This window comes from Streptomyces sp. NPDC002845, from assembly GCF_053591955.1.
Window position 1 is genome coordinate 1 of record NZ_JBSFUU010000038.1, and the last position, 56,688, is coordinate 56,688.

The 56,688-nt window shown below is 69.9% G+C and carries 47 protein-coding genes and 3 pseudogenes; 24 read left to right on the forward strand and 26 right to left on the reverse strand.

The annotated features are described in order from the left end of the window. Positions 1-61 precede the first annotated feature (61 nt). Positions 62-5,479: a pullulanase-type alpha-1,6-glucosidase gene (gene pulA / locus ACWD3C_RS26230; protein WP_451147947.1), complete on the reverse strand. Its 5,418-nt coding sequence runs from the start codon at positions 5,477-5,479 to the stop codon at positions 62-64. Between the two features lie 189 nt (positions 5,480-5,668). Here pulA and ACWD3C_RS26235 point away from each other — a divergent pair, with 189 nt between their 5' ends. Continuing rightward, positions 5,669-7,726, forward strand: coding sequence for a carbohydrate-binding module family 20 domain-containing protein (locus tag ACWD3C_RS26235; RefSeq protein ID WP_451147949.1), 2,058 nt, complete (start codon positions 5,669-5,671; stop codon positions 7,724-7,726). Between the two features lie 61 nt (positions 7,727-7,787). On the opposite strand, the gene ACWD3C_RS26240 is transcribed toward ACWD3C_RS26235, so the two are convergent. Together ACWD3C_RS26240 and ACWD3C_RS26245 are read right to left on the reverse strand one after the other, a co-directional pair. After that, positions 7,788-8,369: an HD domain-containing protein gene (locus ACWD3C_RS26240; RefSeq protein ID WP_451147951.1), complete on the reverse strand. Its 582-nt coding sequence runs from the start codon at positions 8,367-8,369 to the stop codon at positions 7,788-7,790. Positions 8,370-8,382: 13 nt separating this feature from the next. Beyond that, the gene (locus ACWD3C_RS26245; RefSeq protein WP_451147953.1) at positions 8,383-9,498 is read right to left on the reverse strand and encodes a helix-turn-helix domain-containing protein; all 1,116 of its coding nucleotides are present in this window, start codon (positions 9,496-9,498) and stop codon (positions 8,383-8,385) included. Between ACWD3C_RS26245 and ACWD3C_RS26250 the strand changes: the two genes are divergently transcribed. Then, positions 9,453-10,106: a hypothetical protein gene (locus tag ACWD3C_RS26250; protein WP_451148097.1), complete on the forward strand. Its 654-nt coding sequence runs from the start codon at positions 9,453-9,455 to the stop codon at positions 10,104-10,106. The genes ACWD3C_RS26245 and ACWD3C_RS26250 overlap by 46 nt on opposite strands. Here the strand turns inward: ACWD3C_RS26250 and hemC are convergent. The 5 genes from hemC to ACWD3C_RS26275 all read right to left on the reverse strand — a co-directional run bounded on the left by hemC (position 10,096) and on the right by ACWD3C_RS26275 (position 16,482). Further along, complete coding sequence (gene hemC, locus ACWD3C_RS26255; RefSeq protein ID WP_451147955.1) at positions 10,096-11,052, reverse strand: hydroxymethylbilane synthase; 957 nt, start codon at positions 11,050-11,052, stop codon at positions 10,096-10,098. The two genes, ACWD3C_RS26250 and hemC, sit on opposite strands and share 11 nt — an antisense overlap. A gap of 163 nt (positions 11,053-11,215) precedes the next feature. After that, a complete protein-coding gene (locus ACWD3C_RS26260) occupies positions 11,216-12,907 on the reverse strand; it encodes a glycoside hydrolase family 13 protein (RefSeq protein ID WP_451147957.1) in 1,692 nt (563 codons plus the stop codon). Positions 12,908-13,095: 188 nt separating this feature from the next. Then, complete coding sequence (locus tag ACWD3C_RS26265) at positions 13,096-14,004, reverse strand: sugar ABC transporter permease (protein ID WP_451147959.1); 909 nt, start codon at positions 14,002-14,004, stop codon at positions 13,096-13,098. A gap of 13 nt (positions 14,005-14,017) precedes the next feature. Then, positions 14,018-15,040, reverse strand: coding sequence for a carbohydrate ABC transporter permease (locus ACWD3C_RS26270; RefSeq protein ID WP_451147961.1), 1,023 nt, complete (start codon positions 15,038-15,040; stop codon positions 14,018-14,020). Positions 15,041-15,210: 170 nt separating this feature from the next. Next, positions 15,211-16,482, reverse strand: a complete 1,272-nt coding sequence (locus tag ACWD3C_RS26275) for an extracellular solute-binding protein (protein WP_451147963.1) — start codon at positions 16,480-16,482, stop codon at positions 15,211-15,213. A gap of 475 nt (positions 16,483-16,957) precedes the next feature. Between ACWD3C_RS26275 and ACWD3C_RS26280 the strand changes: the two genes are divergently transcribed. From ACWD3C_RS26280 to ACWD3C_RS26290, 3 genes and pseudogenes are all read left to right on the forward strand, one after another. Further along, positions 16,958-17,992 (forward strand): LacI family DNA-binding transcriptional regulator, encoded by a 1,035-nt coding sequence (locus tag ACWD3C_RS26280; RefSeq protein ID WP_451147965.1) that lies wholly within the window; start codon positions 16,958-16,960, stop codon positions 17,990-17,992. Between the two features lie 189 nt (positions 17,993-18,181). After that, positions 18,182-19,069 (forward strand): phosphatase PAP2 family protein, encoded by an 888-nt coding sequence (locus ACWD3C_RS26285; RefSeq protein ID WP_451147967.1) that lies wholly within the window; start codon positions 18,182-18,184, stop codon positions 19,067-19,069. Further along, positions 19,032-19,212, forward strand: a pseudogene (locus ACWD3C_RS26290) (cobyrinate a,c-diamide synthase); the annotation flags it as partial. The gene ACWD3C_RS26285 and the pseudogene ACWD3C_RS26290, both read left to right, overlap by 38 nt. Positions 19,213-19,445: 233 nt before the next feature. Here the strand turns inward: ACWD3C_RS26290 and ACWD3C_RS26295 are convergent. Beyond that, on the reverse strand, positions 19,446-22,475 hold the full coding sequence (locus ACWD3C_RS26295; RefSeq protein ID WP_451147969.1) for a bifunctional [glutamine synthetase] adenylyltransferase/[glutamine synthetase]-adenylyl-L-tyrosine phosphorylase: 3,030 nt from the start codon (positions 22,473-22,475) through the stop codon (positions 19,446-19,448). Between the two features lie 626 nt (positions 22,476-23,101). Between ACWD3C_RS26295 and ACWD3C_RS26300 the strand changes: the two are divergent. Further along, a pseudogene (locus tag ACWD3C_RS26300) lies at positions 23,102-23,613 on the forward strand (pyridoxamine 5'-phosphate oxidase family protein). 34 nt (positions 23,614-23,647) lie between these two features. Beyond that, a complete protein-coding gene (locus ACWD3C_RS26305) occupies positions 23,648-24,097 on the forward strand; it encodes a VOC family protein (RefSeq protein ID WP_451147971.1) in 450 nt (149 codons plus the stop codon). A gap of 53 nt (positions 24,098-24,150) precedes the next feature. Here the strand turns inward: ACWD3C_RS26305 and glnA are convergent, their stop codons facing one another. Next, positions 24,151-25,512 (reverse strand): type I glutamate--ammonia ligase, encoded by a 1,362-nt coding sequence (gene glnA, locus ACWD3C_RS26310; protein ID WP_451147973.1) that lies wholly within the window; start codon positions 25,510-25,512, stop codon positions 24,151-24,153. Positions 25,513-25,878: 366 nt separating this feature from the next. On the opposite strand from glnA, the gene ACWD3C_RS26315 reads away from it, so the two are divergent. The 3 genes from ACWD3C_RS26315 (at position 25,879) to ACWD3C_RS26325 (ending at position 29,075) form a co-directional block, all read left to right on the forward strand. After that, positions 25,879-26,544, forward strand: coding sequence for a DUF3105 domain-containing protein (locus ACWD3C_RS26315; protein WP_451147975.1), 666 nt, complete (start codon positions 25,879-25,881; stop codon positions 26,542-26,544). Next, on the forward strand, positions 26,541-27,164 hold the full coding sequence (locus ACWD3C_RS26320; protein ID WP_451147977.1) for a DUF305 domain-containing protein: 624 nt from the start codon (positions 26,541-26,543) through the stop codon (positions 27,162-27,164). Before ACWD3C_RS26315 ends, ACWD3C_RS26320 begins: the two co-directional genes overlap by 4 nt. A gap of 132 nt (positions 27,165-27,296) precedes the next feature. Then, a complete protein-coding gene (locus ACWD3C_RS26325) occupies positions 27,297-29,075 on the forward strand; it encodes an NAD+ synthase (protein ID WP_451147979.1) in 1,779 nt (592 codons plus the stop codon). Positions 29,076-29,212: 137 nt separating this feature from the next. On the opposite strand, the gene ACWD3C_RS26330 is transcribed toward ACWD3C_RS26325, so the two are convergent. The 3 genes from ACWD3C_RS26330 to ACWD3C_RS26340 all read right to left on the reverse strand — a co-directional run bounded on the left by ACWD3C_RS26330 (position 29,213) and on the right by ACWD3C_RS26340 (position 33,045). After that, positions 29,213-30,238, reverse strand: coding sequence for an endonuclease/exonuclease/phosphatase family protein (locus ACWD3C_RS26330; protein ID WP_451147981.1), 1,026 nt, complete (start codon positions 30,236-30,238; stop codon positions 29,213-29,215). Positions 30,239-30,718: 480 nt separating this feature from the next. Continuing rightward, complete coding sequence (locus tag ACWD3C_RS26335; RefSeq protein WP_451147983.1) at positions 30,719-31,363, reverse strand: TetR/AcrR family transcriptional regulator; 645 nt, start codon at positions 31,361-31,363, stop codon at positions 30,719-30,721. A gap of 95 nt (positions 31,364-31,458) precedes the next feature. Beyond that, positions 31,459-33,045: an MFS transporter gene (locus tag ACWD3C_RS26340; protein WP_451147985.1), complete on the reverse strand. Its 1,587-nt coding sequence runs from the start codon at positions 33,043-33,045 to the stop codon at positions 31,459-31,461. A 277-nt stretch (positions 33,046-33,322) separates the two neighbouring features. Between ACWD3C_RS26340 and panB the strand changes: the two genes are divergently transcribed. The 3 genes from panB to ACWD3C_RS26355 all read left to right on the forward strand — a co-directional run bounded on the left by panB (position 33,323) and on the right by ACWD3C_RS26355 (position 36,365). Next, a complete protein-coding gene (panB, locus tag ACWD3C_RS26345) occupies positions 33,323-34,210 on the forward strand; it encodes a 3-methyl-2-oxobutanoate hydroxymethyltransferase (RefSeq protein ID WP_451147987.1) in 888 nt (295 codons plus the stop codon). Between the two features lie 299 nt (positions 34,211-34,509). Further along, positions 34,510-35,544, forward strand: coding sequence for an ATP-binding cassette domain-containing protein (locus ACWD3C_RS26350; RefSeq protein ID WP_451147989.1), 1,035 nt, complete (start codon positions 34,510-34,512; stop codon positions 35,542-35,544). Next, positions 35,541-36,365 carry an ABC transporter permease gene (locus tag ACWD3C_RS26355; RefSeq protein ID WP_451147991.1) on the forward strand — a complete coding sequence of 275 codons (825 nt, stop codon included), beginning with the start codon at positions 35,541-35,543 and terminating at the stop codon, positions 36,363-36,365. The genes ACWD3C_RS26350 and ACWD3C_RS26355 overlap by 4 nt, the downstream gene beginning before the upstream one ends. Positions 36,366-36,428: 63 nt before the next feature. Here the strand turns inward: ACWD3C_RS26355 and ACWD3C_RS26360 are convergent, their stop codons facing one another. Next, positions 36,429-39,893 carry an AfsR/SARP family transcriptional regulator gene (locus ACWD3C_RS26360; RefSeq protein WP_451147993.1) on the reverse strand — a complete coding sequence of 1,155 codons (3,465 nt, stop codon included), beginning with the start codon at positions 39,891-39,893 and terminating at the stop codon, positions 36,429-36,431. Positions 39,894-40,112: 219 nt separating this feature from the next. Here ACWD3C_RS26360 and ACWD3C_RS26365 point away from each other — a divergent pair, with 219 nt between their 5' ends. Continuing rightward, on the forward strand, positions 40,113-40,913 hold the full coding sequence (locus tag ACWD3C_RS26365) for a site-2 protease family protein (RefSeq protein ID WP_451147995.1): 801 nt from the start codon (positions 40,113-40,115) through the stop codon (positions 40,911-40,913). Between the two features lie 69 nt (positions 40,914-40,982). Here the strand turns inward: ACWD3C_RS26365 and ACWD3C_RS26370 are convergent, their stop codons facing one another. The 3 genes from ACWD3C_RS26370 to ACWD3C_RS26380 all read right to left on the reverse strand — a co-directional run bounded on the left by ACWD3C_RS26370 (position 40,983) and on the right by ACWD3C_RS26380 (position 43,122). Continuing rightward, complete coding sequence (locus ACWD3C_RS26370) at positions 40,983-41,174, reverse strand: hypothetical protein (RefSeq protein WP_451147997.1); 192 nt, start codon at positions 41,172-41,174, stop codon at positions 40,983-40,985. A gap of 86 nt (positions 41,175-41,260) precedes the next feature. After that, positions 41,261-42,007: an NADPH-dependent F420 reductase gene (gene npdG, locus ACWD3C_RS26375; protein WP_451147999.1), complete on the reverse strand. Its 747-nt coding sequence runs from the start codon at positions 42,005-42,007 to the stop codon at positions 41,261-41,263. 38 nt (positions 42,008-42,045) lie between these two features. Further along, entirely contained in the window at positions 42,046-43,122 is a 1,077-nt protein-coding gene (locus tag ACWD3C_RS26380; protein ID WP_451148001.1) for a sialidase family protein, read from the reverse strand. Positions 43,123-43,270: 148 nt separating this feature from the next. Between ACWD3C_RS26380 and ACWD3C_RS26385 the strand changes: the two genes are divergently transcribed. Next, positions 43,271-43,876, forward strand: a complete 606-nt coding sequence (locus tag ACWD3C_RS26385; protein WP_451148003.1) for a hypothetical protein — start codon at positions 43,271-43,273, stop codon at positions 43,874-43,876. 249 nt (positions 43,877-44,125) lie between these two features. Continuing rightward, on the forward strand, positions 44,126-45,595 hold the full coding sequence (locus tag ACWD3C_RS26390; protein WP_451148005.1) for an FAD-binding oxidoreductase: 1,470 nt from the start codon (positions 44,126-44,128) through the stop codon (positions 45,593-45,595). Between the two features lie 83 nt (positions 45,596-45,678). Here the strand turns inward: ACWD3C_RS26390 and ACWD3C_RS26395 are convergent, their stop codons facing one another. Further along, on the reverse strand, positions 45,679-45,909 hold the full coding sequence (locus ACWD3C_RS26395; RefSeq protein ID WP_451148007.1) for a hypothetical protein: 231 nt from the start codon (positions 45,907-45,909) through the stop codon (positions 45,679-45,681). Positions 45,910-45,980: 71 nt separating this feature from the next. Between ACWD3C_RS26395 and map the strand changes: the two genes are divergently transcribed. Next, positions 45,981-46,838, forward strand: a complete 858-nt coding sequence (map, locus tag ACWD3C_RS26400) for a type I methionyl aminopeptidase (protein WP_451148009.1) — start codon at positions 45,981-45,983, stop codon at positions 46,836-46,838. Between the two features lie 186 nt (positions 46,839-47,024). Next, a complete protein-coding gene (locus ACWD3C_RS26405) occupies positions 47,025-47,702 on the forward strand; it encodes a biliverdin-producing heme oxygenase (protein WP_451148011.1) in 678 nt (225 codons plus the stop codon). Between the two features lie 18 nt (positions 47,703-47,720). On the opposite strand, the gene ACWD3C_RS26410 is transcribed toward ACWD3C_RS26405, so the two are convergent. After that, on the reverse strand, positions 47,721-48,404 hold the full coding sequence (locus ACWD3C_RS26410; protein ID WP_451148013.1) for a PhzF family phenazine biosynthesis protein: 684 nt from the start codon (positions 48,402-48,404) through the stop codon (positions 47,721-47,723). A 262-nt stretch (positions 48,405-48,666) separates the two neighbouring features. Between ACWD3C_RS26410 and ACWD3C_RS26415 the strand changes: the two genes are divergently transcribed. The 4 genes and pseudogenes from ACWD3C_RS26415 (at position 48,667) to ACWD3C_RS26430 (ending at position 51,842) form a co-directional block, all read left to right on the forward strand. Next, positions 48,667-49,755, forward strand: a complete 1,089-nt coding sequence (locus ACWD3C_RS26415) for a FecCD family ABC transporter permease (RefSeq protein ID WP_451148015.1) — start codon at positions 48,667-48,669, stop codon at positions 49,753-49,755. Beyond that, positions 49,752-50,690 (forward strand): heme ABC transporter ATP-binding protein, encoded by a 939-nt coding sequence (locus ACWD3C_RS26420; protein ID WP_451148017.1) that lies wholly within the window; start codon positions 49,752-49,754, stop codon positions 50,688-50,690. Before ACWD3C_RS26415 ends, ACWD3C_RS26420 begins: the two co-directional genes overlap by 4 nt. A gap of 23 nt (positions 50,691-50,713) precedes the next feature. Further along, positions 50,714-50,857, forward strand: a pseudogene (locus ACWD3C_RS26425) (iron transporter); the annotation flags it as partial. Beyond that, positions 50,814-51,842 (forward strand): hypothetical protein, encoded by a 1,029-nt coding sequence (locus ACWD3C_RS26430; protein WP_451148019.1) that lies wholly within the window; start codon positions 50,814-50,816, stop codon positions 51,840-51,842. The pseudogene ACWD3C_RS26425 and the gene ACWD3C_RS26430, both read left to right, overlap by 44 nt. Before the next feature lie 154 nt (positions 51,843-51,996). Here ACWD3C_RS26430 and ACWD3C_RS26435 read toward each other — a convergent pair whose 3' ends face one another. Together ACWD3C_RS26435 and ACWD3C_RS26440 are read right to left on the reverse strand one after the other, a co-directional pair. Beyond that, complete coding sequence (locus ACWD3C_RS26435; protein WP_451148021.1) at positions 51,997-52,725, reverse strand: bifunctional DNA primase/polymerase; 729 nt, start codon at positions 52,723-52,725, stop codon at positions 51,997-51,999. 206 nt (positions 52,726-52,931) lie between these two features. Beyond that, the gene (locus ACWD3C_RS26440) at positions 52,932-53,594 is read right to left on the reverse strand and encodes a TetR/AcrR family transcriptional regulator (protein WP_451148023.1); all 663 of its coding nucleotides are present in this window, start codon (positions 53,592-53,594) and stop codon (positions 52,932-52,934) included. A gap of 128 nt (positions 53,595-53,722) precedes the next feature. On the opposite strand from ACWD3C_RS26440, the gene ACWD3C_RS26445 reads away from it, so the two are divergent. Beyond that, on the forward strand, positions 53,723-53,923 hold the full coding sequence (locus ACWD3C_RS26445; protein ID WP_451148025.1) for a DUF6243 family protein: 201 nt from the start codon (positions 53,723-53,725) through the stop codon (positions 53,921-53,923). A 71-nt stretch (positions 53,924-53,994) separates the two neighbouring features. On the opposite strand, the gene ACWD3C_RS26450 is transcribed toward ACWD3C_RS26445, so the two are convergent. From ACWD3C_RS26450 to ACWD3C_RS26470, 5 genes are all read right to left on the reverse strand, one after another. Further along, positions 53,995-54,981 carry a small ribosomal subunit Rsm22 family protein gene (locus ACWD3C_RS26450; protein ID WP_451148027.1) on the reverse strand — a complete coding sequence of 329 codons (987 nt, stop codon included), beginning with the start codon at positions 54,979-54,981 and terminating at the stop codon, positions 53,995-53,997. Positions 54,982-55,246: 265 nt separating this feature from the next. After that, entirely contained in the window at positions 55,247-55,456 is a 210-nt protein-coding gene (locus ACWD3C_RS26455; protein ID WP_451148029.1) for a hypothetical protein, read from the reverse strand. Beyond that, a complete protein-coding gene (locus ACWD3C_RS26460; protein WP_451148031.1) occupies positions 55,453-55,632 on the reverse strand; it encodes a hypothetical protein in 180 nt (59 codons plus the stop codon). Before ACWD3C_RS26460 ends, ACWD3C_RS26455 begins: the two co-directional genes overlap by 4 nt. Before the next feature lie 11 nt (positions 55,633-55,643). After that, positions 55,644-56,015 (reverse strand): DUF6415 family natural product biosynthesis protein, encoded by a 372-nt coding sequence (locus ACWD3C_RS26465; protein WP_451148033.1) that lies wholly within the window; start codon positions 56,013-56,015, stop codon positions 55,644-55,646. Further along, positions 56,012-56,236, reverse strand: a complete 225-nt coding sequence (locus tag ACWD3C_RS26470) for a hypothetical protein (RefSeq protein ID WP_451148035.1) — start codon at positions 56,234-56,236, stop codon at positions 56,012-56,014. Before ACWD3C_RS26470 ends, ACWD3C_RS26465 begins: the two co-directional genes overlap by 4 nt. Before the next feature lie 276 nt (positions 56,237-56,512). Between ACWD3C_RS26470 and ACWD3C_RS26475 the strand changes: the two genes are divergently transcribed. Then, complete coding sequence (locus tag ACWD3C_RS26475) at positions 56,513-56,650, forward strand: hypothetical protein (RefSeq protein WP_451148037.1); 138 nt, start codon at positions 56,513-56,515, stop codon at positions 56,648-56,650. Positions 56,651-56,688: the final 38 nt, after the last annotated feature.

Sequence of the window (56,688 nt, forward strand, 5' to 3'; positions counted from 1 at the left end):
TTCGTTGCGGCCCCGCGCCCCTTACGGGGCGCGGGGCCGCATCGGACTTCGCCAAGGCCGCTTAGCGCTCTTGCCGAACGGAGCGTGAGAAGACGGCAACGGTTCGCCCCGGAACGGCGAACGTGCCGGATTCCGCCTCGTACGACGAGGACTTGACGGTGGAGTCCGCCCCTTCGGCCTGCACCGGATGCAGGCCGTACGCCGTCCCGGCCGCCTCCGCGACCCGCTGCTCCTGCCGCTCGGGCGTCGCGTTGAAGACGACGACCAGGTCACCGAGGCGCATGGTGATCACACCGGGTGTCTCGTCCGCGCCGGACAGCGGGAAGGACAGCCTCGACCGCACCTGCTCGGCCGTGTCGAGGGAGAAGACGCTCTCCGTCGTACGGATCCTCAGCAGGTCCCGGTACGCGGCCGACGCGCCCTCGATCTGCTCGCAGCCCACCGCGACGGACGTCAACAGGGGCTTGGCGTAAGGCCACTTGGACTCGTTGTCGGCCGCCATCGGCAGCCCCCGCCCGAAGCCGTTGCCGTCCGCGCAGTCCCAGTGGACGGCATTGAACCAGTCACCGCTGTCGTACGAGTTGCGGTCGAGGGACTTGGAGCGCAGCAGGTCGGTGCCCGCCTGGGAGAGGGCCGGACCCTGGGAGAGGGCGGCCGTCGCCATGGCGAGGACCTGCATACGGGCCCGGTCGCCGGGGCTCACCGAAGCGGGCAGCTTGTAGGCGAGCGCGTCGAACAGCGACTCGTTGTCGTGCGCGTCGACGTAGGCGAGGGCGTCACCGGGGGCGTCCGCGTATCCGGCGGGCGAGCCGTTGTAGTCGACCTCGGAGCCCTGGACCCGCCTGCCACTGGTGTCGGTGAAGGTGAAGGTCCTGAGGTTGCCGCTCAGTCCGACCTTGATCAGGTCCTGGTAGTGCAGCAGCCGGGCCTTCTGCTCGGCCGAAGTGCCGTTGCCGCCCGAGGAGTTGGGCTCGGTGTAGAGGCCGGACGCGAAGCCCTGGACGCCCGGGTCGTCGTCGAAGGGGCCGCCACCGCGTACGGCGTCACGGGCGCGGTCGGAGAACGTCGCGATGCCCGTGCCCGCCATGTGCCGCTGCGTGGCCTGCGTGAAGCGGGCGTCGTCGGCGACCTCGCCGAAGTTCCAGCCCTCGCCGTACAGGATGATCTTCTTGCCGTCGACGCCGTCCTTGTCGAGGGTCAGTGCGTCGAGGGCCTTGCGTACGGCGAGCATATTGGCCTTCGGATGGTGGCCCATCAGGTCGAAGCGGAAGCCGTCGACCTTGTACTCCCTGGCCCAGGTGACCACCGAGTCCACCACCAGCTTGCCCATCATGGCGTTCTCGGGGGCAGTGTTGGCGCAGCAGGTGGAGGTGGCGATGCTGCCGTCGGCGAGGAGACGGTGGTAGTAGCCGGGGACGATCTTGTCGAGGACCGACGTCTCCGCCTGACCGCCGGCGGCGGTGTGGTTGTAGACCACGTCCATCACGACCCTGAGGCCGTCCTCGTTCAGCGACCTGACCATCTCGCGGAACTCGACCGTGCGCCGCGTACCGTCCGGATCGGTCGCGTACGACCCCTCCGGGACCGTGTAGTGGTACGGGTCGTAGCCCCAGTTGTACGCGTCCTTCGCGGCCACCTTCGCCACGCACTCCTGCTGCCGGTCGGAGTCGGCCGGGTAGGAGGCCAGGTCGCAGTCGACGGTCGCCTGGTCCGCCTTCTTCTCGGGGATGGTCGCGATGTCGAAGGCGGGCAGCAGGTGCACGTACGAGGTGCCCGCCTCGGCGAGCTTCTTCAGGTGGCGGGAGCCGTCGCTGTTCTTGTCGGTGAAGGCGAGGTAGGTCCCCGGGTGCTCGGCCGTCCGGTCGGCGATGGAGAAGTCCCGGATGTGCAGCTCCTGGATCTGCGCGTCCTTCAGCGGCACCGCCTTGGGCTTGGCCAGGGTCGACCAGCCCTTCGGGGCAAGGGACTTGTCGGCGAGGTCGACGACGAGGCTGCGCTCGGAGTCGGCGGTCAGGGCCACCGAGTACGGGTCGGTGACCTCGTTGGTGACGACCTTCCGGACGCTCGGCGCCCACACCTCGACGACGTAGCGGTACGGCTTGTTCTTCCAGGACTTCCTGCCGGTGACGGACCAGACGCCGGTGGTGTCGTCCCGCTTCATCCGCACGGTCCTGCCGTCGAGGTCGAGGGCCACGGAGTGCGCCGTGGGCGCCCAGACGGCCAGCGTGGGGCGGCCCTTGCGGAACGTCGGCCCGAGGTCCGCCTTCGTCGCGCCGTACAGATCGTCCAGTACGCCGGCGATCTGCACGCCCGTCGCCGCCAGTACCGCGCCGTTCGCGGCCCGCCCGGAGGCGATGACCTGACCGCGCAGGGCCTCACGGACCCGGTCGCGGTCGCGCGGGTCGACGGACCAGGCGGTGTAGGAGGCCAGGTGCGGGAACCTGTCCTTCTGGGCGTCGGTGAGGGTGGTCCTGGTCAGGCGGAGCCACTTCGCGTCACCGCTGAGTGTGCCGTCCTTGACCACGATCGAACCGTCGCGCGAGTACAGCAACTGGGTGGAGGCGGCGTTGTCGTTGCCGTTCCAGGCCACCGTGTCCCGGTCGAGCCAGACCGCCTCGGCGGTGGTCAGGTCCAGGGCGGCGGCGCTGCCCTCGGGCTGCGGGAGCAGGTACTTTTCCTGACCGTTCAAGAGCCACACCTCATAGCCGTTGGTTCTGAGGTCCAACGACTGGTCGGCGGAGAGGTCCTTCTCGTCACTCTTGTGGATGATGTAGCTGAGGCTGGTGGCACCCTCGCTGAGCGGCACCTCGAAGACCGCGCCATAGGCGTCGGTCTCCACCGGCTCCAGGGGCTTCGACCAGTCCGTGGGGTTCGCGGCGCCGGTCCAGACGTGCAGGCCCCAGCCGTCGTAGTCGCCGTCGGCGCGGTGATAGTGGACGACGGCCTTGGTCTTGTCCTGCGCGGGGTAATCAACCGAGGGCCGCTCGGTGAGGACCGTCTCCTCACCCTGCTCGATCCACACCTCACCGGTCTTGGTGACGTCGATCGAGCGGTCGGCGGAGACGTCCTTGTTGCCCTCCTTGTCGATGACGAGGAAGCCCACGTTCGAGGCGCCGGGCCTGAGCTTGACGTAGGCGAAGGCGCCATACGCGTCGCGGCCGATGAAGGGGTGGCTGTCGGGCCAGTCCGTTGCCTCGCCGTCGGCGAGGTCGCCCCAGGCGTAGAGGCCCCAGTCGGTGTAGTCGCCGTCCGCGCGCTTGTAGTGGACGATCGCGTAGTCGCGCGAGGAGGCCGTGGGGGTCTCCTCGGCGGGCGGGGTGCCGGTGGTGGACTCGGCGGTCGCGCTCGCCGTACGGCCGGCCGAGTCGATCACAACGGCCTTGTAGCGCAGGGCGGTTCCGGCGGGGAGGTCGTCGGCGAGGGTCTGCGTGACCTTGTACGGGGCGTGGTCGGCGGAGCCGAGCGTCTTCCACTTGCCGTTGCCGGTCCGGGCGGCGAAGACGACCCGGTTGAGCTGCCCGCCGTCGACGTCGGCGCTGAGCTCGACCGTGCCGGTGGCGCCCGCGTCCGGGGCGTTCAGGGTCAGGGTCGGCCTGGTGGCGGGCTTGTCCAGCTTGCCCGCCGCCTTGAGGACGACCGACGAACCGGCCGGGACGGTGACGGTGACCTTGCGGTCGGAAGCGCTCTTGACCGTGGCGTCGGTGCCGTAGATCCCCCGGAAGGTCATGCCGGCCGAGCCCGTCGGGAAGGTCGCCGTCCTCGCCTCGTCGGCGTTGTTGAAGGCGACGACGTACTCGGTGCCGGACTTGGCGTCCGTGCGGGAGACGGCGTAGACACCGGCGCCGTCGGCCGCGTACCGCTCGGTCTGGACGCCGTCGGCGAGGGCGGGGTGGGCCTTGCGGAGCTCGGCGAGAGCACTGATCTGCCTGTAGAGCGGTGCTCTCGTGTCGTACGCGTCCTCGGCGTGGGTGCGGTCGGTGCCGAGCTGGTCGTCGTCCAGGTAGTCCGCCGTGGCGGACGCGAACATCGTCTGCCGGGCGTCCTTGTCGCCGCCCGCGCCGGTGAAGCCCTGCTCGTCGCCGTAGTAGATCACCGGGTTGCCGCGGCTGAGGAACATCAGCTCGTTGGCGAGCCCGGCCTTCTTCACCAGCTCGGCATCGGAGGCCTGACCGTTGTCCTGCTTCAGGAAGGCCCCGATACGGCCCATGTCGTGGTTGCCGAGGAAGGTGACCTGCTCGTACGCGTTGGCCCTGCCGGTCGTATACCGGTAGTCGTCACCGAAGACCGAGGACAGCCTCCGCGCGCTGCCGCCCTGGGAGGCGTACGCGCGGGCCGCGTCCTGGAAGGGGAAGTCGAGCGTGGAGTCGAGGCGGCCCTGGGTGACGTACGGCGAAGTGACCGCCGTGTCGGCGGAGTAGACCTCGCCGAACATGAAGAAGTCGTCCCGGCCCTTCTTGGCCGCGTACGCGTCGAGCGCGGTGGCCCACTGGGTCCAGAACTCCATGTCGACGTGCTTCACGGTGTCGATCCGGAAGCCGTCGATGTCGAAGTCCCTGACCCACCTCTTGTAGATCCTCTCCATGCCCTCCACGACCTCGGGACGCTCGGTCCACAGGTCGTCCAGCCCCACGAAGTCGCCGTACGTGGCGGACTCGCCGGCCCAGGTGGAGTCGCCCCGGTTGTGGTAGAGGGTGGGGTCGTTGAGCCAGGAGGGGATCTTGACGTCCTTCTTCTCGTCCGCGACCACAGGCGTACGGGGGAAGGACCTGGCGTCGACGGCGGGGAAGCCCTCGGAGCCGTCCGCGTAGTCGGCGTCGTCGAAGGGTTCGCCGTCCTTGGTCAGGTAGGGGAAGGCGCCCTTGGAGAGGTAGTCGTACGACTTCTCCTCATAGTCGACGACGTCGGCGGTGTGGTTGGTGATGACGTCGAAGAAGACCTTCATGCCCTTGGCGTGCGCCTTGGATATGAGGGTCTGGAGGTCCTTGTTGATGCCGAAGTGCGGGTCGACCTGGGTGAAGTCGGTGATCCAGTAACCGTGGTAGCCGGCGGAGGCGTCGTCACCGGTTCCCTGCACGGGCTGGTTCTTGAAGATCGGGGCCAGCCAGAGGGCGGTGGTGCCGAGGCCCTTGATGTAGTCGAGCTTCCGGGTCAGGCCCTTGAGGTCGCCGCCCTGGTAGAAGCCCTTGTCGGTGGGGTCGTACCCGGTGGTGAGGCGTGAACCGGTCAGGCCGCCCTTGTCGTTGCCGGTGTCGCCGTTGGCGAAACGGTCCGGCAGGACGAAGTAGAACTGCTCGCGGGTCAGGTCGTGCCGGGCGGGCTCAGCGGCGAGCTTCGCGTCCGACGGCGGCGAGGGCGGGGTGTCCGCGTGCGCGGCGATGGGCTGGACGAGGGCTGCGGCGAGCGCGGCGGCGGTGACGGCCGCGACCCGCCCGGCATGGGCGGTGCGGCGCGTCCGGGGCGCGGGCCATCTCGATATCACAGGCGTGGGCTCCTTGCGATTACGGCTCAGTGGGTCCGACCCCGCGTGACCGTATCGCTGACGAAAGGTTTACAGCAAGAGGCTTGAAACTCACGGCAAGAACTTTCAGCAGCAACCTTGACGTGCCCTTCTCAACCGCCCCACTCTCACAACGTGTTGAACCCTTGACCCCACATCTCGGAGCCGCAGATGACCAGACACCGACCCCCGGGTGTCTTGCGCCGCGCCGCAAGCGCCGCAACCGCTGGTGCCCTCGCGCTGGCCGGGGCGACAGCCCTCCCCGCCTCCCCCGCCCAGGCCGACGAGACCACCTCCGGCGATGTGATCGCCAACCTGTGGGAGTACAACTGGAACTCGGTCGCCGCCGAGTGCACCGACGCACTCGGCCCGAACGGCTACGGGGCGGTCTGGGTCGCCCCGCCCGCCGAGTCACTCAAACAGGCCAACTACGCCTGGTGGGACGTATACCAGCCGTACTCGTACGAACTCAGCGGCCGCTTCGGGACGGCGGCCCAGTTCGCGAACATGATCAACGCCTGCCACGGCGCGGGGGTGAAGGTCTACACCGACGCGGTGATCAACCACACCGCCGCCCAGACCGGCACCGGCTACAACGGCACGACGATCACCAACAAGTACGACACCCCGAACTGGGACCCGGGCGATTACCACACCTCGGCGGAGTGCCACGACGACGACCTGATCATCGACGACTGGAACAACCTCACCGAAATCCAGAACTGCGAACTCCTCGGCCTCCCCGACCTCAAGACCGAAGCGGAGAACGTCCGCTCGGGCCTCGCCGCCCACCTCAACCAGCAGATCGCCCTCGGCGTGGACGGCTTCCGCATCGACGCCGCCAAGCACATGCCGGTCGCCGACCTCAACGCCATCCGGGCCAAGCTCGACAACACGGCCTCGGGTGCGGAGCCGTACATCTTCCAGGAGGTGTTCCCCGGCCCGACCCCGCCCGCGAGCGACTACTACGCCTCCGGTGACGTCCTCGACTTCGCCTACGCCGACCGGATGAAGTCGGCCTTCCAGGGCAACATCTCCGACCTCTCCTCCCTGCCCTCCTCAGGCATCCTCACCCCCGCCAACTCGGTCTCCTTCGTGAGCAACCACGACACCGAGCGCGACGGCCGGCACCTGAGCTACAAGGACGGCGCCACCTACAAGCTCGCCAACATCTTCCAGCTCGCCTACAAGTGGTCCACCCCGACGGTCTACTCCGGCTTCGAGTTCTCCTCCTCCGACCAGGCCCCACCGAACTCGAACGGCTTCGTCACCGACACGGACTGCGCCGGCGGCTGGTACTGCCTCCAACGCGACACCGCCATCACGGGCATGGTGAAGTGGCACAACGCGGTCGGCTCTGAGCCAGTCTCCAACTGGTCGACCAAGTCGTCGAACGTGATCGGCTTCGGGCGCGGTACGGCGGGCTACATCGCCATCAACAACGGCTCGTCGGCGGCGACGTACACCTTCGCGACCGGGATGGCCGACGGCACGTACGCGAACGTGACCGACAACGGCGCCACGACGGTCACGGTCTCGGGCGGCAACGCCACGCTGACTCTTCCGGCGAAGAGCGCGATCGCCTTCTACGACGGTGAGTTCGAGCCGTGCACGACATGCGAGGACGAGGACGACTCCACGTCGACGGTGACGGCGACCTTCAACGAGTACGCGTCCACGACGTCGGGCCAGGACGTGTACGTGGTCGGCTCGATCGCGGCGTTGGGCGGCTGGAACACGTCGAAGGCGGTCAAGCTGTCGTCGACGGGGTATCCGGTCTGGTCGGGTGAGGTCAGTGTCCCGGTCAACACGTCGTTCGAGTACAAGTACGTGAAGAAGGACGCCTCCGGGAACGTCACCTGGGAGTCCAACGCCAACAGGTCGGCCTCCACGACCACTTCCGCCATCAGCTTCAACAACTCCTGGAACGTGGCCAACGCCACCGACGTGACCTTCAACGTCAACGCGACCACCGACCTGGGCACCAACGTCTACGTCGTCGGCTCCATCCCCTCCCTCGGCTCGTGGAACACCGCCGACGCGATCCCGCTGTCGTCGGCGTCGTACCCGACATGGAGCAAGCCGGTGATCGTTCCGCAGGGCACGACCTTCGAGTTCAAGTACATCAAGAAGGACGGCTCAGGGGACGTGAGGTGGGAGTCGGGCACGAACCGTTCGTACACGACGGGCAGTTCGACCGGCTACACCACGAACGGCACCTGGCAGTAGCCGACAGGTCCGCCATGCGCTCGGCCGGGGGCTCCCGGCCGAGCGCATGGCGGCGCCGACGTCAGCTCTTCGTCTCGCCCAGCGCGGCGCGCAACCAGTCCAGTGATCCGGTTTCCAGAACCGCGTCCGCAAGCTCGTTCGCGGTCTTGGTAGTGAGCCTCCGGCGACTGTTGTCGATCCACCGCTGGACGTCCGCGTAGCCCTGCGCCTTGTACTCGATGCCCTGGATCATGCACTCCAGCTTGTCGGCGTCCCGGGCACAGATCGCCTCCGGGGACTCCTTCGCCTCGTACTCCGCGACGAGTTCCCGTACGGCAGAGGCCAGCACCTCGGGCATACCAGCGACCTGGTCGGCCGTGACCGCCTGCGGGTCTGCCGCCGAAGCGTATTTCTTCCCCAGGTGGTTCACGTCGCCGGTGCGGGTCTCCTGCGAGTCGTGCCACACCGCGAGGAACGCGGCCCTCGCGGGGTCGGCTCCTTCGAGCTTCGCGATGACCGTGGCGATGAGGGCGGTGCGCCAGGAGTGCTCGGCCACCGATTCGGGGTCACGCACGCCGGCCATCCACCAGCCCGTGCGCTTGGTCTGCTTCAGCGTCCCCGCCTCGTACAGGAACCTCGCCACCTGGGACAGTTCGTCTGCCACCGTCGGACTCCTCTCACGCCTCGGCGAGGCGGATCGCGTATCGGATGCTCTCCAACTCCCGGCGACCACGTGCCGAGAGTTCTCGGTCATCCAACATCACGGGAAGTCGATCTCGCAGCGCACAGGCTGCCGCACCGGAACGCAGCAGGTTGGGACGGATCTGGAGAAGCGCCCACACACTGTGAACGTTGAGGTCGACATATCCATGGTGAGGTGCAACACCTCGAGCAAGGTGCATCAGGAGTCTGTCACCTGGCCATGGTCCAGGCGTCCGGGAGGCGATGAAGTCGTCGGAGAGCTCAAGGTGCGTTGGCTCGCCAATCCAGTACGCCCAGTAGTTGAGGTTCGCGGCTTCTCCGGCGTCATCCTCGGTGAGGTCCGTGTCGATGAAATAGCTCATGCGGTCGCGGTCGCCCTGCCGGGCCGCGACTGCCGCGACGGACCTGGAGTTGAGCCAGCGCGTCAGCCAATCCCCGGGCCTCTCGATGCTCTGCTGGTGAGCAAGCCACTCCGAAGTATCGGCCTGGTCGTCATATCCGCAGAGGTAGAGAGCCTGGCGGCGGAGGAGGAATTGCCCCTCGCCACGGGCCTGTTCGGCCGTCCGGCGCATCTGCGTGAAGAACCGGGTTCGGTCGGTTGACGACAGCTCGGGGCTGGAGGGTGCGGGGCCGCGGCGCGACCGGGGAGGCTCTGGCAGGTCACGCACAGGCTGCGGCGCCACGCCGTTGAGCGGCCATGCCAGCAGCTCGACCAGATCACGCTGCATCACCCACGCTCCGATCGGGCTGTCCTCAACCCCGGCTTCACCATCCAGTGCGCTCGCGAGGAGTACATCGGCCTCAAGCCCACGTTCGAGGGCCTGAAGGAGGGCGGGCGCGGTGCCCATCTCCATCAGCCGGTGTCGATGCACCAGCATCTGCCCGACGGGCACAGCAGTGAGAGGACGGCGGCCCGACTCCCAACCCGCGATCGTGTCCGAGGACACCTTCAGAACCTCGGCCGCTTCCTCCTGTGTGCGTCCCTGCTGCTCTCGTATGACCCGGAAGACATAGCCCGAGATGACACCCGCACGAGGGCGTCCGACTGGACCCTGACTGCCGGTCAGGGTTCGACGCGAACTCGACCGCATGGCTTCCCCATTCCCCACACTGCTATGTCACCGACCACGACGGGCGCGCGAACATTTCCGCCACGATCGACGTGACCGCCCGGCAGGCTGTCGCACACGCGGCAGCAGGAGCCGACATCGTGGGGCCTGCCTCCATGGTGCTCGGCACGACGAAGCGTGCCCGGAGCGCGTTGAACGAGACGGGGCACGAGAGCGTCTCGATCATGCCTCACGTCATCTTCTGGAGCACTCTCTATGACGGCTTCAGGCTCACCATGGGCGCCACTCCGAAGGCGGGCGTCAACCGCGAGTTCCAGATCAACCCCGGCAAGCCCGAGCAGTTCATCGACACCGCGCTTCAGCTCGTCGGCGACGGGGCCGACATGCTCCTGCTGGAGCCCGCGATGTTCAGCGCCGACGTTCTCACCGAGCTGAGGAAGCGCACTCTGGCACCGCTCTTCCCGTTTTCCGTCTCGGGCGAGTACACCACGCTCTCCACGGTGGACACCGCGACCGGCGAGCGAGACGTACGCAGGCTCGTGGAGCTCTTCACGATGCTGAAGCGCGCCGGAGCGGAGGCCAGCATCACGTATGCGGCGCTGGACATCGCCCGGTACCTCAACGGCTGATTGCGCTCCCGGCCCGAACCTCGTCAAGGATGGAGCGCGCGCCCTGGTCGGTCAGCTCCTCGGCCAGGGCCGCACCGAGCTTCTCCGGCTCACTGGACGCCCACGAAAGGGAACCCGACACCCGCCGAGCGCCATCGAGTGACGTGACCTGTGCGAAGAGCGACAGGGAACCATCCGGCCGGGTCTCCGCATACGCACCCACGGGCACGCTGCACCCGCCGTGCAACTCGGCAAGCAGGGCCCGCTCCGCCCGTACCTGGGCGTCAGCGGAGGCGTCTCCCACGGTGGAGAGAATTTCCTGAATCGCCGTGTTGTCCTCGCGTACCTGAACTCCCAATGCCCCCTGCCCCGGTGACGGCGGAAACAGGTCCAAGGGCAGCAGTTCACCAATTGCATCGTCCAAGCCCAGGCGACGAAGACCCGCAACAGCCAAAACCACAGCGTCGAGGCCCATGGCCTCGATCTTCTTGAGTCGGGGTGGGACGTTCCCCCTGATTGGAATCACTTCAAGGTCTGGGCGAACCGCCAGAAGCTGAGCAATTCGACGAGGCGCACCGGTCCCAACTCGCGCGCCCTTCCGCAGCCCGGCCAACGTGGAACCGCACAGGGCATCCCTCACATCCTCGCGGCCCGGTGGCGGCAACAACATGAGGCCGGGCGGGTTCGCAGTGGGCAGGTCTTTGAGGGAGTGGATGACAACGTCCACATCTCCCCGGACCAGCGCCGCTTCCTGCTCCGTGCTGAACGCACTCCCACCACTCACCGCCGAGACGTTGGACAGGAGCGACTTTCGGTCCTTGTCTCCGCCTTCAAGAATTACTTGGTGGTTAAAGGTGACTTCGGGAAGGCGATGACGGAGCGGGGCAAGATATTCCCGCACCTGCGCTTTGGCAAGGTTACTTGCCCGCGAGCCGACCAAATATGTTGCCACGGAGATCAACTCCATAGAGGTGATGAGCTGTCAAGCCATCGTACTCCGAGCCAAGTTGCGCTTATCCCGACGAATTGTCGGCGAAACGCCTATGGCTGGAAGCATTCCGTCTTCGAGGGGCTGCCACCCCGATTGGAGTGGCAGCCCCTCGAACGCTGGGGAAGGCTGTTGCGCGCCCTCAGGCCGTCGTCCACCACACCGTCGTGTCGGAGGGCACCTTCGCCTCGGTGGCCGTCGCGGTGACCTCGCCGTTGGCGAGCAGGACGCGGCCGTACGCCGGAACCGTGACGGTCGAGGCGGTGGTGTTCGCGACGCAGACGAACTCGCCGCGGCGGAAGGCGAGGACGCCGTCGGGGGCGTCCAGCCACTCGACGGAGTCGCCGGCGCCGAGGCCGGGCTGCTCGCGACGTACGGCCAGAGCGGAGCGGTACAGCTCCAGGGTGGAGTCGGGGGTGCCGGACTGGGCCTCGATGCTCAGGTCGGCCCATTCGGCGGGCTGCGGGAGCCAGCTGCCGCCGTTGCCGAAGCCGTACGACGTGCCCTCGCGGGTCCACGGGATGGGCACCCGGCAGCCGTCGCGGAAGCCGTCCTGGCCGGCGCCGCGGAAGTACGCGGGGTCCTGGCGGACCTCGTCCGGCAGGTCGACGACGTCGGGGAGGCCCAGCTCCTCGCCTTGGTAGATGTATGCGGAGCCGGGGAGGGCGAGCATGAGCAGGGTGGCCGCGCGGGCCCTTCGCAGACCGAGCCTGCGGTCGCCCGCCGAGCGGATCTGGGTGCCGAGGCCGGCCTCGTTGGCGAAGCGGGTGGCGTGGCGGGTGACGTCGTGGTTGGAGAGGACCCAGGTGGCGGGGGCGTTCGCCGGGCGCATCGCGTCCAGCGTGCGGTCGATGACCGTACGGAGTTCCGCCGCGTCCCAGTCGGTGCTCAGGTACTGGAAGTTGAAGGCCTGGTGGAGCTCGTCGGGGCGGACGTAGTTGGCGGTGCGCTCGATGGTCGGGGTCCAGGCCTCCGCTACGAAGATGCGTTCGCCCGCGTATTCGTCGAGCACCAGGCGCCACTGACGGTAGATCTCATGCACGCCGTCCTGGTCGAAGAACGGCATGACATCGTTGCCCAGCAGCTTCACCTGGTCGTGGGCTCCGAGGTCCGGGAGGCCATCAGCCTTCACCAGCCCGTGGGCGACGTCGATGCGGAAGCCGTCGACGCCCATGTCGAGCCAGAAGCGCAGGATCGAGCGGAACTCGTCGCCGACCGCCGGGTGTTCCCAGTTGAAGTCGGGCTGCTCGGGCGCGAAGAGGTGGAGGTACCACTCGCCGGGGGTGCCGTCGGGTTCCGTGACGCGGGTCCAGGCCGGGCCGCCGAAGATGGACTCCCAGTCGTTCGGGGGGAGTTCGCCGTTCGCGCCCTTGCCCGGGCGGAAGTGGTAGCGGTCGCGGAGGGAGGAGCCCGGTCCGTCGGCGAGGGCCCGCTTGAACCACTCGTGCTGGTCGGAGGAGTGGTTGGGGACCAGGTCGACGATGATGCGCAGGCCCAGCTCATGGGCGTCGCGGATCAGGGCGTCGGCGTCGAGCAGGTTGCCGAACATGGGGTCGACGGCGCGGTAGTCCGCCACGTCGTAGCCGGCGTCGGCCTGTGGCGAGGCGTAGAAGGGGCTGAGCCACACGGCGTCGACGCCGAGGTCGCGCAGGTACGGGAGTCGGGAGCGTACGCCCTCCAGGTCGCCCATGCCGTCGCCGTTGCTGTCGGCGAAGCTGCGGGGATAGACCTGGTAGATCACCGCGTCGCGCCACCAGTCGCGGTGGCCGGTGACGGTGGCGAGAGCCGCTGTCGAGGAGGGGGCCGGGGCCTGGTCGGCAGTGTGCTGGCTCATAACATCCTTGATGCGTAACGGAGTTCGGTCAATGGGAGTACTTCCCTGATCGCGCTCGGGCGAGGCCGGGAGCTCGGGGGGAGCGTACGTACGTCTGATGCAGGCGGCCGCGGTGGCTGCGGGGTCGGATTGACACCGCGGCCGCCAACCCACGCGGCAAGGCGCGCGGGAGCTTTGTCGATGGAACCTCAGCCCTTCGTGCCGCCCGCCGTCAGGCCGGTCACCAGGTTCTTCTGCACGAGGTAGAAGAACGCGGAGACGGGGATCGCGATCAGCACGGCGGTGGCCGCCATGTAGTGGCGCTGCGCGTCGTGCTCGCTGACGAAGCTCTGCAGACCGACCGCGAAGGTGTACTTCGTGTCGGACAGCATGAACGTCGAGGCGAAGGCGACCTCGCCGAACGCGGTGATGAAGCTGTAGAACGCGGCCACCGCCAGACCCGGCTTGGCGAGTGGCAGTATCAGCCGCGCGAACGTGCCGAAGGGGGTCAGCCCGTCGACGCGCCCGGCCTCGTCTATCTCGAACGGGATGGTGTCGAAGTAGCCCTTGAGCAGCCAGGCGCAGTACGGCACCGCCGTCGAGCAGTAGACGAGGACGAGGCCAAGGTAGCTGTCGATGAGCTGGAGTTCCGACAGGATCTGGTACATCGGCACGATGAGAACGGCTATCGGGAACATCTGGGTCACCAGCAGCACCCACATGAACTTCTTGTAGCCCGGAAAGCGCATCCGCGATACCGCGTAGCCGGTCGTCGCGGCGACGAGGACGCCGATGACCGTCGTACCGAGCGAGACGATCAGTGTGCTCGTCAGCCAGTCGAAGAACTTCGTCTCCTGGAGCACGAAGGCGTAGTTGGCGAACGTCATCTTCCCGAAGATGCCTCCGGGGTGGAGGTAGTCGTCCTTGTCCGGGCCGAGGGACAGATAGATCAGCCAGGCGATCGGGAAGAACGCGATGAGGCTCGCGACGGTCAGGATGCCGTGCGAGGCGAGCAGGGAGAACGGGCCGCTCTCGCCGCGGCGGCGCACCCTGCGCGGCGGGGTGTCGGCCGGGGTCTCGTCCGCCCTGGCGGGGGTCTTGACGGTCGTGGTGCTCATGGGGACTCCTGCCTCAGATCGCGAGCTGCTGCTCATTGCGGTTCAGCCAGCGGCGGTAGACGGAGGTGAAGACGATCAGGATGGAAAGGAGGAGCATGCCGTACGCCGCCGACTGCGCGAAGTCGCGCGGCTGCTGGCCGAAGCCCAGGAAGTACGCCCATGTCACAAGGATCTCCGCGTCGGGCGCGGTGTTGCCGAACAGCAGGAAGATGACGGCGAACTGGTTGAAGGTCCAGATGATGCCGAGCAGTACGACGGTGGAGCTGACGGACCTCAGACCGGGCAGAGTGACGTGCCGGAAGCGCTGCCAGGCGGTCGCGCCGTCCATTTCGGCGGCCTCGTAGAGGGAAGCGTCGATGGACTGGAGGCCGCCGAGCAGCGAGACCATCATGAACGGCACCCCGCACCAGGTGTTGACCATGATCGCGGCGAACCGCTGCCAGAAGGTGTCCTCCAGCCACAGCGGGGTCGGCAGGTGGAGTGCTTCGAGGCCGGAGTTGATGATGCCGGCGTCGGCGAGCATGAAGCGCCAGCCGAACACGGTGACGAAGGTGGGCACGGCCCACGGCAGGACGAGGATGAGCCGGTAGAAGGTGCGGCCGCGCAGCTTCTGGTTGAGCAGCAGGGCTAGGCCCAGGCCGATGGTGTAGTGCAGGCCTACACAGGCCGCCGTCCAGACGAACGTCCAGATGAACTTCGACCAGAAGCGGTCGTAGGCGGTCTCGCCCCAGAGGATGTCGGCGTAGTTGTCGAGGCCGATGAACTTGTAGGTGGCCTCGATGTGGTTGACGCCGATCGTGCGGGCCGTGTTGAGGCTGTTGGCGTCGGTGAGCGACAGGTAGAGGCCGTACGCCAGCGGATAGAGCACGAGTACGCCGAGCACGACGGCCACGGGGGTGATCATCGCGTACGCGTACCAGTACGTGCGGTACGACTGCCTCAAACGCGTGAGCGGTCCGCCGGGGCGTCGCGGGCCGGGGCGCGGTCCTCGCTCACCGCGGCGCTTGCCGGTCGCGCGGTCGATGGCGACTGTCATGGTTCGGCACCTTCTGGGGTTCAGACCTGCTGGGGGTTCAGACCTTAAGGGGACTCAGGCCTTCTGGAGGTTCAGGGAGCGGGCCGGTGGCCGGTGGCCTGGGGCGGCAGGCCGATGGCCGCCGGGTCCTTCCCCCCCCGTGTTCAGGAGGACCCGGCGGTCAGTCGGGGTCACTTGCTGAAGTCCGGGACCAGCTTGGCGATCGCGGTCTCCGCCTTGCTCAGGCCCTCGTCCAGCGACTGCTTTCCGCCGGCGATCTCGTTCAGCTCGGTGTCGAGCGGACCCCAGAGGGAGCTGTACTCGGGCAGTGCCGGGCGCGGCTGGGCGGCGGAGAGCACGCCCTGGTAGCCGGCGATGCCCGGGTCGGCCTTGACCTCGTCGGTGTAGGCGTCGTCACGGGTGGGGAGCGTGGAGTTCTTCAGGGCGATGGTCTCCTGGGCCTTCACCGAGGTCATGAAGTTCACGAACTTCAGCGCCGCCTCCTGGTGCGCCGCGTCGGAGCCCGCGTAGACGGAGAGGTTGTGGCCGCCGGTCGGGGCGCCCGCCTCACCGGAGGAGCCGGCCGGGACGGTGGCGATGCCGAGGTTGGCCTTGTCCTTGAACGCCGAGCCCTTGTAGAAGTTGGTGATCTCCCACGGGCCCTGGAGGATCGCGGCGACCTTGCCGCTGACGAACGCCTCCTGGATGTGGGCGTAGGCGTCGGCGGTGGTGTCGGCCTTGTGCAGGCCCTTGCCGTCGAAGAGGTCCAGCCAGGTGCCGTACGCCTTCTTCGCCTCGGCCGAGTCGACCGTGATCTTCTGGGCGTCGGCGTCGACCGTGTCGGTGCCCTCGCCGTAGAGGAAGGACTGCGCGTAGTACGCCTGGGTCGAGCCCCAGTAGCCGTCGACGCCGGTCTTGTCCTTGATGGTGGCGGCGGCCGACTTCAGGTCGTCCCAGGTCTTCGGGGCCTCGGTGATCCCGGCCTGAGCGAAGAGTTCCTTGTTGTAGACCAGCGCGAGGGTGTCCGTGGTGAACGGCACGCCGTACGTCTGGCCCTCGTACTGGGCCTGCTCGATCAGGCTGGGCTGGAACTTGTCCTGGTCCGCGAGGGCCTCGGTGCCGTCCAGCGGCAGGAAGAAGCCCTTCTTGGCGAAGGCGGGGGTCCAGCCGACCTCGGAGCGCAGCACGTCCGGGGCGCCCGAGGCGCCGGCCGCGGTGTCGAACTTGTTCTCCGCCTGGTCGAAGGGGACGTTGACGTACTTGACCTTGATGTCCTTGTTGGCGGCCTCGAACTCCTTGACCAAGGCCTGGTACGTCGGCGCCTCATTGGTGGCGTTGGAGGTGTCCCACCAGGTGATGGTGACCGGACCGTCGGCCGAGTCGCCGCTGTCACTTCCGCCGCAGGCCGTCGCCGCGAGGGCGAGGGACGCCACCAGCGCGGTGGCCGCTATGCCACGCCGCATGAGTTCTCCTTGAGGGTGAAAGCCCGTTGAAGCCGTTGAAGCCCGTCAGGGCAGGTCGCGGTCCCGTCCGCCGCACCTGTCGACTTGCCGGCCGCACCGTTGCCGCCGCCGGGCGACGTGAACGTAACAGCGATGTAAGCGCCACGAAAGAGCTTGCAGCAAAAAAATGCAAGAACCGATGACAGTTACGGGTCCGTGACCTCGGCTCCATCGCCCGAAAACCTGGCATTGAGGCCGCTCAGCGAGGGATGGGCGGAGGCGGGCGGGGCTGTGCAAGACTCTGCAAGCTCTTGCCACGGCTTGCGGATGCGGCAATCATCACCTCATCGGCGCCTTGCGGGGGCCGCCCCCACGCCCACGACCAGAATCACGAGGGACCGCGATGACGCAGCAGCCCGCACCGGGCTCCGGCCCCGCCCGCACCCGGCGCCGGGCCGGTGGGCAAGCGGACACCCGGCCGGTACAGTCCACCCCTGTGACCACACGGCTTGCCGACATCGCAGCCCAGGCGGGGGTCAGCGAGGCGACTGTCAGCCGCGTCCTGAACGGGAAGCCGGGCGTCGCCGCCACCACCCGCCAGTCCGTCCTGGCCGCCCTCGACGTGCTCGGCTACGAGCGGCCCGTACGGCTGCGACAGCGCAGCGAGGGTCTGGTGGGCCTGATAACGCCGGAGCTGGAGAACCCGATATTCCCGGCCCTGGCCCAGGTCATCGGCCAGGCTCTGACCCGGCAGGGCTACACCCCGGTCCTCGCCACCCAGACCCCCGGCGGATCGACGGAGGACGAGCTGACGGAGATGCTCGTCGACCGCGGGGTCGCCGGCATCATCTTCGTCTCCGGCCTGCACGCGGACACCTCCGCCGACATGCAGCGCTACGACCGGCTCCGCGCCCAGGGCGTGCCGTTCGTCCTCGTCGACGGCTTCTCCCCCAAGGTGCAGGCCCCCTTCATCTCCCCGGACGACCGCGCGGCCATGGCCCTCGCGGTGACTCACCTCGCCTCCCTCGGCCACAAGCGGATAGGGCTGGCGCTCGGCCCGAAGCGTTTCGTCCCCGTACAGCGCAAGATCGAGGGCTTCGTCCGTACGATGCAGGACCAGTTGGGCCTGACGGCCGCGGCCGTCGAGTCGGAGCTGATCCAGCATTCCCTGTACACCCTGGAGGGCGGCCAGGCCGCCGCCTCCGCGCTCATCGACCGCGGCTGCACGGCCGTGGTGTGCGCCAGCGACATGATGGCCCTTGGCGCGATACGGGCGGCCCGGCAGCGCGGCCTGGAGGTCCCCACGGACGTCTCCGTCGTGGGCTTCGACGACTCCCCCTTGATCGCCTTCACGGACCCGCCCCTCACCACGGTCCGCAAGCCGGTCCCGGCCATGGGCCAGGCGGCGGTCCGTACGCTCCTGGAGGAGATCGGCGGGACCCCGGCGCCCCACAGTGAGTTCGTGTTCATGCCGGAGCTGGTGGTACGGGGTTCAACGGCCTCGGCCCCTGGGGACCGGCCCCGTCCCTAGGAACGGGCCCCGTCCTCAGGAACCGGCTTCGTTCCCAGGATCCGGCCTCGTCCTTGAGGTGGAGAACGCACGGTTCGCACCAGTACGCACGCAGTAGGCCCACGACGCCGTCTACGACCGGGAACGTGCGCCGTCGACCCGACCGGAGGATGATCTGGATTAGGGCGTTTTCTGGCAGACTCTGTGCCTATGGGTGAGACGACCGTGACGACACTGGAAGGCCGCGAACAGGCTGTTTCTTCCCCCGTCGCGGACACGGCGGAGGGACCCGTCGCCCTACGTCGGCTGCGCGCCCCTCGCCGTCCCCGTTTCTGGTTCGAGATCCTGCTGATCGCGGTGAGTTACTGGACGTACTCAATGATCCGCAACGCGGTGCCGGAGCAGAGGTCCCAGGCGCTCCGCAACGCGGACTGGATCTGGCAGGCCGAGCGCCAGCTGGGGATCGCCGTCGAGGACGCGGTGAACCGTGCCGTGAACTCGGTGAACTGGCTTGTCGTGGGCATGAACTACTACTACGCCACCCTGCACTTCGTGATGACGCTCGGTGTCCTGGTCTGGCTCTACCGCAGCCATCCCGGCCGTTACGCGGCCGCCCGGCTCGCCCTCTTCGCGACAACAGCGGTGGCTCTGGTGGGCTACTACTTCTACCCGTTGGCCCCGCCCCGCCTGATGACGAACGAGAACTTCATCGACACGGTCGTCGTCCACCAGACCTGGGGTTCCATGGCCTCCGGTGACCTGAAGAACATGTCGAACCAGTACGCCGCCATGCCCTCCATGCACATCGGCTGGGCCCTGTGGTGCGGGCTGACGATCTGTGCCCTGGTGTCGGTGCCGTGGGTGCGGGTTCTGGCGTTGCTGTACCCGGCGGCCACGCTGGTCGTGATCGTCGCCACCGCCAACCACTTCTGGCTCGACGCCGTCGGTGGCCTGCTCTGCCTCGTCGTCGGGTTCCTGGCCGCCCGTGCCTGGTACGGGGCCCAGCCGTACGCGCTGCCGCGCCGGGTGCCCGGCGCCACGCGCGCCGTCACCGTCGGCGGGCCGCGTCCGCGAGTGCCCGCGAGCAAGCTGCGCTGATCTTGGCAACGGCTGCCTTGATTCGCCCCCGCCGCCCCTACCCGTCCCATCCCCGGGGCGCTGCCCCGGACCCCTGGGTGGGTGGGACGGTGTGGGTGGTTGATCGGCCTGAACGGCCTCGTCCTCAAGCGCCGGACGGGCTGGTTGTGCCTGGGGTGGGCTGGTAGGTGCTGCTGTGTGGGTGGTGAGTCGGCCTTGCGGCCTCGTCCTCAAACGCCGGACGGGTTGGAGGGGGTACGAGGCCCGCTTCCTGGCCTACCGAGTCGGGTGGTGGGTGGGCATAGGTCCGGGGGTCCAGGGGGCGGAGCCCCCTGGCGGGGTCCGGGGCGGAGCCCCGGCGAGCCCGCAGACGAACCTGCCCAAACCTCCGGAGGCGTCACGCTCCGTAGAACAGGTCGTCCACCACAGCCCGAGCCCGCCGTGTGGTGCGCCGGTAGTCGTCGAGCATGTCGCCCACGTGGCCGGGGTCGTACCCCAGGTAGCGGCCCACGGCGGCGAGTTCGCGGCCGTCGGAGGGGAACGTGTCACCGGCGCGGCCCCGTACGAGCATGACGGCGTTGCGCACCCGGGTGGCCAGGACCCAGGCCTCGTCGAGGGTGGCCGCGTCCGCCGTCGAGATCAGCCCGGCGGCGCACGCGGCGGCCAGCGCCTCGCGCGTGCGGGTGGTGCGCAGCCCCGGCTCGGCCCACCCGTGCCGGAGCTGGAACAACTGCACGGTCCACTCCACGTCGGACAGCCCGCCCCGCCCGAGCTTGGTGTGCAGCGTCGGGTCGGCGCCGCGAGGCAACCTCTCCGACTCCATCCGTGCCTTCAGCCGCCGGATCTCGCGTACGGCGTCGTCGCCCAGCCCCTCCGCCGGGTACCGCAGCGGATCGATCAGCTCGATGAACCGGCGCCCCAGGTCCGGGTCACCCGCCACGGCCTCGGCCCGCAGCAGCGCCTGCGACTCCCACACCAGCGACCAGCGCCGGTAGTAGGCCTCGTACGACTTCAGCGTCCGTACGAGCGGCCCCGACTTGCCCTCGGGGCGGAGGTCCGCGTCGATCAGCAGCGGCGGGTCGGAGCTCGGGATCTGGAGCAGCCGCCGCATCTCGGAGACCACGGTGTTCGCGGCGCGCGCGGCCTCCTGCTCGTCCACGCCGTCGCGCGGCTCGTGCACGAACAGGACGTCGGCGTCGGAGCCGTAGCCCAGTTCGTGGCCGCCGAAGCGGCCCATGCCGATGATCGCGAACCGGGTGGGCAGCGTGTCCCCCCAGCCGTCGCGGACGACCGCCCGCAGGGTCCCGGCGAGGGTGGCGGCCGTCAGGTCCGACACCGCGCCGCCGACCAGGGCGACCAGGGCGCCCTGGTCGGGTTCGGCGGGCGAGGCCTCGGTGCCGTAGGACTGGACGATGTCGGTGGCGGCCGTACGGAACAATTCGCGCCGCCGGACCCCGCGCGCGGCGGTGACCGCCTGCGTGCCGCCCTCGGCGCGCCCGACGGCGGCGAGGATCTCCTGCTCCAGGTGGGCGCGTTCGCGGGGTTCGAGCCCGCCGCCACCGGCGCCGGCCCCGGCCCCGCCGCCCGCGCCGTCGCCGTCGCCGAGCAGCGCGACGGCTTCGGGGGCGCGCATCAGCAGGTCGGGGGCGAGGCGCCCGGCGGACAGTACGCGGGCCAGGTTCTGCGCGGCGGCGCCCTCGTCGCGCAACAGCCGCAGATACCAAGGGGTCCTGCCCAGCGCGTCCGACACCTTGCGGAAGTTGAGCAGTCCGGCGTCGGGGTCGGCCGAGTCGGCGAACCAGCCCAGCAGGACGGGCAGCAGGGTGCGTTGGATCGCGGCCTTGCGGGTGATCCCGGAGGCCAGCGCCTCCAGGTGGCGCAGGGCCGCCGCCGGGTCCGCGTAGCCGAGGGCGACGAGCCGTTCCCGGGCCGCGTCCGCGCTCAGCCTGGCCTCGCCGGGGGCGAGTTGGGCGACGGCGTCGAGGAGCGGGCGGTAGAAGAGCTTCTCGTGGAGACGTCGTACGACCGCCGCGTGCCGTTTCCACTCGCGGTTCAACTCGGTGACCGGCTCGGTGCGCAGGCCGAGCGAGCGGCCGATGCGGCGCTGGTCGGCGGCGCTCTCCGGGACGAGGTGGGTGCGGCGGAGGCGGTAGAGCTGGATGCGGTGCTCCATGGAGCGCAGGAAGCGGTACGCGTCGTCGAGCTGTACGGCGTCGGCGCGGCCCACGTAGCCGCCGGCGGCCAGCGCCTTGAGGGCGTCGAGGGTGGTGCCGCTGCGGAGGGAGGTGTCGGTGCGGCCGTGCACCAACTGGAGGAGCTGTACGGCGAATTCGACGTCCCTCAGGCCGCCCGGGCCGAGCTTGAGTTCGCGGTGGATCTCGGTGGTGGGGATGTTCTCGACGACCCTGCGCCGCATCTTCTGCACGTCGGCGACGAAGTTCTCGCGTTCGGCGGCCTTCCAGACGAGGGGTTCGAGCGCGGCGACGTAGTCCTCGCCGAGTTCGATGTCCCCGGCGACCGGGCGCGCCTTGAGGAGGGCCTGGAACTCCCAGGTCTTGGCCCAGCGTTGGTAGTAGGCGAGGTGGGAGGAGAGGGTGCGGACGAGCGGGCCGTTGCGGCCCTCGGGGCGGAGGTTCGCGTCCACCGGCCAGATGGTGCCCTCGACCGTCGTCTCGGAGCAGATCCTCATCATGTGGGAGGCGAGGCGGGTGGCGGCGCGCAGGGCCTTGCCCTCGTCGGCGCCGTTCCTGGGCTCGCCCACGAAGATCACGTCGACGTCGGAGACGTAGTTGAGTTCGTGACCGCCGCACTTGCCCATCGCGATTACCGCGAGTCGGCAGAGTGCCGCGTCGTCGGGCGCGGCGGCCCGGGCGATGGCGAGGGCGGCGCGGAGGGTGGCCGTGGCGAGGTCGGCGAGTTCGGCGGCGCTCTGGGCGACGTCGGTGGTGCCGCAGACGTCGCGGGCGGCGATGGAGAGCAGACAGCGGCGGTAGGCGACGCGGAGGGAGACGGGGTCGGCGGCCTCCGCGAGGCCGCGCTCGAACTCCTCCACCCCCGGGTGCAGGTCCTCCGGCTCGTACATGACGAGGGCCTGCCAGTCGCTGGGGTGCCGGTTGAGGTGGTCGCCGAGCGCGGCGGACGCCCCGAGTACGCCGAGCAGCCTGTCCCGCAACGGCTTCGCCGCCGTCAGCGTGTCCAGCAGCTCCTGGCGGGCCGTGTGGTCGGGCTGGACCTCCAGCAGCCGTACGAGGCCCAGCAGCGCGAGGTCGGGGTCGGCGGTGCCGCCCAGGGCGTCGAGCAGGACGGGGTCGGTGCGGACCGGGGCGAGCTCGGCGCTGTCGAGGAGTCGCTCGGCGGCCGAGGCGTCCGTGAAGCCGTGCCGCAGCAGTCGCGTGAAGGTGCTGCTCCTGCGCCCCGGCGCCGTCATCTTCGGCCTCCTGTCGGATCAAGGTCGTACGGGGTTGACTGTAACCCTGCCGGAACCCTGCCGGGTCGGGGGCGGGGGGTCTGCGGTTCGTTGTGGTTCGGGGGCGGGGTGGCTGCCGGCCGGGGGGTGGGGCGCGTGATGGCTCGGGGGGGGTGGAGGTGGGTGGTGGCGGGTGCGGGTGGTTTGGGGTTGCTCGCGCAGTTCCCCGCGCCCCTGTGGGGGTGGGCGGTTCGTTGTCGGGTGTGGGGGAGTGCGTGGTGCGTGGGTACGTTGTGGGTCGGGGGCGCGCCGGGGGGCTCCGTCCTCGGTCTGACGCGACTTGGGTGGGGTTCCAAGGGGCGGCTCTTGTAGTCGCGACATCCGCTGCGGGCGGACACCCCCCGACCCACCCCCTTCCCGCCGTACGCGGCCGACCCGCCGTGGGGGTACGGGGCACAGCCGCGCCCGTACGCGGTCGGCCTCCCGCCGTGGGCGTGCGGGACACAACCACGCCCGTACGCGGGTCGGCTCCGGTCCGTGGGGGTGCGGGGCATGGCCATGTCGGTACGGGGTTGGCCTGCCGCGATGAGTTTGGGGGGCGGTGGAGTCCGTACTTCGATGGGACTGGTGTGTGGAAAGGGGCTGCGATGTCTGAGGGGAAGCCGGAGGGGCGGCTCGATGAGCGGTACAGCGATGCGGCGGCCACGGCTACGGAGTGGTCGGAGGCTGAGGGGAGGTTGGTTGAGGCCGAGTTGTTCTGGATTTCTACTGTGCGGCCGGACGGACGGCCGCATGTGACGCCGTTGCCGGGGGTGTGGTTGGACGGGGCACTGCACTTCTGTACGGGGCCCGAGGAGCGGAAGGCGAAGAATCTCGCGGGAATCCGGAGGTTGTGCTGACGACGGGGACCAACACCTGGAACAAGGGATACGACCTGGTGGTGGAGGGTACGGCGGTGCGGGTGAGGGAGGAGGGCCGATTGCGGGAGCTGGCGGGGGCGTGGGAGGCGAAGTACGGGAGTTTCTGGCACTTCGAGGTGCGGGACGGGTATTTCCACCACGGTCCCGGGCGCGCCCTGGTCTTCGCGGTGGCGCCGCGCACGGTTTTCGGTTTCGGTAAGGGGGAGCCGTTCAGTCAGACCCGGTGGCGGTTCGGCTGACGCTCCCGATCAGAGGCGACCTGGAGGACCAGCAATGGAGTACACGCTCGAAGTGATCCCTCTGCCCGTCAGCGACATCGACCGGGCCCGCGACTTCTACCGGGACAAGGTCGGCTTCCATGTCGACATCGATCAGGAGGTCATGCCGGGGATGCGCATCGTCCAGCTGACGCCACCGGGGTCGGGGTGTTCGATCGCGCTGGGTGACCGGATATGGGAGCTGACGGACGGGCCGACGCCGGCCCCGGGGTCGTACCAGGGCCTTCAGATCGTCGTCGCCGACATCAAGACCGCCCGGGCCGAATTGGTCGAACGCGGGCTCGATGTCTCCGAGCCGGTGCAGTTCACGCCCGATGACGGGGCGACGTTCATGTACTTCAAGGACCCGGACGGCAACGGCTGGGCCATTCAGGAGTTCCGCGAGCGCGGTGCGAAACCCCTGTACCAGCTCCTGACCGAGTTGGCCGCCCGGCAGGAGTCGTAGGGGGTAGGAAGAATGGGGTAGGGGCGGTCACCCCGTGGTGACCGCCCGTACTGCTACAGCACCGGCAGGTTCTTGCGCAGCTCGAAGGCCGTGACCTCGCTGCGGTACTCCTCCCACTCCTGTTTCTTGTTGCGGAGGAAGAAGTCGAAGACGTGTTCGCCGAGGGTCTCGGCGATGAGGTCGCTGCGTTCCATGAGGGTGAGGGCCTCGCCGAGGTTCTGCGGGAGGGGCTCGATGCCCATGGCGCGGCGCTCGGCGTCGGAGAGGGCCCAGACGTCGTCCTCGGCGCCCGGGGGGAGCTCGTAGCCCTCTTCGATGCCCTTGAGGCCGGCGGCCAGGAGGGCGGCGTACGCCAGGTAGGGGTTGGCGCCGGAGTCGAGGGAGCGGACCTCGACACGGGCCGAGCCGGTCTTGCCGGGCTTGTACATGGGGACGCGGACGAGGGCGGAGCGGTTGTTGTGGCCCCAGCAGATGTACGAGGGTGCCTCGCCGCCGGCGCCCGCGGTGCGCTCGGAGCCGCCCCAGATGCGCTTGTAGGAGTTGACCCACTGGTTGGTGACGGCGGCGACCTCCGCCGCGTGCTTCAGCAGGCCCGCGATGAAGGAGCGGCCGACCTTGGAGAGCTGGTACTCGGAGCCCGACTCGTAGAAGGCGTTGCGGTCGCCCTCGAAGAGGGAGAGGTGGGTGTGCATGCCCGAGCCGGGGTATTCCGAGAAGGGCTTGGGCATGAACGTCGCCTGGACGCCCTGTTCCAGCGCCACCTGCTTCATGACCAGGCGGAACGTCATGATGTTGTCCGCCGTGGAGAGGGCGTCGGCGTAGCGCAGGTCGATCTCCTGCTGGCCGGGGGCGCCCTCGTGGTGGGAGAACTCGACCGAGATGCCCATCGACTCCAGCATGGTGATCGCCTGGCGGCGGAAGTCCATGCCGACGTTCTGCGGGGTGTGGTCGAAGTAGCCCGAGTTGTCGGCCGGGGTCGGGCGGGAGCCGTCGACCGGCTTGTTCTTGAGGAGGAAGAACTCGATCTCGGGGTGGGTGTAGAAGGTGAAGCCCAGGTCGGAGGCCTTGGCGAGGGCCCGCTTGAGGACGTAGCGCGGGTCCGCGAAGGACGGGGAGCCGTCGGGCATGAGGATGTCGCAGAACATGCGGGCCGTACCCGGGGCCTCGGCGCGCCACGGAAGGACCTGGAAGGTCGACGGGTCCGGCTTGGCGATCATGTCGGACTCGTACACACGGGCGAAGCCCTCGATGGCGGAGCCGTCGAAGCCGATGCCCTCGTCGAATGCCTGCTCCAGCTCGGCCGGAGCCACGGCCACGGACTTGAGGAAGCCCAGCACGTCCGTGAACCACAGGCGTACGAAACGGATGTCGCGCTCCTCCAACGTACGGAGCACGAACTCCTGCTGCTTGTCCATCTTCCGCTTCCACCCAATCCTTGCTGGTCAGGCCGCCTGTTCCCGCGGGGCGGGAGACGGTCGGGCACCTGAGCATCCCACCACAACACCATTTCATGCGCGTTGCGGACCTTGATCGGCCGCCCGGCCTCGGTGTGAACGGCTGGCGTACGGCCGGTGTCCCGCTCTGCCGCCCATCTTGCCTGCTCGGCCGTGCATACGTAATGGCGGATTCTTCCCGTTCCGCCGATCCTCGGTGTGACCAGGCCTGTCCGACGGTCGGCTGGAAGCGGGAGGAGCCCCCTCGTTTACTAGAGGGAGGGCGTCAAATTACGATCAGTGAGCCCGACCGTCCCATCCGTCCCACCCCCATAAAGGACCCACCCCATGTCCGCCAAGAAAAGCAGCAGCGCCGAGCGCAAGGCGCGCGTCGAGGAGATGCGCCGTGCCGAGCGTTCTCGCGAGCGCCGGAACCGCATCCTGACGATCGGCGCTAGCGTGGTGATAGTCGCCGGGCTCGTGGTCGGCGGGACGTACCTCGTCCGCTCGCAGTCCGACAACGGTGACAGCGCGGCGAGCGACGACTCGAAGGCGAGCGGGAAGTTCGTCACGGGCGAGGACGGCGTGAAGACCTGGGAGGGCACGCTGAGCCAGAACCACGTCCCCGGGGACGTGAACTACCCGATGACGCCGCCCGTCGGCGGTGACCACAACCCGGTCTGGCTGAACTGCAACGGCGATGTCTACACCGAAGAGGTCCCGTCCGAGAACGCGGTGCACTCGCTGGAGCACGGTGCGGTGTGGGTGACGTACACCGACGAGGCGTCCGAGGCCGACGTCAAGGCGCTCACGGAGAAGGTCAAGAAGACCCCGTACACGCTGATGAGCCCGTTCGAGGACCAGAAGGACCCGATCATGCTCAGCGCCTGGGGCCACCAGCGCACGGTCACCAGCGCGAACGACCCGAACGTGGACGCGTTCTTCGAGAAGTACGTCCAGGGCGAGCAGACACCCGAACCGGGAGCTGCGTGCACAGGCGGGACGATGAAGTGAGGCGGGTCGGCTGGATCGCCTCCGGGGCCGCGGCGGTGCTCGTCGCGGCCGGAGGGATCACATACGCGGTCGCCGACGGCGACGAGACGGGCACCCAAGCGCCTGCCGCGGACTCCGCGGACGCCGGGTTCGCCCGGGACATGGCGGTCCATCATCAGCAGGCGGTCGAGATGTCGTACATCGTCCGTGACCGTACGGACGACGAGGAGATCCGGCGGCTCGCCTACGACATCGCGCAGACGCAGGCCAACCAGCGCGGCATGATGCTCGGCTGGCTCGACCTGTGGGGGCTGCCGAAGGTGTCCTCGGACGCGCCCATGGCGTGGATGGGCATGAGCGACTTCGTCTCCGGCGAGGACGGCGCGCTGATGCCCGGCATGGCGACCAACTCCGACATGGAGAAGCTGGGCGAGCTGAACGGCAAGGAGGCCGAGGTCTTCTTCCTCCAGTTGATGACCGAGCACCACGTCGGTGGCATCCACATGGCGGAGGGCTGCGTCGACGAGTGCACGGTGGGGGTCGAGAAGCGGCTCGCGCAGGGCATGGTCAACGGCCAGGAGTCGGAGATCAAGCTGATGAGCGACATGCTGAAGGAGCGGGGCGCCGAGGCGCGGTCGTAGGGACTCTCGGGGGCGCCCGGACGTGGGGCGCCCGGACGTGGGGCGCCCGGACGTGGGGCGCCCGGACGTGGGGCGCCCGGACGTGGGACGCCCCACACCCCATTGCGTCGCTCTGACGATTACACTGGGCGCGTGCCTCAACTACGCCTCGCCCTGAATCAGATCGACTCGACCGTCGGCGATCTCGCCGGGAACGCCGAGGCGATCGTCCGCTGGACCCGGCACTCCGCCGAGCAGGGAGCCCACCTGGTGGCGTTCCCGGAGATGGTGCTGACCGGGTATCCCGTCGAGGACCTGGCCCTGCGCGCGTCGTTCGTCGAGGCCTCGCGGGAGGCTCTGCGGAGCCTGGCCGGGCGCCTCGCCGACGAGGGCTTCGGGCAGCTCCCGGTGATCGTCGGCTACCTCGACCGCTCCGACTCCGCCCGGCCGAGGTTCGGGCAGCCGGCCGGCGCGCCGCGCAACGCCGCCGCCGTGCTGTACGGCGGCGAGGTCGCGCTCGCCTTCGCCAAGCACCACCTGCCGAACTACGGCGTGTTCGACGAGTTCCGCTACTTCGTGCCCGGCGACACCATGCCGGTCGTGCGGCTGCACGGGGTGGACGTGGCGCTGGCCATCTGCGAGGACCTCTGGCAGGACGGCGGCCGCGTCCCCGCCGCGCGCTCCGCGAAGGCCGGGCTGCTGCTCTCCGTCAACGCCTCCCCGTACGAGCGCGAGAAGGACGACACCCGGCTGGAACTGGTCCGCAAGCGCGCCCAGGAGGCCGGCTGCACCACCGCCTACCTGGCCATGATCGGCGGGCAGGACGAGCTGGTCTTCGACGGGGACTCCATCGTCGTCGACCGGGACGGTGAAGTGATCGCGCGGGCGCCGCAGTTCGCGGAGGGGTGCGTGGTCCTGGACCTCGACCTCCCGGCGGCGGAGCCGGACGCGCCGAGTGCCCGCGGCGGAGCCGCTCATGGAAGCCGTGTCGACGACGGTCTGCGCATCGACCGCCTCGTCCTGTCCGAGGAACCGCTCCCCGCGTACGAGTCCGAGCTGACCGGCGGCTACGCCGAGCGGCTCGACGACGACGAGGAGGTCTACTCGGCGCTCGTGGTGGGCCTGCGGGCGTACGTGGCGAAGAACGGCTTCCGGTCGGTGCTCATCGGCCTGTCCGGCGGCATCGACTCGGCGCTGGTCGCGGCGATCGCGTGCGATGCGGTGGGGGCGGAGAACGTGTACGGCGTGTCCATGCCCTCGAAGTACTCGTCCGAGCACTCCAAGGGGGACGCGGCGGAGCTGGCGCGGCGGACGGGGCTGAACTTCCGTACCGTGCCCATCGCTCCGATGTTCGACGCGTATATGTCGTCGACGGAGCTGACGGGGCTGGCGGAGGAGAACCTCCAGTCGCGGCTGCGCGGCACGCTGCTGATGGCGATCTCCAACCAGGAGGGGCACATCGTGCTGGCGCCCGGCAACAAGTCGGAGCTGGCGGTGGGGTATTCGACGTTGTACGGCGACTCCGTGGGCGCGTACGGGCCGATCAAGGACGTGTACAAGACGTCCGTCTTCCGTCTGGCGCGGTGGCGCAACCGGGCGGCGGCGGAGCGGGGCCAGACCCCGCCGATCCCCGAGAACTCCATCTCGAAGCCGCCGAGCGCCGAGCTGCGGCCCGGACAGGTCGACACGGACTCCCTGCCGGACTACCCGGTCCTGGACTCGATCCTCGACCTGTACGTCGACCGGGACCAGGGGGCCGACGCGATCGTCGCGGCCGGGTTCGACCGTGAACTGGTGGTCAGGACGCTTCGGATGGTCGACACCGCGGAGTACAAGCGCCGGCAGTACCCGCCGGGCACCAAGATCTCCGCGAAGGGCTTCGGCAAGGACCGACGCCTCCCGATCACCAACCGCTGGCGCGAGCGGACGTAGGCCGCCGGCTGGGGGCGGGGAGACCGCGCCCCGGGCTCAGCCGCGGACCGTCTCCCGCGGGACATGGGCCGCCACCAGGCGGCCCCGGCATCGATCACGAAAGGACAGGAGCGCTCAGGAGCCGGACACGGCGGGATTCACGCCAGACTCACCCGCGCCGCGATCGGCAGATGGTCGCTTCCCGTCTCCGGCAGCGTCCACGAGGTCACCGGCTCGATCCCCCTGACCAGGATCTGGTCGATGCGGGCCATCGGGAACGACGCCGGCCAGCTGAACCCGAACCCGCTGCCCGCGGCGCCCTGCGTGGAGCGCATCTGGGCGGTGATGTTGTTGAGGGAACGGTCGTTCATCGTGCCGTTGAGGTCACCGAGCAGCACGGTCGGCTGGATCGGCTCGTGCGCGATGGCCTCCCCCAGCGCGTCGGCGCTCTTGTCCCGCTGCCGTGCGGTGAACCCGGCCTCCAGCTTCACCCGCACGGAGGGCAGATGGGCGACGTAGACGGCGACCCGGCCCTCGGGCGTGGTGACCGTGGAGCGCATGGCGCGCTCCCAGCCCAGCTCGATGTCGACGGCCTCGGTGTCGCTCATCGGGTACTTGCTCCACAGCCCGACGGTGCCGACGACCTCGTGGTACTTGTACGTGTCCTCCAGGGCCTTCTCGTACACCGGGACCGCGGTCACCGTCAGCTCCTGCAGCGCCAGTACGTCGGCGCCGGACGCGGCGACGTCGCGGGCGGTGCCGGACGGGTCGGCGTTGTCCGCGTTGACGTTGTGGGTGGCCATGGTGAGGTCGCCGCCGCCTCCGGTCTTGTCGGTGAGGAGTCCTCCGAAGAGGTCCAGCCAGACGGCCACAGGCAGCAGGACGGCGATCAGGGCGGTCGCCGACTTGCGGATGACGGCCAGGAGCAGCAGCAGCGGGATGAGGAAACCCAGCCAGGGCAGGAACGTCTCCGTGAGGCTGCCGAGGTTGCCGACGGTGTTCGGGACCCATGCGTGCAGCGCCATCGCCCCGGCGAGGAGCACCGCGAGGACGGCGACCACGATGCCCCGACGCCAGATCCGGCGGTCGTGGCGCCAGGTGTTCAGCAGGCGCCGGAGCCGGGATCCTTCGCGGTCAGGACCTGTGCCGCCGCTGCCCGTCTCCGCCACATACGCCTGCGCCATACTGTCGCCTCACAACCTGCCGTGCACTTCATCCCCGCGTCTACGACCCTAGGGGATGATCGCCGTCGTCCCTGCCGCCCCATGGCGGCCGTACAGGCACTGGGACGACCGAGCCGCCGTTCGGAGTTCCGGACGGGGGCCGGAGCGCCGCCCTTGTAACGAAACGCGCACATTGGCGGGCGGTTTTGTGAGACGCGTTACGGGGCGGGGCGCTGTGGGCTGTGGGCTGTCCGTAAGGCGCTTGTGAGGCCATTCGTGTGACGCGGTGTCATGACGGGGCTCATGGGTTCATGAGCCCGTGGGCTTGTGGGTCCATGGGCTCGTGGGCTCGTGGGCTCGTGGGCTCGTGGGCTCGTCGGCTCGTGGGCTCGTCGGCTCGTGGGCTCGTCGGCCCGTGGGCTCGTCGGCCCGTGGGCTCGTCGGCCCGTGGGCTCGTCGGCCCGTGGGCTCGTCGGCCCGTGGGCTCGTCGGCCCGTGGGCTCACGTGGTGGGCGGCCTCAGGCCCTCCAGGAGGGTGTCGACCACGCGCTCCGCGAGGCCCTCGTCGAGGGGGGCGTCGGAGTGCAGGACGGTCCGGACGAGCATCGGGCCGATGAAGAGGTCGTTCAGCATCTCGACGTCCACGTCGGCGCGGAGTTCGCCGTTGCGCTGCCCCCGGCACAGCACCGCGTTGGTCGTACGGCGCCGGGGGTCGAGCACCGTCGCGTGGTATGCGGCCCAGAGCTTGGGGCTGCTCTTCATCTGGGCGTGGACGTTGTGCAGGATCGCCGACGCCCGGTTGCGCAGGCCGCGTTGGCGCATCGACTCCAGCAGGGCGACCAGGTCGTCGCGCACCGAGGTGCCGGGCAGCTCCGGGTCGGGGACTTCGGCGGCGCGCAGGACGTCGACGAAGAGTTCCTCCTTGCCACTCCAGCGGCGGTAGATGGTCGCCTTGCCGACGCCCGCGGTACGGGCCACCCGCTCGATCGACAACTCCGCGAGCGGCACGCCGTCTTCGAGGAGCTTCATCACCCCTTCGATGATGGAGTGTTCGACGGTCTCGCTCCGTGGCCGCCCACGGACGGGGGTCCCGGGCCGCCCCGGGACGGGGTCCCCTTCCCTGGCTCGGCTGTCCGCGACGCTCACGCTCGACTCCGTCTCTGCTGTCTCTGCTGTCTCTGCCGTCTCTACTGTTTCTGACTGTCTCCGAGATTCTCCCTTGTGTACGGCGCGGGCCGTCGTCAGTGCTCCGACGACACCAACTCGCCCTCTTCCCACTCCTGTTGGCCGGCCGCTGTCTTCCCCGGCAGGAACAGTGCCACCACGACCGCCCCGACCACGGCCACCCCGGCGCCGCACAGCGCGGTGATGTGCATGGCGTGCAGGAAGGCGTCGTGGGCCTCGGTGACGAGGGTGTCGCCGCGGGTGCCGAGGCGGGCGGCGAAGGCGAGGGTGGCCTCGATGGACTCGCCGGCCGCGTGGCGGGCCCCGGCCGGGAGCGAGTCCTCGATGCCGCCACGGTAGGCCGCGGAGAGGACGGAGCCGAGGACCGCGATGCCGAGGGCGCCGCCGACCTGGCGGAAGGTGTTGCTGAGCGCGGACGCCGAGCCGGCCTTCTCGCGGGGCAGGGCCTGCATGATGACGACGCTGGTCGGGGTCATGATGTGCGCCATGCCGGCGCCCATGAGGAAGAAGATCACCTCCAGGACCCAGATCGGCGTGTCCGCGTCCAGCGTGGCGAACCCGGCCAGGGTCACGGCGATCGTCAACAGCCCCGCCGTACACACCGCCTTGTTCCCGAACCGGTCCACCACCAGCCGGGACCGTGGGGCGAAGATCATCTGTGCGGCAGCGAGCGGCAGCATCAACAGGCCGGTCTGCAAGGGCGAGTAGCCGCGCACGCTCTGGGTGTAGAAGACGGCGAAGAACGTCACGCCCATCATCGCGAAGAAGACGAAGGCGATGGCGCCGATGGCCGCCGAGAAGACCTTGTTCCTGAAGTACGTGACGTCGATGGACGGATGGTCGCTGCGCTTCTCGTGGACGACGAAGACGACGAGCACCACGAGCCCCGCCCCGATGGTCGCGAGGACGGTGGCGTCGGTGAAGTCGGCGAGCTGGCCGCCCTTGATGATGCCGTAGACGAGGAGGACGAGTCCGACGACGGACAGGACGACGCCGAGGGGGTCGATCCGGCCCGGGGCGGGGTCGCGCGAGTCCGGGACCAGCCACAGCATCAGGGCGAGGGCGAGGGCGACGATCGGCACGTTGATGAGGAACACCGATCCCCACCAGAAGTGGTCGAGGAGCACGCCTCCGGTGATCGGCCCGATGGCGATCGCGAGCCCGACGCCGCCGGCCCATATCCCGATGGCCTTCGGCTGCTCCTCCCGCTCGAAAACGTTCATGAGGACGGCGAGCGTGGCGGGCATCACGAAGGCGGCGCCGAAGCCCATCAGCGCGCGGAACACGATGAGCTGGGTCGACGAGCCCGACTCCGCGGCCAGCGCCGACCCGATGCCGAAGACGACCAGCCCGGCGATCAGGGTCTTCTTCCGCCCGAACCGGTCGCCGAGGATCCCGGCGCTGAAGAGCAGTCCCGCGAAGACGAGCGTGTACGAGTTGATCGCCCACTCCAGCTCGCTCTGCGTGGCACCGAGTCCGGTCGGCGCCGGGGTCGAGATGGTCTTGATGGCGACATTCAGGATCGAGTTGTCGAGCACCACGATCAGCAGGCTGAGCATCAGCACACCGAGGATCACCCAGCGGCGCCTGTGCACCGCTTCGGGGACCCGCCGGTGGGCGGCGGGGACGGCAGGAGTTGTCATACGGTCGAGACTAAAGGAATTTCGATACGGAACCGTCTCGTATCGAAATCTTTTACGGAGACCTTAAGAACGGCCCTAGGCCGAATGTCGTAAGCGATGGTTGTGCCCGACTGTCGCGGCCGGTTGTCGTGGTCGGCTGTCGTGGTCGGCTGTCGTGGTCGGCGCGTGACCGAAGTCCCGTGCCCCGCTCTGGCCGTGCGTGGCACGAGGTGCCACCATGGATGTGGTCCGGGGACGCCGTGAGGGCGCCTCGAGATGACATGAAGGAGCCGTTGCGATGACGCAGCTTCCGGCTGCCCAGAAGCAGCCTGCGCAGGGTGTGCGGCCGACCGCCGACAGCAGCAGGGCGCTGTACGGGGGCAAGAGCACCCGGCGGATCACCGTGCGCGACATTGCCGCCGCCAAGGAGCGCGGCGAGAAGTGGCCCATGCTCACCGCGTACGACGCGATGACCGCGTCCGTCTTCGACGAGGCCGGCATCCCGGTCATGCTCGTCGGGGACTCGGCGGGCAACTGCCACCTCGGGTACGAGACCACCGTGCCCGTCACCCTCGACGAGATGACCATGCTGTCGGCGGCCGTCGTACGGGGCACTTCGCGCGCCCTCATCGTCGGTGACCTGCCCTTCGGTTCGTACCAGGAGGGTCCGGTGCAGGCGCTGCGCTCGGCGACCCGGCTGGTGAAGGAGGCCGGGGTCGGGGCCGTGAAGCTGGAGGGCGGCGAACGCTCCCACCGCCAGATCGAGCTGCTGGTCGAGTCCGGTATCCCCGTGATGGCCCACATCGGCCTGACCCCGCAGTCCGTCAACGCGATGGGCTACCGCGTGCAGGGCCGTGGTGAGGAGGCGGCCCAGCAGTTGCTGCGGGACGCGAAGGCCGTGCAGGACGCCGGCGCGTTCGCGGTGGTGCTGGAACTGGTTCCGGCGGAGCTGGCGGCCGAGGTGACGCGGGTCCTCCACATCCCGACGGTCGGGATCGGGGCGGGGCCGGAGACGGACGCGCAGGTGCTGGTCTGGACGGACATGCTGGGGCTGACCTCCGGCCGGGTGCCGAAGTTCGTCAAGCAGTACGCCGATCTCCGTGAGGTCATGGGGAGTGCCGCCAAGGCCTTCGCCGAGGATGTCGTCGGCGGAACGTTCCCCCTGGAGGAACACTCCGTCCACTGAACCATCGCGGCACCACAGCAGCCCGCCGATCTTCCCCCGTCGGCGGGCTGCGGTGCCTTTTGCGCCTGAACCGGCGCCGCTCTCGCGGACCTGGTTGCGCCCCGTTGTGCGCCTGAACCGGCGCCGCTCTCGCGGACCTGGTTGCGCCCTTTTGTGCGCCTAAACCGGCGCCGCTCTCGCGGACCTGGTTGCTCGCCGTCGTGGTTTCTCAATTGATGGTTGCGGGGCTCGTCGGGGGGTGTCGGTGCTGTCGGTGGTCTGTCGGTGGTTTGTCGGTGTCCCTTGACACCGTCATCCGTATGACGCGAATCGACAAGAACCCCGACGGCGCGCGGAGCGCCGTGAGCGTGCGGGGACTGGTGAAGCACTACGGCGAGACCAGGGCACTGGACGGCGTGGACCTGGAGGTGCGGGAGGGCACCGTGATGGGGGTCCTCGGCCCGAACGGGGCCGGGAAGACGACGCTGGTGCGCTGCCTGTCGACCCTGATCAGGCCGGACGCGGGGGACGCGACGGTGGCCGGCTACGACGTACTGCGGCAGCCACGCCAACTGCGCCGCGTGATCGGACTCACCGGCCAGTACGCCTCCGTGGACGAGAAACTGTCCGGCTTCGAGAACCTGTACATGATCGGCCGGCTGCTGGACCTGCCCCGCCGCGCGGCCCGGACCCGCGCCGACGGCCTGCTGGAGCGGTTCTCGCTCACCGAGGCGGCACGGCGCCCGGCGGGGACGTACTCCGGTGGCATGCGACGCCGGCTGGACCTCGCCGCCTCCATGATCGGGCAGCCCGCCGTGCTCTACCTCGACGAGCCCACGACGGGACTGGACCCGCGTACGCGGAACGAGGTGTGGACCGAGGTCAAGCGGATGGTCGGGGACGGGGTCACCGTGCTGCTCACCACGCAGTACATGGAGGAGGCCGAGCAGCTCGCCTCCGAGCTGACCGTCATCGACCGCGGCAAGGTGATCGCGAGCGGCGGTACCGAGGAGCTGAAGGCACAGGTCGGCGGGCGTACCTTGCGGGTCCGGCCGGTCGATCCGCTGGAGCTGCGGCCGCTGGCGGCGATGCTCGACGAGCTGGGGGTGACCGGGCTCGCCACGACGACCGTCGACGTCGAGACCGGCACCGTGCTCGTGCCGATCCTCAGCGACGAACAGCTCACCGCGGTCGTCGGCGCGGTCACCGCGCGCGGCATCACGATCGCCTCGATCAGCACCGAACTGCCCAGCCTGGACGAGGTGTTCCTGTCCCTCACCGGCCACCGGGCCGGCGCTCCGCAGGACACCCCGGCCCCCGCCGCCCGCACGGAGTACGAGGAAGTAGCCGTATGACCACCGCCACCGCAACCGCAACTGCCACCGCCGCAGCCGACGGGCGGATCGGGCTGCGCGCCCACGTTCGCCACACCGGCGCCCTCGTCCGCCGCAATCTGCTGTGGATCCGTCAGGATCCGGAGTCGATGTTCGACGCCGTTTTCATGCCGATCATCTTCACGCTGCTGTTCGTGTACGTCTTCGGCGGCTCGATCGGCCAGTCGCTGGGCGGCGGCCAGGAGGCGTATGTGCAGTACGTGGTGCCGGGGCTGATGGCGATGATGGGCATGAACATCGCCATGGGGGTCGGGACCGGGTTCAACGAGGACTTCCAGAAGGGGATCATGGACCGTTTCCGGGCCCTGCCGATCGGCCGGTCCTCGGTCCTCCTCGCCAAGATCGGCGTCGAGCTGCTGCGGATGCTCGTCGCCACGGCGGTCCTGATGGTCGTCGCGGCCCTCGTGGGCTTCGACATCGCCAGCTGGACCGGACTGCTGGCCGCGGTCGGCCTGGCCGCCGTCTTCGGCTCCGCCGTGATGTGGATCTTCCTCGTGCTGGGTGTGACCCTGAAGAACGCGCAGTCCGTGCAGGCGATGGGCTTGCTCGTGCTGATGCCCCTGCAGTTCGGCTCGTCGATCTTCGCACCCACGCAGTCGATGCCGGGCTGGCTGCAGGCCTTCACCGACTACAACCCGCTGTCCTCCCTCGCGGACGCCGCGCGCGGCCTGATGGTGGGCGGCCCTGTCGCCGACGACCTGTGGGTGACGCTGGGCTGGTCCGTGGTGCTGACGCTGGTGATGGCGCCGATCGCGATCCACAAGTACCGCACGAAGAGCTGAGGGAACTTCGAAGGGCTGAGGAACTCGAAGGGCTGAGGAACTTCGAAGAGCTGACGGAGCTCCTCAGATCAGGGCGGCGGCCTCCTCCAGCGAGAGGGCGCCGCCCTCGGCGTACGCGGTCTCGTACGCCGAGTCGTCGTCGAGCACGGCCCGGGTGTGGGACTCGGCCCGGGTGCGGTTCTCGACCTCCGTCGGGCTGGAGAAGTGGCCGGGCGGCAGCAGCGCGTCGGAGGCGCCGAGGAGCCGGGCCGCGTCACGGGCACGGACACCGTCGTCAAGTGCCGCGAGGGCGAGTGCGGCTATGACGAGGTGTACGGCGGGCAAGTGGGGCGCGATCATCCGGCTCAGCGGGTCGGTGACCTCCTCCATCGCCTGACGCATCATGTCCAGGGACGCGGCATGGCGTCCGTCCAGCGTCTCCAGCCAGGCCTCGACGCCGAGCGCGAACCCGGAGAACACCACGAAGTTGATGGCGCCGAAGTCCTCGCGCAACCGTCGCATCTCCTCCCGCGCCTCGCTCGTGCGTCCGGTGCGGGCGAGCTGGATCGCGAGGAAGAGACGGGCCGCGGGGGCGGCCGCGTTGACAGTGTCCTGGTTGTCCGCCAGTACGTCGCGCAGCATGCGCTCGCCCCGCTCGGAGTCACCGGACTCGACGAGCACTCCGCCGAGCCGGGCGCCGAGGACGCCCAGCTGGGCGCGGGCGCCGAGCCGTTCGGCGTACTCCATGGCCCGCTCGAAGTCCGCCGCGGCACCCGCGTAGTCGCCCTTGCGCTCCAGGGCCTCGCCCCGCGCCGAGAGCGCCTCGGCGGCACCCCACGTGTCCCCGACCCGGTCGAAGATCTCCAGTGCCTCGTCGGCGTCGTGGGTGGCGTCGCCGATCCAGTCGGTGCGGTTGGCGAGGATGTTGGCCCGCATCTGCAGGGCCTGCCCCAGCTCCCAGGTGTAACCGAGCTCCCGGCAGCTGCGGATGGCCGCCTCGGTGAGCTCACGGGTGCGGTCCATGTCGCCGGACAGCAGTACGGCGTAGAACCACAGGTAGCCCGGGTAGCGGCAGGTCTGCGGCTGGCCGGGGCGGTAGGTCTCGCCGATGACGCGGAGCTTCTCCTTGGCCTGCGGGGTGCCCCAGGCGGCCAACTCCATGTCCATGCAGGCCATATGGACGAGATGCACCCCGCGCCGGGCCTCTTCGAGCAGTTCGGGGCGCATGGGCGGCGGGCTGTCGGTGCCCTGTTCGAGGATGTCGGGGGCGGGGCGTACGGGCGCGGTGAAGGGGTCCGGGCCGAGCGCCCTGACCTCGGTGGACCAGTGGCGGGCCTCCAGACGCAGATCTCGCATCTGCCAGTACCAGCCCAGCGACAGCACCAGGCAGAGCGCCTCCTGCTCGTTGCGCTCGGCGACGGCGTGCCGGAGGGCGGTGCGGATGTTCTCGTACTCCAGCTCCAGCAGCGCGATCGCCTCGTGCTGGCCGGAGCCGCGCAGCAACGGGTCGGTGGTGCGGGCGAGTTCGCGGTAGTACGTGAGGTGGGCGCGTTCGGCGTCGGTGCGGGTGCCCGCCTCGTCGAGGCGTTCACGGGCGTACTCGGCGACCGTCTCCAGGAGCCGGTAGCGCATGCCGTCGCCGGGTGAACCGGGTGAAGGGGACGCCACCACAAGGGACTTGTCGACGAGCGAGCCGAGCGCCTGAAGCGCGGCGGGTGCGCAGACGGCCTCGGCGGCGGCGAGGTCGCAGCCGCCCGCGAAGACGGACAGCCGTCGCAGCACCTCCCGTTCGTCCTCGTCGAGCAGTTCCCAGGACCAGTCGACGACGGCACGGAGTGTCTGCTGCCGGGGCAGTACGGTCCGGCTGCCGGAGGTGAGCAGCCGGAAGCGGTCGTCGAGCCGGTCCGCGATCTGGCGCGGCGTCAGCATCCGTAGCCGGGCCGCCGCCAGCTCGATGGCGAGCGGGAGTCCGTCGAGCCGCCGGCAGATCTCGGCGGCCGCCCCGGGATCGTCCGCGACGGCGAACCCCGGCCTCGCGGCCGCCCCGCGATCGGCGAACAGCCGCAGCGCGAACGGTTCCGGCAGCGGTTCCACCGGCCGCAGCAACTCCCCCGGTACGCCGAGGGGTTCGCGGCTGGTGGCGAGTACGGTCAGCTCCGGGCACCGCTCCAGCAACTGCTCTACGAGGAGTGCGGCGGCGTCGACGACGTGTTCGCAGTTGTCGAGGATGAGCAGCATCCGCCGTCTGCCGCAGTGCTCCGCGAGCCGGGTGACCGGATCGTCGTGCCGCTCGGCCACGGCCCGCATCTCCTCGGCCCCGGCGCCCCGCAGCACGGTCTCCCGGGCCCCGACGGCGGTGAGTACGACTTCGGGTACGGTCCCGGGATCGTCGACGGGAGCGAGTTCGGCCAGCCACACCCCGCCCGGCATACCCCCGCCCACGGCCTCCCCCACCTCCTGCGACAGCCGCGTCTTCCCCGCCCCGCCGGGTCCCAGCAGGGTCACCAGCCGGGCGGTCGCGAGGTCGCCCCGGACGGCGTCCATGTCGGCGTCCCGGCCGACGAAGGAGGTGAGGCGGGCCCGGAGGTTGCCAGGGGGCGGGGTGAGGGCCGTCAAGGTATGGGGGGTGGTTGGGGTGCGAGTGGCCGGGGTGCGAGTGGCCGGGGTGGGGGCGATCGGGGTGCGGGCGGTTGGGGTACGAGGGGGTGAGGTACGAGGGGTTGAGGTACGAGGGGTTGAGGTGCGGGAGGTCGAGGCACGGGAGGTGCCCCGTTCCGGCTCCACGCCCCGCGCACGCGCGTCCCACCCCGCCGCCCCCTCTCCAGGGCTCAGCAACTCCCCGTGCAGCGCCCTCAGTTCCGCCCCCGGGTCGGTCCCCAAACGGTCCGCCAGCAGTTGTCGTACGGACTCGTACGCGTCCAGGGCCTCCGCCGGGCGCCCCGTGTCGCGGAGGGCGCGGAGGCGGAGGGCCTGGAGGGGCTCGTCGAGGGGGTGGGTGTCGCAGAGGGCGGTGAGGTCCGGGAGGGACCGTTGGGCGTGGCCGAGGGCGAGGGCCGCGGTGAGGCGGGCGCGGCGGGCGTCGAGGTGGCGGGTCTCCCAGCGGGCGGCCTCGGCGGTGCGGTCGGGGAGGTCGGCCAGCGGGGGCCCCTGCCAGAGGGACAGGGCGTCGTCGAGGAGCGCCGCCGCCTTCGCCGGGTCGCCGTCGGCCAACGCGCGCGTGCCCTCGGCCGTGCGGCGCTCGAAGCGGTGGAGGTCGATGTCGTCGTCCCCCGCCGCGAGGCGGTAGCCGCCGGGTGCCGAGGCCACCGCGTCCGGGCCCAGCGCCCTGCGCAACCGCCCGACCAGCGCCTGCAGCGCACCGGGCGCGTCAGTCGGCGGGTCACCGGCCCACACCTCGTCGACCAGGACGGCCACGGGCACCGTACGCCCGGGCCGCAGCGCGAGCACGGTCATCAGGGCGCGCAGCCGGGCGCCGCCGAGCGGGACGGGGGTGCCGTCGGCGCGGAGTGCCTGGGTGGTGCCGAGGATGCGGTAGCGCACGGGGGCCATTGTCTCCGGTGACGACCGGGGGCCGCCCCCGGGTTTCAGACCCGCATGGACCGGGAGGAGTCCAGGACCGGGGTCCGGTCGGCGCCGGGGATCTCGATCCGGTCACCGAACGCCGGACGTAACGGCGGCCAGGAACCTCCGGCTCTCCCCAGGACGTTCCCCCCACACCACCTGTACGGTCGACCCGCACACCCGCAGCCCACGCCAGGAGCCCGCCCCATGACCACCGCCATGTCCCGCCGGAGCGACCGGAGGATCAGCCCCGTCTTCCTGGGGATCGTGGCCGTCATGGCGGTTACGGGCTGGGCCACGTGGACCGGCTTCGCCGAGCAGCCCGGGGTGGCCATCTTCCTGTTCGTGACGGCGGCGTGGATCGTCTCGCTGTGTCTGCACGAGTACGCCCACGCGCGCACGGCCCTGCACAGCGGGGACATCTCGATCGGCGCGAAAGGGTATTTGACGCTCAATCCGCTCAAATACACGCACGCCCTGCTCAGCATCGTGCTCCCCGTCCTCTTCGTGATCATGGGCGGGATCGGTCTGCCGGGCGGCGCGGTGTTCATCGAGCGCGGCCGTATCCAGGGCCGCTGGAAGCACAGCCTGATCTCGGCGGCGGGCCCGCTGACGAACGTGCTGTTCGCGGTGGTCTGCACGGCCCCGTTCTGGCTGGACGCGCTGGACGGGGTACCGGCCGGCTTCCGGTTCGCCCTCGCCTTCCTCGCGCTGCTCCAGGTCACGGCCGCGATCCTGAACTTCCTGCCGGTGCCGGGCCTGGACGGCTACGGCGTGATCGAGCCCTGGCTGTCGTACAAGGCCCGCCGTCAGATGGAGCCGCTCGCGCCCTTCGGGCTGCTGCTCGTCTTCGCCGTGCTGTGGATCCCGGCGGTGAACGGCGTGTTCTTCGACGTGGTCGACACCGTGCTGCGCGGCCTCGGCATCGGTGATCTGGAGACGTACTGCGGCTGGAACCTGTACCGCTTCTGGGAGGGGGACGGCCCGGCGATCTGCGGCGTCGGCTGACCGTTCAGCCGTTGCCCGTCAGACATTGCCGGTCATCCGTTTCAGACATTGCCGGTCATCCGTTGCCGATCAGCCCTGCTGCCCCTCGGCGGAGCCGGCCCGTACCTTGGCACGTCGCATGTAGTACCACGTCATGTTGGACGACAGCCCGGCCAGCAGCACCCACACCACTCCGAGGAAGCTTCCCTGGACGAAGGAGACGACGGCGGCGGCCACGGAGAGCAGACAGACGGCCAGGGCATAGAGGGCGAGGCGGGGCATGGGGGTCGGCTCCTGACAGGACAGTCGGACAGGGGCGTACGGCGTCGGTCGTACGGCGTCCAGTGTCCCCCATGCCCGGTGCCGCTCTACACGTCGGTCAGCCGCAGCCCCGCGTGGGCCTTGTACCGCCGGTTCACGGAGATCAGGTTGGCGACGAGGGACTCGACCTGGTGGGCGTTGCGCAGGCGCCCGGCGAAGATGCCGCGCATGCCGGGGATGCGGCCCGCCAGCGCCTGCACGAGCTCGACATCGGCCCGTACCTCGCCGAGGACCATGACATCCGTGTCGATCTCCTCGACCTCCGGGTCCTGGAGGAGAACGGCGGACAGATGGTGGAACGCGGCGGTGACCCGCGACTCCGGCAGCAGGGCGGCGGCCTGCTCGGCGGCGCTGCCCTCCTCCGGCTTCAGCGCGTAGGCACCCTTCTTGTCGAAGCCGAGCGGGTTGACGCAGTCGACGACGAGCTTGCCCACGAGGTCCTCGCGCAGGGACTGAAGCGTCTTGCCGTGCCCGTCCCACGGCACCGCGACGATCACGATGTCGCTGCGGCGCGCGCACTCAGCGTTGTCGGCGCCCTCGACGCCGTACCCGAGCTCCTCGGCCGCCGTCCGAGCGCGGTCGGCGGCCCGCGAGCCGATGATCACCTTCTGCCCGGCCCTGGCGAGCCGGTAGGCGAGGCCCTTGCCCTGCGGCCCGGTGCCACCGAGCACGCCGACGACGAGCCCGGACACGTCGGGCAGGTCCCAGGGGTCCTTGGCCGGGGCCTTCGCCGGGGCCGTGGATTCCGTACCAGCCGTGCCGGGAGTCGTCTGTGCACTGTCAGTAGAGGTCATGGGCCCGACTGTACGTGCGCCGCTCCCGCCCGTGTCGATCAGGTGAGGGCCGTCACGGGGATACGGCGGAAGGTGATCGTCTCGTACGCGCTGAAGTCCCCCGTCTCATAGAGCAGGCCGACCGTCGCGTCGTCGGCGCGGACGAGGTCGGAGTACGCGGCGGGCAGCCCGTCGACGGTGTACGCGGACCGCCAGGTCGTCCCGGCGTCCTCGGAGACGCGCACGGTCATCAGCGCGCGGAAGCCGGGGTCGGCGGGCCCGGAGTAGAGCAGCAGGTCGTCGGGCTCGCGGAGCTGGAGCACACTGCCCTGGACGACGGGACCGGTCAGGCCCGCCTGCGGCCGGAACGGCTTGACGAGGGTCCTGCCGCCGTCGCGGGAGCAGGCGTCGGCGCGGGTGCCGGGGGCCGGGGAGTCGTTGCGGGTGTTGAAGTAGACGCGTCCGTCGGGGAGTTCGGCGGCAGTGGTCTCATTGGCGTTGATGTAGCCGTCGGTGTTGTCGTCGACGTACCCGATGCTCCAGGTCTCACCGCGGTCGTCGCTGAGCAGGCAGTGCCCGCCGTTGTACTTGCCCTCCGTGCCGGTGTCCCGCCCGCCCGGCGGCACGGAGTGGTTGGCGGGGACGACCACGCGGCCGGTGCTCAGCTGGAGGGCGTGGCCGGGCGTGGTGGCGTACCACCGCCAGGCCGCCTTCTTCGTGTCCTCGGTGATGTCCCGCGGCCGCGACCAGGTGACCCCGTCGTCGTCGCTGTGCTGGATCCACACCCGGCGCCCGTCCGCCGCGCCGACCGCACCGCGGCGGATGGCGGCCTCCGTGGCGAGTGCCGCGTTGCGGACGTGCACGAGCAGAATCCGGCCGGTGTCGAGGACGACGGGGGCCGGGTTGCCCGCGAGGTCGGTGCCGTTCGGGGCGGCGACCTCCAGCGGACCCCAAGTGCGGCCGCCGTCCGTGGACCGCTTCAGCACGATGTCGATGTTCCCGAAGTCGTCGCGGGAGCCGACCCGCCCTTCGCAGAAGGCGAGCAGGGTTCCGCCGGCGGTGACGACGACGGCCGGGATACGGAAGCTCGCGTATCCCTCCTGGCCTGCGCGGAAGGGGACGCTGGTCTCTGCCATGTCGGGCTCCTCGGGGGGCCGTTGATGCGGGTGTTCCGGTGGGGGCAGGTGGTCCGTTGTCTCGGCTCGTTCGACGCTTTCCCCACACTGGGCGAATTCATGGCGAACCGCACGCCATACGTGACCGATTGCGGCAGGATGCGTGCGCATGGATGCCGTACGGGTCGCATTGTTGCGCGAAGTGCTCGCGGGGACGGAGTGGTTGGGGGCCACGCGCCGGTTCGCGGGGGCGCTCAGGGGGTCCGTGGTGTCGTACGGGGGCGGATTGCTGCTCGTGGGCACGGAGGAGTACGAGCCGTGGCACCTGGCGGCGCACCTCGTGGACGAGGCCGCCTGGTCGGGTACGCCGGAACTGGCGCCGACCCTGGTGCGTCACCGGGCGCGTCCCTCCGACCCGGCGCACCTGGCGGTGGGGCTCGGCAGGGTCTCGGCGGCCCGGCGTGGCGAGACGCTCCTCGTGGTGGCGCCGGACACGCCCGGCGCGGCGCTGCTGGAGCGGGTGCACGACGCCCGCGGGGCCGGGGCCACGGTGCTCGCGCTGGACTCCGGGGACCGCGAGCTGGAGGCCATGGCCCACGAGTCGCTTGCCGTGCCGACGCCCGCTCCCGAGCTGGACCTCGACACCGTCCAGCACCTCGTGAGCGCGGCCGCGGGCGAGAACTCCCTCCCCGAGCCCCGGGGCCGCCGCCGCTTCCGCGACCGCCTGTCCCGCCTGGCGGACCAGCTGACGGCACCGCCGCCGGCGCACTGGTAGGGGGCGGGGCGGGGGAAGAGCGGGCGATGCTGCCCGGCCTGTCCGCCTGGCTGCGCACCGCCGCTGTCTTGGGGCCTGTCCGGCGGTTCGTGCCGGGAGACGCGAGGCGTGGTCGGCGTGGTCGGTTCTCACGGGCTCGGTTCTCACGGGCTCGGTTCTCACGGGCTCGGTTCTCGCGGGAGTGAATGGCGGCGGGCCACGGCCGGAGGGAGACTGGGAGGGCAGGCCCATCGGCCGAGGAGCGGCCTTATGGACACCTATGTCACCTCTTCTGTCACCTCCCCTGTCGCCTCCTCCGTCACTCCGGCCGCGCGGGTGGACGCGGCGGCCCTCCATGATCTGGAGGGCTCGTTCGCGGGCCGGCTCGTCCAGGCGGGGGAGCCCGGCTACGACGAGGCGCGACGCGTCTGGAACGGCTCCATCAGCAAGTTCCCCGCGCTGATCGCGTACTGCGCGGGCGTCGCCGACGTCGTCGCCGCGCTGCGCTGCGTACGGGACACGGGTCTGCCCATGGCGGTGCGCAGTGGCGGCCACAGCTTTCCCGGGCAGTCGTTGTGCGAGGGCGGGATCGTCATCGACCTGTCGCTGATGAAGGGCATCCGGGTGGACCCCGAGAGCCGTACCGTCCGGGCTCAGGCGGGGGTGCTGCTCGGCGAGCTCGACCGGGAGACGCAGCACTTCGGGCTCGCCGTACCCGCCGGGATCGTCACCCACACCGGTCTTGCCGGGCTGACGCTCGGCGGGGGCATCGGCTGGCTGTCGCGCAAGCTGGGCCTGACGGTGGACCAGTTGCTGTCGGTGGACCTGATCACGGCGGACGGCGCGTTCCACATGGTGGACGAGCGGCACGAGCCCGAGCTGTTCTGGGCGGTGTGCGGCGCGGGGAGCAACTTCGGGGTGGTCACGGAGTTCACGTTCCGGCTCCACCCGGTGGGGCCCTTCGTACTGGCCGGTCCGGTGCTGTGGCCGATGGAGGAGTCGCCGGACCTGCTGCGCTTCTACCGGGACTGGATCACCGAGGTGCCGGACGACCTGACGACGATCGTCGTGCACCGCAAAGCACCGCCGCTGCCGACGATCCCGCCGGAGCTGCACGGCCGGCCGGTCGTCGCCGTGATCGTCTGCTGGACGGGAGACATCGAGGCCGGGCAGGGGCTGCTGCGGCCGCTACGGGCGTTCCGGCCACCGCTGCTGGACCTGTGCGTCCCCAAGCCGTTCCTGGCGCACCAGGCCATGTTCGACGCGTCGTTCCCGCACGGGTGGTGGTACTACTTCCGGGCGTGCGACGTGGCGCGGCTCACGGACGAGGTCGCCGACGTCACCGCGGAGCACTCGCTGCGGATACGGTCCCCGCTCTCCACGGTCGGGATGTTCCACCTGGGCGGTGCCGTCTCCCGCGTCGGTGAGGACGACACCGCGTACAACGGGCGGGCCACCGGGCACACTTTCAACATCAACGGAAACTGCGCGACCGCCGAGGGCACCACTGAGGAGCGGAGCTGGGTGCGTGGCCTCTGGTCGGCACTGGGGCCCCACCACACCGGGGTGTACGTGAACTTCCTGATGGACGAGGGCGCGGACCGGGTCCGGCAGGCATACGGGGCGGAGAAGCTGGGCCGGCTGCGGGCCCTCAAGCAGCACTACGACCCGGAGAACCTGTTCCGCTCGAACCAGAACATCGCCCCGGGGGACACTTCCTCGAACCGGTCCGCCGACTGATCGAACCGGTCGTCGTCAACCGACGCCAACCGACGTCAGCCGACGCCGGTCGTCGTCAGCCGCCGTCAGTCGTCGTCGGTGCCTCAGTCGTCGTCGGTGCCTTGCGAGGCGCGGTCGTGCCAGCGCGGGTCGGTCTCCCACTCCAGGTTCCGCTCGCGGGCGGTCTCCATCGCGTGGGCGGCCTCCTCCCGGCTGGCGTAGGGCCCGAACCGGTCCTTGCCGGGGCAGTCGGGCCCCTCCTCGACCTTCTTGTGCTCCAGGCAGTAGTACCACTCACCCGGCTTGCCGACCGTACGCCGCTTGAACAGGGCCATGGCTCGCACTCCTTTCGCCACCGACTCACCACCGACATGGTCCCCCACACCCGCTGGTTAAACTCGCTGACATGTCTGCCCAGTCGCTGCTCGCACCGGGGAAGCTCTCCCCCACCCGTACCGTCCCGGGACACATCAGGCGGCCCGAGTACGTGGGCAAGCCCGCGCCCACGCCGTACACGGGACCAGAGATCCAGACCCCCGAAACCATCGAGGCGATGCGGATCGCGGGCCGGATCGCGGCGCGGGCGCTGGCCGAGGCCGCGAAGGCCATCGCCCCCGGGGTGACGACGGACGAGCTGGACCGGGTCGCGCACGAGTACATGTGCGACCACGGGGCGTACCCGTCGACCCTCGGCTACCGCGCTTTCCCCAAGTCGCTGTGCACCTCGGTCAACGAGGTCATCTGCCACGGAATCCCCGACTCCACTGTCCTGCGCGACGGCGACATCATCAACCTCGATGTGACGGCGTACATCGGCGGCGTCCACGGCGACAACAACGCCACGTACCTCGTCGGGGACGTCGACGAGGAGAGCAGGCTGCTCGTCGAGCGGACCCGCGAGTCCCTCAACCGCGCCGTCAAGGCCGTCAAGCCGGGCCGCCAGATCAACATCATCGGGCGCGTGATCGAGTCGTACGCCAAACGCTTCGGCTACGGAGTCGTCCGTGACTTCACCGGCCACGGGATCAACTCCTCCTTCCACTCCGGCCTGATCATCCCGCACTACGACAGCCCGCACGCGACGACGGTCATCCAGCCCGGGATGACGTTCACGATCGAGCCGATGCTCACGCTGGGTACGCACGAGTACGACATGTGGGACGACGGCTGGACGGTCGTGACCAAGGACCGCAAGCGGACGGCCCAGTTCGAGCACACGCTGATGGTGACGGACACGGGCGCGGAGATCCTCACGCTCCCGTAGACGCCGTCCCCCACTTTTCCACAGCCCGCCCTGTCCACAGGGCGGGCTTTTTCATGTGGACGTGATGAAGATCCGGGGTACGGTTTTACCGACAGGACGTCGGGAACCCGTTGACTTAGGTAAGCCTAACCGTAGAAAATATGACCGGTTCCCGTCCGTCCCAACCCTTCAGCCCCGGAGGCCTCCATGAACGCGTCGGCCACGACCAGCGAGTCGAGCACGGCGTTCTCCACGCTCATCCGCACCGCTTCCCACGAGCAGCACGTGGAGGCGGAGACCTCGACGTTCATGAGCGACATGCTGGGCGGAAGGCTCGGCGTCGAGGCGTACGCGCGCTACACCGAGCAGCTGTGGTTCGTGTACGAGGCGCTGGAGAGCGGCGCACAGCGGCTGGCCGACGACCCGGTGGCCGGCCCCTTCATACAGCCGGAGCTGATACGCCTGCCCGCCCTGGAACGCGACCTGGAGCATCTGCGCGGCCCCGGCTGGCGCTCGACCCTGTCCGCCCTGCCCGCGACCCGGGCGTACGCCGGCCGCGTCACCGAGTGCGCCCGGACATGGCCGGGCGGGTATGTCGCCCACCACTACACCCGCTACCTCGGCGACCTCTCCGGCGGCCAGATCATCCGCGACACGGCGGAGAAGACGTGGGGCTTCGCCAAGAAGGGCGACGGCGTCCGCTTCTACGTCTTCGAGGAGATCACCAACCCGGCCGCCTTCAAGCGGAGGTACCGCGAACTGCTGGACGGGGTGCGCACGGACGACCTGGAGAAGCAGCGGATCGTGGCGGAGTGCAAGAAGGCGTTCGCACTCAACACCGCGGTCTTCCACGCGCTGGGCGAGGAGTTCCCCCTGAGTGCGTAGCGCCCGTGATCACCGCGTCTAACGCTCCAGGAACACCCTTCCGCCCACCTCGACCCACCCCTCCGGCTGCGGAGCCGTCAGAATCTGTGAACCCGCGCCCTGGACGATGTTCAGGGCGCGCCCCAGCCGGGCCGTCAGCTGCAGAGCCGCCGCCCCCGTGGCCTCGTCCTCCTCGATCCCGTCCCCCCGCCCGGGAAACCCACGGGCCCTGACCCGCCCCGCGGCCTCGTCCTCCCAGGCCCACGCATAGATCCTCCCCCAGACTTCGTCCGGGGGGACCCCCATCTCGCTCCGCTCGCCCACAGGCGGCACGGACAACTCGTCCACTTCCGCCGCCGACCCGTACTGCCGCAACGTACGCGGCTCCGCCCACTCCGGCCGGGCCTCGATCCAGCTGAACTCCCCGTCCAGCCGCGCGCCGACGACCCCGGCCGGGGTGACCAGCTCGGGCACATCGAGCAGCCAGGCCGCACCGACACACGGATATCCGGCGAACGGCAACCGCGCGCTGGGCGTGTAGATGTCGATCACACCGCGCTCGGGGTCATCGACGAACACGGTCTCGCTGAACCCGAGTTTGGCGGCGAAGGCCTGCCGGTCGCCCCGTTCCGGCATCACCGAGCCCTCGCGGACGACGCCCAGCTCGTTGCCGTATCCGCCACGGGGCCCACAGAACACCCGCAGCACGTCGAAATCAGTCACCCGCGCATTCAAACATCACCCGCCCCGCGACGTCGCCCCAGGCGCGAATAACAAAGGAGGTAAGGCTAACCTAAGCCTCACCAGGGGCGAGGTCGGAGAGAGGAATGATCAGAACAGTGCTGCGACGCTTCGAGGACGGCGACAGAGACACGTACGGAAGCACGGACGGAGGCGCAGACGGAAGCACGGACGGAAGCACGGACGGAAAGACCGACAGAAGCACCGGCAGACACACCAACAGTGACGCCGGCGGAGACGCCAAGTGACCATAGTGGACAAGCCCGTTGAGACCGCTCCCCCGGAAGCGGCCCTCGCGCGGCGGCGCCGCGGCGCCCCCTGGCTCCTCACCGTCGGCCTCGTCGTCACCCTCCTCGTCCTCGTCCCCGTGGCGGCGGGCATCGGCGCCTATCCCGTCCCCACCGGCGACGTCCTGTCCTCCGTCGCCCACCGCATGGGCCTCGGCGGCGGCGAACTCGACCGGGTGCCCGAGTCGGTGCTGTGGAACGTCCGCTTCCCGCGGATCGTGCTCGCCCTGCTGATCGGCGCGTCGCTGGGGTGCGCGGGCGCGCTGATGCAGGGCGTGTTCGGCAATCCGCTGGCCGAGCCCGGGGTCATCGGCGTCTCGTCGGGCGCGGCGGTCGGCGCCGTCGCGTCGATCGCCTTCGGCCTCGACTTCCTCGGCAACTGGACGGTTTCGGCGTTCGCGTTCGTCTCCGGACTCGCGACCGTGCTCCTCGTGTACGTCATGTCCCGCTCGGAGGGCCGTACGGAGGTCGTGACGCTCATCCTCACCGGTATCGCGGTCAACGCGTTCACGGGCGCCCTGATCGGCCTGTTCATCTTCTTCGCGGACACCGCCGCCGTGAACCAGATCGCGTTCTGGCAGCTGGGCTCGCTCGCCCAGTCGACCTGGCCGAAGGTGCTGGCCGTCCTGCCGTGCGCGGCGATCGGGCTGGCCGTGGCGCCGCTGTACGCAGGCAAGCTGGACCTGCTGGCCCTCGGCGAACGCCCCGCCCGGCACCTGGGCGTGGACGTGGAGCGGCTGCGCATCCTGCTCGTGCTCGTCATCGCGCTGCTCACCGCGGCCGCCGTGAGCGTCTCCGGGATCATCGGCTTCGTGGGGCTCGTCGTACCGCATCTGCTGCGCATGGCGGCGGGGCCGGGGCACCGGTTCCTGATCCCCGCCAGCGCGCTCGGCGGAGCCCTCGTCCTGCTCGCGGCCGACCTCGCGGCCCGTACCCTCGTCGAACCCGCCGAGCTGCCTCTCGGCGTGCTCACCGCACTGATCGGCAGCCCGTTCTTCTTCTGGCTGCTGCGCAGGACCCGCCGCAGGCAAGGAGGCTGGGCATGAAGCGCTTCCGAGAGCGGCTCGGGGGACGGTCCGGAGGACAACTCAGGGGACGGTCCGGAGGACAACTCGGAGGACAACTCGGAGGAGCCCTCGGAGGAGCGCTCGGAGGGCGACGACTCCGGGGGCGCCCCTCTCCCCCGCCTCCGGCCACCCCCGGCGACATACTCGCCGAGGCCGAGGACCTGCACGTCCGGCTCGGCGCCCGCGAGGTGCTGAGCGGCGTCGACGTCACCGTCCGCGCGGGCGAGGTCCTCGCCCTCGTCGGCCCCAACGGGGCGGGAAAGTCGACGCTGTTGGGCGCCCTGGCCGCCGACCTCCCGGCCGCCTCCGGCGTCGTACGCGTCCACGGACGGCCCGCCCCCCAGTGGTCCGCCCCCGAACTCGCCCTGCGCCGCGCGGTGTTGCCCCAGTCCGCGGCCCTCTCCTTCCCCTTCACGGTCGAGGAGGTCGTACGGATGGGCCGGGCGCCCTGGGCGCAACAGCCGGACACGTACGACGAGGACGACAGGGCCGTGGCCGAGGCGATGGCGGCGACGGAGGTCACCCCGTTCGCGGCCCGCCCCTTCTCCGCGCTCAGCGGCGGCGAGCGCGCCCGGGTCGCCCTGGCCCGCGTCCTGGCCCAACGGGCGCCCCTGCTCATGCTCGACGAGCCGACCGCCGCGCTCGACCTCCGGCACCAGGAACTGGTGCTGCGGGTCTGCCGGGAGCGGGCCCGCGCCGGTGACGCCGTGGTCGTCGTCCTGCACGACCTGGGCCTGGCGGCGGCGTACGCGCACCGCGTGGCGGTCCTGAGCGGCGGGCGGGTCGCGGCCGACGGTGCCCCGGCGGAGATCTTCACCGACGGCCTGCTGTCGGACGTATACCGGCAGCCGGTCGAGGTGTTCCCGCACCCGAGGACGGGCGAGGTACTGATCACTCCGGTACGGGACTCGTGATGCGGCGTTCTTCGTGATGCGGGATCAAGGTCACGGTGTGGACGCTGTACCCGGTCCCGTCACCAGCGCACTTCCCCTCCCCGGTAGGGTTCGCCTCCGGGAAGGGGAAGGTGAAGGGACCTGATGAGCAGGGATCGTGGGGTTCGGAGCTCGCGAAGGCTCCGTGAGCAGGGCCGGTTCTCCCTGGCAACAGCCGCGGTGGCCGTTCTGTCCATGACGGCGAGCGGCTGCGTGGTCATCCACGGCGAGCGGGAGATCGTTCCGGCGGCGACACGGGCCGAGGCCGCCCGTGCGCTTGAGGACTTCACCACCGCGTACAACGAGGCGGACAAGGAGTACGACCAGTCCCTGGACGCCGACCGGGTCGGCGGCGCCCTCGCCGACATCGACGGCGGAAAGCTGAGGGCGGGCAGCAAGAACAGCCCGAACGGCAACCCGAACCATTCGCCGCTGACGCTGACCGACGCCAGGTTCACCATCCCGGAGAAGGCGGGCTGGCCACGCTGGTTCGTCGCCGACACGGACGCCAACAAGGGCTCCGTGGACTCCCGTTGGCTCCTGGTGTTCACCCGCGGCGGCGTCGACGAGCTGTGGCAGGTGTCGTATCTGACGATCCTCAACGGCGACGACGTACCGGAGTTCGAAACGGACGAGGACGGCTACGCGCAGCCGGTCGCCGCGGACGACGCGACGCTGGCGATAGCCCCGGACGCGCTGGGCGAGGCGTACGCGACGTACATGGAGTCGTCCTCGGGCGCCCCGGGCGGCGATGTGTTCGCCCCCGGCGAGCACACCTCCCGGTGGCGGGCCGACCGCGCGAAGAACGCGGCCCGCCCGGGACTCGCCCGCCAGTACCTCGACGAGCCGCTGACCGACGGCGACTACGCAGCCCTGGGTCTGCGCACCACGGACGGCGGGGCCCTGGTCTTCTTCGCCATACGCCACTACGAGAAGCAGACCGCCGCACAGGGCGTCGACATCAACGTCACCGACCCGAACATCCAGGCCCTCCTGGCCGGCGAGGTCAAGTCCTCGCTGACGCTGGAGTTCGTCTCCAACCAGGCGGTGCTCGATCCGGCGATGACGGCGCCGGACCAGAAGGTGAGGTTCCTGAGCCGGGTGGACGGGCTGACGGGGGCGAAGGGCGAGTAGCGGCCTCTGGGCGGCGAGTAACGCTCTCTGGGCTACGGGGCTCGGCCGCGCCTTTTGGTACGGGGTACGGGGTACCGGGGGGGGTACGGGATCAACCGCGTACGGGGTACGGGGCTCAGCCGCGCTTTTCGGTACGGAGTTCCGGTGCGGAGCCTCAGCCGCGGAGGGGCCAGGCCGCGCTCGCGTGGTCCGGCTCCTCGCCCGCGTACCGCGAGCATTCGTCGGTGAGGATCTCCAGCAGGCTCAGCGGATCGGGCAGCGGATGCTCGGGGCCGCGTACCCACCACACCGCCAGCTCACCGGGCAGCCGGGCGGGCGGTACGAGGACGTACGACCCCCGGCAGTGCCAGCGCAGCCCCGGGTGCTCGTCCATCGTCTCGGGATGGCAGTCCAGTTCGCAGGGCCACCACTCGTCCTCGTCCTCGGGCGTACCGCGGGTGAGGGTGAAGAAGAGCATGCGCCCGTCCCCGGTCTCGGCGACGGGCCCGACCTCGATGCCGGCGGAGAGCAGCCGCTCCAGGGCCTCGCGCCCGGCCTCCAGCGGCACGTCGAGAACGTCGTGCACCATGCCGGTGGCGGTGATGAAGTTGGCCTGCGGCTGATGCCGGGCCCACCGCTCCACCTGCGCGCGGTCGGTGGTGGACTGCGTCTGCCAGGCGAAAGAGACGGGGTGGCGGGCAGGTGTGGGGCACCCGACCCGATCACAGGAACACCGATAACCGGCCGGATGCGCGGCCGGCGCGATCGGCAGCCCGGCGGCGGCGACAGCGAGCAGCAGGTCCTCTCGGCCGCCGTCACCGACGTCCGGTTTGGGACGGCGACCGCGCAGCCACTGGGAGATCCTGCCCTGCCCGCCGGTGCGGCGGCCGAACTCGGCGCTCATCTATCCCCTCGCCTCGCTGTTGTGCGGACAGCATGCCTGCCTCATGGTCCCACCATCCTGCGCCACGGGTGGGCCGGGTCCGCATCCAGGGTGGGTGGGATGATGCCCGCCTCCCGGCAGGAATCGAGGATTATTTGGCGATTTGAGAGCATTTGACACCCACTGGCGCCCGCACCACCGACTTGGTCACACTCACCCGCCGTGACTCAGCGGGGCGCGAGACCGTACAGGGCGTAGTCGACGAGAGCGTCCGTGTAGTCGTACGAGATGGGCCCGGTGCGCTGAAGCCAGCGCTGGGCGAGCGGGGAGACGAAGAGTTCGAGGGCGATACGGGGATCGATGTCGGGCCGTACCGCACCGGAGTCCTGGGCCGACTTCAACCGCCGTACGTAGAGCTGGAGCTGAGGTTCGAGCAGCCGGGCGACGAACAGGGCGCCGAGCTTCTCGTCGACGACCCCTTCGGCGGCGAGGGCACGGGAGGGCGCCTCGAACTTCGGGTCCGCCAGCCCGTCGACGGTGGCCCGCAGCACGTACTTGAGGTCGGCCGCGAGGTCGCCGGTGTCGGGGATCTCGTGTTCCTCCTGCCCGGGCGGGATCGAGGCCTCGGCCGCCTGCTCACTGAGGTCGAGGAACGCCTCAAGCAGCACATCGGCCTTCGACGACCACCATCGGTAGATCGTCTGCTTCCCGACTCCGGCGCGGGCGGCGATGCCCTCGATGGTCGCCTTCGGGTACCCGACCTCGGCGACGAGGGCGAGGGCGGCGTCGTAGATCGCGCGACGGGACTTCTCGCTGCGGCGGGTGGAGTCGGGGGCGGGCTTGCCGGGGGGCATGGCGGGGCGGGCGGGCTGGGCGTGCTTCTGGGCCATGGGCCCAATTTATCAGCTTGACAAGACGGAGCGTCTCGCGCAGCCTGATGGGGCAATCACGAGACGAGCCGTCTCGTCACGCACGACGATCACGTACGACGATCACGTACGACGGAGGGAGTCACCCCATGACCCGAGGCGGATCCGGAAACATGCTGGGAGTCGGCGGCACCCGCAGGAACCTCAGCCGCAAGGCCCTTCGGGGCGGCGGCTCCGGAGGCCCGATCGGCGGACGCCTCGACGGGCCGGCAGAGAAGCGGGAGCTGTTGCGCAAGCTCCAGGAAAAACGGCAGGAGGAAAGGGGACGCACGAGCGTCGAGTCGTCGTGAAGGGGCACGGATTGCGCCCCGACGGTCACGCGGCTTGTGCCTCGACGGTCACGCGGCTTGTGCCCCGATGGTCACTCGGCCGGAGGCCAGGCGTCGCCCCAATCGGCATCCCGGGTCGCCTTGTACAGCGGTCCGTGGCGCTTGGTGACGGTGACCCGGCGCAGGGAGGGCTCGGTCTCGCAGAGGTCGAGCAGCACCTGCCCCTTGCGGATCTGGGGCTTGCGTACGACGCGGGAGGAGGCCGGCGCCGCCGGGAAGCGGGTGGCGGCGACATAGCTGAACTTCTCGTCCTCGTACGCCAGTGAGCCGCCCTTGACCTGCCGGTGGAGGGACGAACGACTCACCCGCGCGGAGAAGTGACACCAGTCCTCACCAGGGGCAATGGGGCAGGCAGCGCTGTGGGGGCAGGGGGCGGCGACATGAAACCCGGCGCGGATGAGCCGGTCGCGGGCCTCGATCACGCGGGCGTAGCCCTCCGGGGTTCCGGGCTCGACGATCACGACGGCCTGGGCGGCGGCCGCGGCGGCGCCGACGACGGAAGCGCGGTCGGTGTCCGTGAGCTCTCCCAGCACATAGGACACCGTGACGAGATCAGTGCTCTCGATCCTGAGCGCCGCTCCGATCCGAGAGCGCTGCCACTCGGCGCCCTTCAACTCCGGGTTGGCGGCGGCGATCTCCCGCCCGAGCGCGAGCGCCGGCTCGGCCCAGTCGAGCACGGTGACGGGCCGCTCACCCGCCCAGGTCGCGCTGACAGCCCAGGTGGCGGCACCGGTACCACCGCCCACGTCGACGTGACTGCCCGGCGCCCACCCCGGTACGGCGTCGGCGAAGGCCTCCAACGCCGAGCACACCGCCTCGAACGTCGCCGGCATCCGGTACGCCGCGTACGCGACCACGTCCGACCGGTCCCGCAACACCGGCGCGTCCGTCGGCGTCCGCCCCCGATAGTTCGCGATCAGCCGCTCGACCGCCTGCGCGGCCGACTTCGGCGGCAATCCGTCGAGCAGCCCGGCGAGGGCTCCGCGCAGGGTGTCGGCTGGGGAGACGGAGGCGTTCACGTGGTAACTGTATCGCCCGCACGTATGGTGCCGTGCGTAACGTCCCTAGCGGGAAACCCCAGGTCAGGGCCATGGATGCCGTCGTCTCACGCTCAGCGCGTGAGACGTGTGTGAGACGGCGAGCCCTCGCGGCCCCGTGGCGGGCGCAGCGAGGCCCCTGTCGCTGAAGGAATCGAGTCCTTCGGCGGCAGGGGCCGTTCACGTCGGAGGTTCACCCACCCGGCCGGCTCTTCCGGAGACACCATCGGTGGCTGGGCGCCGCCGGTCAGTGCGGGATACCCTCGATGATGTCGCGGGCGCCCTGGCGCAGGAGTTCAGCGCACACCCGGGAGCCGAGGGCAGCCGGGTCGTTGAGGCGCGCCCACACCTCCAAGCCGGGCCCCGAAGCCCCCGGCTCGTACGCGATCCGCCGCCCCGGCGCCTCCTCGGTGGTCAGCCCGTCGCAGTAGCGGCAGACGTGCAGGTCCGCGGTCATGACGCGCTCACCGCCTGGCCGTGGCAGGCGCAGCCACAGCGGCGTTGCAGCAGGATGCTGGGGTAGTGCGGCAGCGGCACGTCCCTGGTCTGGCGGCAGTCGGCGTGCAGGTTCTCGTAGCCGGGCTGCTCCGCGACCGCGCACCAAGCGGACAGAGGCGGCCTGTCCTTCGCCACGGGGGTGCTCCTCACTGGCACTCACCGCCCAGGTCCTCCAGGTGGCCGCACGGCCTGCGTACCAAGCGGGCCAGTCGGTGCACCACCGACACCCGCACGAACAGCGTGTCCCCACGCCCCACGCGCAGCAGTACGCGAGCCTCCCCGGCACAGGACAGAGCACGGTCGCGCGAGTCCCAGCCCTTCGGACGACGGACAGCCGCCCGCTCGACCGTGGGGATGAGCAGCTCGATGTGCCCGCGCAGCTGAAGGCGCAGCGTCTCCAGGTCCTCGTCGGACAGCGGCTCGGCTCCCCTGGCGAGCACCCGGTCCGTTGCCGCGCGCATCGTCTTCAGGTCGAGGGGCAGGCCGTCGGCGTCGGCCTCCGACATGATCCCGGTCACGGGCACTCACCCCTCGACCGGGCGTTGGCGGCGGCGACACCCGCGCTGAGCGCCTCAGCGGGCGTGAGCTGGCGCAGGTTCTCCGGCCGGGTGTCCCACTCGCGTCCGCCACCGACGGGCCGCAGTTGCACGTACGGGCCCTCGAAACCCATGACCTTGCCGACCCTCTTGCGGCCGGTGTCCTCGACGGTGTCACCGAGGCGCGGCAGGTAGGCGGTCATCGTCACCGGACCTCCCCCACGGGAGCGGCCGGGCGGCCGGTTCCGTGCGGTCCGAACGCGGGTGTTCTCACTCGTTCGAGGGTCTGTGGTAGAAGGTGCATTGTCGATCTGCTCCGATCAGGTCGGCCGCGCCCCGGGGCCGTTCACGCGGTCGCCGGGGTCCATGCTGTTAGGCATCGAGACTCCTGGATGGCGTGCAGTTGCGGCATAACCAACTGGTGTTACCGAGGCGGTAATACACTCGTTGTTGGCTTGGTACAGCACGACGGTGCGCTTATGATCACTCCGGAAGTTGGCCTCATGGACGCCGCCTCCCCCGGCCCGCTCGCCCCAGAAGTTCTCGACAGGGACGACCTGAGACGAGCCCTGGAAGAGCACGACTTCGCAGCCGCGTTCTCCCTGATCAAGAAGTGAGGCGGCCTGTCCCAGAACCGGATCGCGTCAGCATGCCA

Coding starts and splice junctions, on each gene's coding strand:
- ACWD3C_RS26235 (WP_451147949.1), top strand. CDS start 5,669: ATGACCAGACACCGACCCCCGGGTGTCTTGCGCCGCGCCGCAAGCGCC.
- ACWD3C_RS26245 (WP_451147953.1), bottom strand. CDS start 9,498: ATGCGGTCGAGTTCGCGTCGAACCCTGACCGGCAGTCAGGGTCCAGTC.
- hemC (WP_451147955.1), bottom strand. CDS start 11,052: ATGGAGTTGATCTCCGTGGCAACATATTTGGTCGGCTCGCGGGCAAGT.
- ACWD3C_RS26260 (WP_451147957.1), bottom strand. CDS start 12,907: ATGAGCCAGCACACTGCCGACCAGGCCCCGGCCCCCTCCTCGACAGCG.
- ACWD3C_RS26265 (WP_451147959.1), bottom strand. CDS start 14,004: ATGAGCACCACGACCGTCAAGACCCCCGCCAGGGCGGACGAGACCCCG.
- ACWD3C_RS26270 (WP_451147961.1), bottom strand. CDS start 15,040: ATGACAGTCGCCATCGACCGCGCGACCGGCAAGCGCCGCGGTGAGCGA.
- ACWD3C_RS26275 (WP_451147963.1), bottom strand. CDS start 16,482: ATGCGGCGTGGCATAGCGGCCACCGCGCTGGTGGCGTCCCTCGCCCTC.
- ACWD3C_RS26285 (WP_451147967.1), top strand. CDS start 18,182: ATGGGTGAGACGACCGTGACGACACTGGAAGGCCGCGAACAGGCTGTT.
- ACWD3C_RS26295 (WP_451147969.1), bottom strand. CDS start 22,475: ATGACGGCGCCGGGGCGCAGGAGCAGCACCTTCACGCGACTGCTGCGG.
- ACWD3C_RS26305 (WP_451147971.1), top strand. CDS start 23,648: ATGGAGTACACGCTCGAAGTGATCCCTCTGCCCGTCAGCGACATCGAC.
- glnA (WP_451147973.1), bottom strand. CDS start 25,512: ATGGACAAGCAGCAGGAGTTCGTGCTCCGTACGTTGGAGGAGCGCGAC.
- ACWD3C_RS26315 (WP_451147975.1), top strand. CDS start 25,879: ATGTCCGCCAAGAAAAGCAGCAGCGCCGAGCGCAAGGCGCGCGTCGAG.
- ACWD3C_RS26330 (WP_451147981.1), bottom strand. CDS start 30,238: ATGGCGCAGGCGTATGTGGCGGAGACGGGCAGCGGCGGCACAGGTCCT.
- ACWD3C_RS26340 (WP_451147985.1), bottom strand. CDS start 33,045: ATGACAACTCCTGCCGTCCCCGCCGCCCACCGGCGGGTCCCCGAAGCG.
- panB (WP_451147987.1), top strand. CDS start 33,323: ATGACGCAGCTTCCGGCTGCCCAGAAGCAGCCTGCGCAGGGTGTGCGG.
- ACWD3C_RS26350 (WP_451147989.1), top strand. CDS start 34,510: ATGACGCGAATCGACAAGAACCCCGACGGCGCGCGGAGCGCCGTGAGC.
- ACWD3C_RS26355 (WP_451147991.1), top strand. CDS start 35,541: ATGACCACCGCCACCGCAACCGCAACTGCCACCGCCGCAGCCGACGGG.
- ACWD3C_RS26360 (WP_451147993.1), bottom strand. CDS start 39,893: ATGGCCCCCGTGCGCTACCGCATCCTCGGCACCACCCAGGCACTCCGC.
- ACWD3C_RS26365 (WP_451147995.1), top strand. CDS start 40,113: ATGACCACCGCCATGTCCCGCCGGAGCGACCGGAGGATCAGCCCCGTC.
- ACWD3C_RS26370 (WP_451147997.1), bottom strand. CDS start 41,174: ATGCCCCGCCTCGCCCTCTATGCCCTGGCCGTCTGTCTGCTCTCCGTG.
- npdG (WP_451147999.1), bottom strand. CDS start 42,007: ATGACCTCTACTGACAGTGCACAGACGACTCCCGGCACGGCTGGTACG.
- ACWD3C_RS26380 (WP_451148001.1), bottom strand. CDS start 43,122: ATGGCAGAGACCAGCGTCCCCTTCCGCGCAGGCCAGGAGGGATACGCG.
- ACWD3C_RS26385 (WP_451148003.1), top strand. CDS start 43,271: ATGGATGCCGTACGGGTCGCATTGTTGCGCGAAGTGCTCGCGGGGACG.
- ACWD3C_RS26390 (WP_451148005.1), top strand. CDS start 44,126: ATGGACACCTATGTCACCTCTTCTGTCACCTCCCCTGTCGCCTCCTCC.
- ACWD3C_RS26395 (WP_451148007.1), bottom strand. CDS start 45,909: ATGGCCCTGTTCAAGCGGCGTACGGTCGGCAAGCCGGGTGAGTGGTAC.
- map (WP_451148009.1), top strand. CDS start 45,981: ATGTCTGCCCAGTCGCTGCTCGCACCGGGGAAGCTCTCCCCCACCCGT.
- ACWD3C_RS26405 (WP_451148011.1), top strand. CDS start 47,025: ATGAACGCGTCGGCCACGACCAGCGAGTCGAGCACGGCGTTCTCCACG.
- ACWD3C_RS26420 (WP_451148017.1), top strand. CDS start 49,752: ATGAAGCGCTTCCGAGAGCGGCTCGGGGGACGGTCCGGAGGACAACTC.
- ACWD3C_RS26430 (WP_451148019.1), top strand. CDS start 50,814: ATGAGCAGGGATCGTGGGGTTCGGAGCTCGCGAAGGCTCCGTGAGCAG.
- ACWD3C_RS26435 (WP_451148021.1), bottom strand. CDS start 52,725: ATGAGCGCCGAGTTCGGCCGCCGCACCGGCGGGCAGGGCAGGATCTCC.
- ACWD3C_RS26440 (WP_451148023.1), bottom strand. CDS start 53,594: ATGGCCCAGAAGCACGCCCAGCCCGCCCGCCCCGCCATGCCCCCCGGC.
- ACWD3C_RS26445 (WP_451148025.1), top strand. CDS start 53,723: ATGACCCGAGGCGGATCCGGAAACATGCTGGGAGTCGGCGGCACCCGC.
- ACWD3C_RS26455 (WP_451148029.1), bottom strand. CDS start 55,456: ATGACCGCGGACCTGCACGTCTGCCGCTACTGCGACGGGCTGACCACC.
- ACWD3C_RS26470 (WP_451148035.1), bottom strand. CDS start 56,236: ATGACCGCCTACCTGCCGCGCCTCGGTGACACCGTCGAGGACACCGGC.
- ACWD3C_RS26475 (WP_451148037.1), top strand. CDS start 56,513: ATGATCACTCCGGAAGTTGGCCTCATGGACGCCGCCTCCCCCGGCCCG.